Annotated in this window: 52 protein-coding genes (2 of these 52 cut by a window edge); 27 read left to right on the top strand and 25 right to left on the bottom strand. The window is 56.5% G+C overall.

The window, feature by feature from the left end:
* Positions 1-637, top strand: the 3' portion of a protein-coding gene (locus M2406_RS12755; RefSeq protein ID WP_049767937.1) for an amino acid ABC transporter permease. The gene continues 83 nt to the left of window position 1, outside the view; 637 of the gene's 720 nt are visible here — the last part of the coding sequence; its start codon lies beyond the left edge, outside the window; the stop codon is at positions 635-637.
* Positions 621-1,343 (top strand): amino acid ABC transporter ATP-binding protein, encoded by a 723-nt coding sequence (locus tag M2406_RS12750; RefSeq protein ID WP_017891645.1) that lies wholly within the window; start codon positions 621-623, stop codon positions 1,341-1,343. The genes M2406_RS12755 and M2406_RS12750 overlap by 17 nt, the downstream gene beginning before the upstream one ends.
* 52 nt (positions 1,344-1,395) lie before the next feature.
* On the opposite strand, the gene M2406_RS12745 is transcribed toward M2406_RS12750, so the two are convergent.
* The 6 genes from M2406_RS12745 to M2406_RS12720 all read right to left on the bottom strand — a co-directional run bounded on the left by M2406_RS12745 (position 1,396) and on the right by M2406_RS12720 (position 6,703).
* On the bottom strand, positions 1,396-1,713 hold the full coding sequence (locus tag M2406_RS12745) for a DUF3561 family protein (protein ID WP_012005269.1): 318 nt from the start codon (positions 1,711-1,713) through the stop codon (positions 1,396-1,398).
* A gap of 85 nt (positions 1,714-1,798) precedes the next feature.
* Positions 1,799-2,428: an adenylyl-sulfate kinase gene (gene cysC / locus M2406_RS12740; RefSeq protein ID WP_012005268.1), complete on the bottom strand. Its 630-nt coding sequence runs from the start codon at positions 2,426-2,428 to the stop codon at positions 1,799-1,801.
* 1 nt (position 2,429) lies between these two features.
* The gene (cysN, locus tag M2406_RS12735) at positions 2,430-3,875 is read right to left on the bottom strand and encodes a sulfate adenylyltransferase subunit CysN (RefSeq protein WP_259190252.1); all 1,446 of its coding nucleotides are present in this window, start codon (positions 3,873-3,875) and stop codon (positions 2,430-2,432) included.
* An 11-nt stretch (positions 3,876-3,886) separates the two neighbouring features.
* Positions 3,887-4,795 carry a sulfate adenylyltransferase subunit CysD gene (cysD, locus tag M2406_RS12730; protein WP_012005266.1) on the bottom strand — a complete coding sequence of 303 codons (909 nt, stop codon included), beginning with the start codon at positions 4,793-4,795 and terminating at the stop codon, positions 3,887-3,889.
* 9 nt (positions 4,796-4,804) lie between these two features.
* Positions 4,805-6,235: a siroheme synthase CysG gene (gene cysG / locus M2406_RS12725; protein WP_012005265.1), complete on the bottom strand. Its 1,431-nt coding sequence runs from the start codon at positions 6,233-6,235 to the stop codon at positions 4,805-4,807.
* A gap of 177 nt (positions 6,236-6,412) precedes the next feature.
* On the bottom strand, positions 6,413-6,703 hold the full coding sequence (locus tag M2406_RS12720; protein ID WP_112362955.1) for a hypothetical protein: 291 nt from the start codon (positions 6,701-6,703) through the stop codon (positions 6,413-6,415).
* 276 nt (positions 6,704-6,979) lie between these two features.
* On the opposite strand from M2406_RS12720, the gene M2406_RS12715 reads away from it, so the two are divergent.
* The 3 genes from M2406_RS12715 (at position 6,980) to M2406_RS12705 (ending at position 8,758) form a co-directional block, all read left to right on the top strand.
* The gene (locus M2406_RS12715; protein ID WP_012005263.1) at positions 6,980-8,053 is read left to right on the top strand and encodes an aminopeptidase; all 1,074 of its coding nucleotides are present in this window, start codon (positions 6,980-6,982) and stop codon (positions 8,051-8,053) included.
* A 91-nt stretch (positions 8,054-8,144) separates the two neighbouring features.
* On the top strand, positions 8,145-8,420 hold the full coding sequence (locus M2406_RS12710; protein ID WP_012005262.1) for a hypothetical protein: 276 nt from the start codon (positions 8,145-8,147) through the stop codon (positions 8,418-8,420).
* An 11-nt stretch (positions 8,421-8,431) separates the two neighbouring features.
* Entirely contained in the window at positions 8,432-8,758 is a 327-nt protein-coding gene (locus M2406_RS12705; RefSeq protein ID WP_012005261.1) for a type II toxin-antitoxin system RelE/ParE family toxin, read from the top strand.
* A 38-nt stretch (positions 8,759-8,796) separates the two neighbouring features.
* Here the strand turns inward: M2406_RS12705 and M2406_RS12700 are convergent, their stop codons facing one another.
* From M2406_RS12700 to cysJ, 3 genes are all read right to left on the bottom strand, one after another.
* Positions 8,797-9,531 (bottom strand): phosphoadenylyl-sulfate reductase, encoded by a 735-nt coding sequence (locus M2406_RS12700; RefSeq protein WP_012005260.1) that lies wholly within the window; start codon positions 9,529-9,531, stop codon positions 8,797-8,799.
* 71 nt (positions 9,532-9,602) lie between these two features.
* A complete protein-coding gene (cysI, locus tag M2406_RS12695) occupies positions 9,603-11,318 on the bottom strand; it encodes an assimilatory sulfite reductase (NADPH) hemoprotein subunit (RefSeq protein WP_012005259.1) in 1,716 nt (571 codons plus the stop codon).
* Positions 11,318-13,117 carry an NADPH-dependent assimilatory sulfite reductase flavoprotein subunit gene (gene cysJ, locus M2406_RS12690; protein WP_115183272.1) on the bottom strand — a complete coding sequence of 600 codons (1,800 nt, stop codon included), beginning with the start codon at positions 13,115-13,117 and terminating at the stop codon, positions 11,318-11,320. Before cysJ ends, cysI begins: the two co-directional genes overlap by 1 nt.
* Positions 13,118-13,554: 437 nt before the next feature.
* On the opposite strand from cysJ, the gene queD reads away from it, so the two are divergent.
* A complete protein-coding gene (gene queD / locus M2406_RS12685; protein ID WP_012005257.1) occupies positions 13,555-13,914 on the top strand; it encodes a 6-carboxytetrahydropterin synthase QueD in 360 nt (119 codons plus the stop codon).
* A 218-nt stretch (positions 13,915-14,132) separates the two neighbouring features.
* Here queD and queE read toward each other — a convergent pair whose 3' ends face one another.
* A complete protein-coding gene (gene queE / locus M2406_RS12680) occupies positions 14,133-14,804 on the bottom strand; it encodes a 7-carboxy-7-deazaguanine synthase QueE (RefSeq protein ID WP_012005256.1) in 672 nt (223 codons plus the stop codon).
* Between the two features lie 323 nt (positions 14,805-15,127).
* Here queE and M2406_RS12675 point away from each other — a divergent pair, with 323 nt between their 5' ends.
* From M2406_RS12675 to hutH (M2406_RS12640), 8 genes are all read left to right on the top strand, one after another.
* Positions 15,128-16,465 (top strand): aromatic acid/H+ symport family MFS transporter, encoded by a 1,338-nt coding sequence (locus tag M2406_RS12675; RefSeq protein WP_259190248.1) that lies wholly within the window; start codon positions 15,128-15,130, stop codon positions 16,463-16,465.
* Positions 16,466-16,840: 375 nt separating this feature from the next.
* Complete coding sequence (gene hutU / locus M2406_RS12670; RefSeq protein ID WP_017891637.1) at positions 16,841-18,532, top strand: urocanate hydratase; 1,692 nt, start codon at positions 16,841-16,843, stop codon at positions 18,530-18,532.
* Positions 18,529-20,064 (top strand): histidine ammonia-lyase, encoded by a 1,536-nt coding sequence (gene hutH / locus M2406_RS12665; protein ID WP_259190246.1) that lies wholly within the window; start codon positions 18,529-18,531, stop codon positions 20,062-20,064. The genes hutU and hutH (M2406_RS12665) overlap by 4 nt, the downstream gene beginning before the upstream one ends.
* 100 nt (positions 20,065-20,164) lie before the next feature.
* Positions 20,165-21,556, top strand: a complete 1,392-nt coding sequence (locus tag M2406_RS12660; RefSeq protein ID WP_259190244.1) for an amino acid permease — start codon at positions 20,165-20,167, stop codon at positions 21,554-21,556.
* A gap of 52 nt (positions 21,557-21,608) precedes the next feature.
* Entirely contained in the window at positions 21,609-22,574 is a 966-nt protein-coding gene (locus M2406_RS12655) for an ABC transporter substrate-binding protein (protein WP_135344659.1), read from the top strand.
* 68 nt (positions 22,575-22,642) lie between these two features.
* Positions 22,643-23,488 (top strand): proline/glycine betaine ABC transporter permease, encoded by an 846-nt coding sequence (locus M2406_RS12650; protein ID WP_259190243.1) that lies wholly within the window; start codon positions 22,643-22,645, stop codon positions 23,486-23,488.
* A gap of 5 nt (positions 23,489-23,493) precedes the next feature.
* Positions 23,494-24,351, top strand: coding sequence for a glycine betaine/L-proline ABC transporter ATP-binding protein (locus M2406_RS12645; protein WP_115183277.1), 858 nt, complete (start codon positions 23,494-23,496; stop codon positions 24,349-24,351).
* 10 nt (positions 24,352-24,361) lie between these two features.
* Positions 24,362-25,885 (top strand): histidine ammonia-lyase, encoded by a 1,524-nt coding sequence (gene hutH, locus M2406_RS12640; protein WP_259190242.1) that lies wholly within the window; start codon positions 24,362-24,364, stop codon positions 25,883-25,885.
* Positions 25,886-25,920: 35 nt separating this feature from the next.
* Here the strand turns inward: hutH (M2406_RS12640) and M2406_RS12635 are convergent, their stop codons facing one another.
* The 7 genes from M2406_RS12635 to relA all read right to left on the bottom strand — a co-directional run bounded on the left by M2406_RS12635 (position 25,921) and on the right by relA (position 35,511).
* Complete coding sequence (locus M2406_RS12635) at positions 25,921-27,111, bottom strand: methionine gamma-lyase (protein ID WP_259190241.1); 1,191 nt, start codon at positions 27,109-27,111, stop codon at positions 25,921-25,923.
* Between the two features lie 46 nt (positions 27,112-27,157).
* A complete protein-coding gene (locus tag M2406_RS12630; protein ID WP_012005245.1) occupies positions 27,158-27,529 on the bottom strand; it encodes a hypothetical protein in 372 nt (123 codons plus the stop codon).
* Between the two features lie 10 nt (positions 27,530-27,539).
* On the bottom strand, positions 27,540-28,730 hold the full coding sequence (locus M2406_RS12625) for an FAD/NAD(P)-binding oxidoreductase (protein ID WP_012005244.1): 1,191 nt from the start codon (positions 28,728-28,730) through the stop codon (positions 27,540-27,542).
* Between the two features lie 312 nt (positions 28,731-29,042).
* Complete coding sequence (gene eno / locus M2406_RS12620) at positions 29,043-30,338, bottom strand: phosphopyruvate hydratase (RefSeq protein ID WP_012005243.1); 1,296 nt, start codon at positions 30,336-30,338, stop codon at positions 29,043-29,045.
* A gap of 81 nt (positions 30,339-30,419) precedes the next feature.
* Positions 30,420-32,057, bottom strand: coding sequence for a glutamine hydrolyzing CTP synthase (pyrG, locus tag M2406_RS12615; RefSeq protein WP_012005242.1), 1,638 nt, complete (start codon positions 32,055-32,057; stop codon positions 30,420-30,422).
* Between the two features lie 367 nt (positions 32,058-32,424).
* Complete coding sequence (gene mazG / locus M2406_RS12610; protein WP_012005241.1) at positions 32,425-33,219, bottom strand: nucleoside triphosphate pyrophosphohydrolase; 795 nt, start codon at positions 33,217-33,219, stop codon at positions 32,425-32,427.
* A gap of 60 nt (positions 33,220-33,279) precedes the next feature.
* A complete protein-coding gene (gene relA / locus M2406_RS12605; protein ID WP_012005240.1) occupies positions 33,280-35,511 on the bottom strand; it encodes a GTP diphosphokinase in 2,232 nt (743 codons plus the stop codon).
* Positions 35,512-36,026: 515 nt separating this feature from the next.
* On the opposite strand from relA, the gene barA reads away from it, so the two are divergent.
* Positions 36,027-38,747: a two-component sensor histidine kinase BarA gene (gene barA / locus M2406_RS12600; RefSeq protein WP_135344667.1), complete on the top strand. Its 2,721-nt coding sequence runs from the start codon at positions 36,027-36,029 to the stop codon at positions 38,745-38,747.
* Positions 38,748-38,813: 66 nt separating this feature from the next.
* Here the strand turns inward: barA and degP are convergent, their stop codons facing one another.
* Positions 38,814-40,244 carry a serine endoprotease DegP gene (gene degP, locus M2406_RS12595; RefSeq protein ID WP_012005237.1) on the bottom strand — a complete coding sequence of 477 codons (1,431 nt, stop codon included), beginning with the start codon at positions 40,242-40,244 and terminating at the stop codon, positions 38,814-38,816.
* A 190-nt stretch (positions 40,245-40,434) separates the two neighbouring features.
* Positions 40,435-41,952 (bottom strand): dGTPase, encoded by a 1,518-nt coding sequence (gene dgt, locus M2406_RS12590; RefSeq protein WP_259190237.1) that lies wholly within the window; start codon positions 41,950-41,952, stop codon positions 40,435-40,437.
* 129 nt (positions 41,953-42,081) lie between these two features.
* On the opposite strand from dgt, the gene mtnN reads away from it, so the two are divergent.
* The 4 genes from mtnN to M2406_RS12570 all read left to right on the top strand — a co-directional run bounded on the left by mtnN (position 42,082) and on the right by M2406_RS12570 (position 44,680).
* The gene (mtnN, locus tag M2406_RS12585) at positions 42,082-42,783 is read left to right on the top strand and encodes a 5'-methylthioadenosine/S-adenosylhomocysteine nucleosidase (protein WP_017891620.1); all 702 of its coding nucleotides are present in this window, start codon (positions 42,082-42,084) and stop codon (positions 42,781-42,783) included.
* A 46-nt stretch (positions 42,784-42,829) separates the two neighbouring features.
* Positions 42,830-43,591 (top strand): vitamin B12 ABC transporter substrate-binding protein BtuF, encoded by a 762-nt coding sequence (gene btuF, locus M2406_RS12580; protein ID WP_017891619.1) that lies wholly within the window; start codon positions 42,830-42,832, stop codon positions 43,589-43,591.
* Entirely contained in the window at positions 43,591-44,205 is a 615-nt protein-coding gene (locus tag M2406_RS12575) for a TRIC cation channel family protein (RefSeq protein WP_012005233.1), read from the top strand. Before btuF ends, M2406_RS12575 begins: the two co-directional genes overlap by 1 nt.
* Positions 44,206-44,431: 226 nt before the next feature.
* The gene (locus M2406_RS12570; protein ID WP_135345175.1) at positions 44,432-44,680 is read left to right on the top strand and encodes a hypothetical protein; all 249 of its coding nucleotides are present in this window, start codon (positions 44,432-44,434) and stop codon (positions 44,678-44,680) included.
* A gap of 58 nt (positions 44,681-44,738) precedes the next feature.
* Here the strand turns inward: M2406_RS12570 and erpA are convergent, their stop codons facing one another.
* Both erpA and clcA read right to left on the bottom strand, forming a co-directional pair.
* Positions 44,739-45,083 (bottom strand): iron-sulfur cluster insertion protein ErpA, encoded by a 345-nt coding sequence (gene erpA, locus M2406_RS12565; protein ID WP_012005231.1) that lies wholly within the window; start codon positions 45,081-45,083, stop codon positions 44,739-44,741.
* Positions 45,084-45,172: 89 nt separating this feature from the next.
* The gene (clcA, locus tag M2406_RS12560) at positions 45,173-46,612 is read right to left on the bottom strand and encodes a H(+)/Cl(-) exchange transporter ClcA (protein ID WP_259190233.1); all 1,440 of its coding nucleotides are present in this window, start codon (positions 46,610-46,612) and stop codon (positions 45,173-45,175) included.
* 178 nt (positions 46,613-46,790) lie between these two features.
* Here clcA and hemL point away from each other — a divergent pair, with 178 nt between their 5' ends.
* Positions 46,791-48,080: a glutamate-1-semialdehyde 2,1-aminomutase gene (hemL, locus tag M2406_RS12555; protein WP_017891616.1), complete on the top strand. Its 1,290-nt coding sequence runs from the start codon at positions 46,791-46,793 to the stop codon at positions 48,078-48,080.
* A 60-nt stretch (positions 48,081-48,140) separates the two neighbouring features.
* On the opposite strand, the gene ampE is transcribed toward hemL, so the two are convergent.
* Entirely contained in the window at positions 48,141-48,995 is an 855-nt protein-coding gene (gene ampE / locus M2406_RS12550) for a beta-lactamase regulator AmpE (protein WP_012005228.1), read from the bottom strand.
* A 215-nt stretch (positions 48,996-49,210) separates the two neighbouring features.
* On the opposite strand from ampE, the gene nadC reads away from it, so the two are divergent.
* From nadC to hofC, 4 genes are all read left to right on the top strand, one after another.
* The gene (gene nadC, locus M2406_RS12545) at positions 49,211-50,101 is read left to right on the top strand and encodes a carboxylating nicotinate-nucleotide diphosphorylase (protein ID WP_259190232.1); all 891 of its coding nucleotides are present in this window, start codon (positions 49,211-49,213) and stop codon (positions 50,099-50,101) included.
* Positions 50,102-50,299: 198 nt separating this feature from the next.
* Positions 50,300-50,749, top strand: coding sequence for a prepilin peptidase-dependent pilin (gene ppdD / locus M2406_RS12540; RefSeq protein ID WP_012005226.1), 450 nt, complete (start codon positions 50,300-50,302; stop codon positions 50,747-50,749).
* Complete coding sequence (gene gspE / locus M2406_RS12535) at positions 50,746-52,191, top strand: type II secretion system protein GspE (RefSeq protein ID WP_259190231.1); 1,446 nt, start codon at positions 50,746-50,748, stop codon at positions 52,189-52,191. Before ppdD ends, gspE begins: the two co-directional genes overlap by 4 nt.
* Positions 52,188-53,387, top strand: coding sequence for a protein transport protein HofC (hofC, locus tag M2406_RS12530; protein WP_259190230.1), 1,200 nt, complete (start codon positions 52,188-52,190; stop codon positions 53,385-53,387). The genes gspE and hofC overlap by 4 nt, the downstream gene beginning before the upstream one ends.
* A gap of 67 nt (positions 53,388-53,454) precedes the next feature.
* On the opposite strand, the gene M2406_RS12525 is transcribed toward hofC, so the two are convergent.
* Positions 53,455-54,498, bottom strand: coding sequence for a GMP reductase (locus M2406_RS12525; protein WP_012005223.1), 1,044 nt, complete (start codon positions 54,496-54,498; stop codon positions 53,455-53,457).
* 331 nt (positions 54,499-54,829) lie between these two features.
* On the opposite strand from M2406_RS12525, the gene coaE reads away from it, so the two are divergent.
* From coaE to yacG, 3 genes are read left to right on the top strand one after another with little or no spacing between them, the layout of a single operon-like run.
* Positions 54,830-55,444: a dephospho-CoA kinase gene (gene coaE, locus M2406_RS12520; RefSeq protein ID WP_259190229.1), complete on the top strand. Its 615-nt coding sequence runs from the start codon at positions 54,830-54,832 to the stop codon at positions 55,442-55,444.
* 5 nt (positions 55,445-55,449) lie between these two features.
* Positions 55,450-56,202 (top strand): cell division protein ZapD, encoded by a 753-nt coding sequence (gene zapD / locus M2406_RS12515; RefSeq protein WP_012005221.1) that lies wholly within the window; start codon positions 55,450-55,452, stop codon positions 56,200-56,202.
* Between the two features lie 50 nt (positions 56,203-56,252).
* Positions 56,253-56,456: a DNA gyrase inhibitor YacG gene (gene yacG, locus M2406_RS12510; RefSeq protein ID WP_012005220.1), complete on the top strand. Its 204-nt coding sequence runs from the start codon at positions 56,253-56,255 to the stop codon at positions 56,454-56,456.
* A 107-nt stretch (positions 56,457-56,563) separates the two neighbouring features.
* On the opposite strand, the gene mutT is transcribed toward yacG, so the two are convergent.
* On the bottom strand, positions 56,564-56,968 hold the full coding sequence (mutT, locus tag M2406_RS12505; protein ID WP_259190228.1) for an 8-oxo-dGTP diphosphatase MutT: 405 nt from the start codon (positions 56,966-56,968) through the stop codon (positions 56,564-56,566).
* A 101-nt stretch (positions 56,969-57,069) separates the two neighbouring features.
* Positions 57,070-57,671, bottom strand: the 3' portion of a protein-coding gene (secA, locus tag M2406_RS12500; RefSeq protein WP_259190226.1) for a preprotein translocase subunit SecA. Its footprint extends 2,110 nt past the window's final position; 602 of the gene's 2,712 nt are visible here — the last part of the coding sequence; the start codon falls outside the window, past its right edge — the gene reads right to left on this strand; its stop codon occupies positions 57,070-57,072.

Genomic DNA, 57,671 nt, shown 5'->3' with positions numbered 1-57,671 from the left:
CCGTCTGGCGCAAGCGCCACATGGCATCTGGAAACCAATACTGCATTACGGCGTACAGTGGCCGGTGCGCATTTATATCAGCGCCTTCCGCGGCACGCCGCTGTTCGTGCAGATCATGGTGGTGCACTTCGCCCTGGTGCCGCTGTTTATTAACCCGCGTGACGGCCTGCTGGTCACCAACGGCCTGATGAGCAGTGATTTCGCCCGTGCATTGCGCTCCGACTATGGCGCATTTCTTTCCTGCGTGGTGGCGATAACGCTCAACGCCGGCGCCTACGTTTCGGAAATTTTCCGCGCCGGTATTCAGTCAATCGATCGCGGCCAGATGGAAGCTTCGCGCTCGCTGGGCATGGGCTACGGCAAAACCATGCGCAAAGTGATCCTGCCGCAGGCATTCCGTCGCATGCTGCCACCGCTGGGCAATAACGCCATTGCCATCGTCAAGGATTCCTCACTGGCCTCCGCCATCGGTCTGGCCGATTTGGCCTATGCAGCCCGGACGGTTTCCGGCGCTTATGCCACCTATTGGGAGCCTTACCTGACCATTTCGCTGGTCTATTGGGTCCTCACCTTCCTGCTTTCGCTGATGGTGCAACACATGGAAAAGAGGTTCGGGAAAAGTGATTCGCGTACATAACCTGCAAAAACAATTCGGCGAAAGCCACGTACTGCGTGGTATCTCCTGCGAGATCGCGGCCAACGAAGTGGTCTGCGTCATTGGCCCGTCCGGTTCCGGTAAAAGTACCTTTCTGCGCTGTATCAACGCGCTGGAGACGCTTTCCGGCGGCGAAGTCCTGGTCAACGGTTTCGCCATTCACAGCCAGAAAACCGATCTCAATAAAATGCGTGAAAGCGTGGGGATGGTGTTTCAGCGCTTTAACCTGTTCCCGCATATGACAGTGCTGGAGAATATTATTATGGCGCCGATGGGGGTGAAAAAACTGTCGCGTGCCGACGCTATCCTGCGTGCAGAAGCGCTGTTACGCAAAGTGGGTCTGTTGGATAAGATAGACGCCTATCCCAGCAGCCTGTCCGGCGGCCAACAACAACGGGTGGCCATTGCCCGGGCGCTGGCGATGGAGCCAAAAATCATGTTGTTCGACGAACCCACCTCAGCACTTGATCCCGAGTTGGTCGGCGAAGTGCTGGCGGTGATGAAGTCATTGGCACACGAAGGTATGACCATGGTGGTGGTAACCCACGAGATGGGCTTTGCCCGTGAAGTGGCCGATCGGGTGTTGTTTATCGATCAGGGGATCATTCAGGAAGAAGGCACACCGCAGCAGATTTTCAGCAATCCGACCAACCCGCGCACTCAGGCTTTTCTAAGCAAAGTTTTGTAACCTTCGGCACGGCTTTGCAATGCTTCGGGCGCAGGCAACTGCGCCCACTCTCTCACCAGCCGGTGAGAAAACTGAATACCAGCCAGAACAGACACAGCACGATAGCGCCGGTCAGCAACAGCGTCAGGATCAGGCGACCGCGCAACAGCATGCTGAGCGTGATGCCAATCAGTACCGATACCGGCATCAGGGCCAGGAAGAACGGCCAGGTGTAGAGCAGGAAGAAGAGCGTGTTGGAACCGTAGACCACAAAAGGCACCGCGAACGCCAGCCAGTAGAAAACAAAGCCGCAGACGCCGCCCAGGAAAGAATAAGAGGGTTCCTCTTTCTCCTGGTTTGAGTCAATCAAGATAGGCGAGACATTTTGCATAGTGATCCCTGGTTATTCGGCACGCTCTCCGGCGGGCTTAGCGTAAAAAGCGTATGGCGCAAAAACGCCACACGCTTTTCTGAATTCAGGGTTTGATAATAGCCCGACCACGCAGCACGTCTAACAATTGCGCAATCAAATTTGTTACCAATTGTTGGCCATCAAGGTGAATATCCGGCCGTTGCGGAGCCTCGTAAACCGAGTCGATTCCGGTGAAATTACGCAGTTCCCCGGCCCGGGCTTTTTTGTACAACCCCTTCGGATCCCGCTGCTCACAAATCGCCAGTGGCGTGTCGACAAACACCTCGATAAAGCGCTCTTCATCAAGCAGTTCGCGCACCATCTGCCGTTCTGTGCGGTGCGGTGAAATAAACGCGGTCAGCACCACCAGCCCGGCATCTACCATCAGTTTGGACACTTCACCCACGCGGCGAATATTCTCACGCCGATCGTCATCTGAGAATCCCAGATCGCGGCACAGGCCGTGACGCACGTTATCGCCATCCAGCAAATAGGTGCTGACGCCAAGGGCGTGCAGCGCCTGCTCCAGCGCACCGGCAACGGTGGATTTACCTGAGCCGGACAGCCCGGTAAACCACAGCACCACGCCTTTATGGCCATTACGGGCTTCGCGATCCGCACGCGCTACCGCATGCGGATGCCAGACCACGTTGTCATCATCCGGCCCGGTGGGTCGTTGCTCTACGTCGGCCACGTTACTTGCCCCCGATCAGGTCGCGTGCGCCCCAATGCGGGAAGTGTTTACGCACCAGGGCATTCAGTTCCAGCTCGAATGCGCTGAAGTCACCAGTGGCTGCCTGAGCGTCCTGCAAGGTTTCGCGGATCAGCCCGGCACCAACCGTGACATTGCTCAGGCGGTCGATAAAGATAAATCCGCCGGTGTCATGATTACGCTGATAGCTGTCCAGCACCAGCGGTTCGTCGAAGGTCAGTTCCACCAGGCCAATGCCGTTCAGCGGCAAGGTATCCGCCTGATGCTGAGCCAGCGAGTTGATTTCTACCTGGTGGCGAATGCCTTCCACTCGTGCGCGAGTCTTTTTGCCAGCGACCTTGATGTCGTAGCTCTGTCCCGGTAACAGCGGCTTCTCGGCCATCCATACCACGTCCACCAGCGCGCTTTGCGCCGCCTGCAGGGTTTCCCCGGCATCAACCAGCAAATCGCCGCGGCTGATATCCACTTCATCCTTCAGCACCAGGGTTATCGCTTCACCCGGTACCGCTTCCTGCAAATCACCATCAAAGGTGACAATACGTGCAACGGTGGATTCCACTCCGGAAGGCAACACCTTCACACGTTGACCCACGCGCACGACACCGGCCGACAGGGTGCCCGCATAGCCACGGAAATCCAGGTTCGGACGGTTAACATATTGCACCGGGAAGCGCAGCGGTTGCATTTCACGCTCGCTGACAACATCCACACTTTCCAATACCTGCAACAACGTGGGGCCGTTGTACCAAGGCATATGGGTGCTTTCGCCAGCTACGTTATCGCCGTCCAGTGCCGACAGCGGGACAAACTTGATATCCAAATCCTTTGGCAACTGCTGAGCGAAGGTCAGATAATCCTGTTTGAACTGCTCAAATACCGACTCTTGGTAATCCACCAGATCCATCTTGTTGACCGCCACCACCAAATGGCGAATGCCCAGCAACGTAGCAATAAAACTGTGTCTGCGGGTTTGATCCAGCACCCCTTTACGCGCGTCAATCAGCAAAATTGCCAGATCGCAGGTGGAAGCACCGGTCGCCATATTGCGGGTGTACTGCTCATGCCCAGGGGTATCGGCGATAATAAATTTGCGCTTTTCAGTCGAGAAATAGCGATAGGCCACGTCAATGGTGATGCCCTGTTCGCGCTCGGCCTGCAGGCCGTCGACCAGCAATGCCAGATCGAGCTTTTCGCCCTGGGTACCGATACGCTTGCTGTCACTGTGCAGCGTGGACAGCTGATCTTCGTAGATCTGGCGGGTATCGTGCAGCAGACGACCGATCAGGGTACTTTTACCGTCGTCGACGCTGCCGCAGGTCAGGAACCGTAACAGACTCTTATGTTGCTGCGCGTGCAGGTAAGACTCGACCCCGCCCTGGTCAGCGATTTGTTGGGCAATTGCCTGGTTTTGCGAAACTATAGTGTTCATCCGGCGGCTCCTTAGAAATACCCTTGACGCTTTTTCAGCTCCATCGAGCCGGACTGATCGCGATCGATCATCCGTCCCTGGCGCTCACTGGTGGTGGATACCAACATCTCTTCGATGATTTCCGGCAGCGTTTGCGCTTCGGACTCCACCGCGCCGGTCAGCGGCCAGCAACCCAAGGTGCGGAAGCGCACCATGCGCTGGCTGATCACTTCGCCCGGCTGCAGATCAATGCGATCGTCGTCCACCATCAACAGCATGCCGTCACGCTCTACCACCGGACGTGGTTTCGCCAGGTACAAAGGAATGATGTCGATTTTTTCCAGGAAAATGTATTGCCAGATATCCAGCTCGGTCCAGTTCGACAGCGGGAACACGCGGATGCTCTCGCCCTTGTTGATCTGACCGTTGTAGTTGTGCCACAGCTCCGGGCGCTGGTTCTTCGGATCCCAACGGTGGAAGCGGTCGCGGAAAGAATAGATACGCTCTTTGGCGCGTGATTTTTCTTCGTCACGGCGGGCGCCACCAAAGGCGGCATCAAAACCGTATTTGTTCAGCGCCTGCTTCAGACCTTCGGTTTTCATGATATCGGTGTGCTTGGCACTGCCGTGAACGAACGGGTTGATGCCCATCGCCACGCCTTCCGGATTTTTATGTACCAGCAGCTCAAAACCGTATTCCTTGGCGGTGCGGTCACGGAACTGGTACATCTCGCTGAATTTCCAGCCGGTATCCACGTGTAGCAGCGGAAACGGCAGCGTGCCTGGGAAGAAGGCCTTGCGCGCCAGGTGCAGCATCACGGAAGAGTCTTTGCCGATGGAATAGAGCATCACCGGGTTGCCGAATTCAGCGGCGACTTCACGGATGATATGGATACTCTCCGCCTCCAATTGCCGCAAATGAGTGAGTCGTTTTTCGTCCATAACAGATCCTTAAGCCAAATTCACGACGGCTGGGCGTGATACCCCTTCCGCCTGCGGTTGATGCCCAAACCAGGCGATTTGGTGATGTAATTCCACCACTTCGCCGATCACCAGCAGCGCCGGTAACGGTGCCTGTTGAGCCAATTGTTCGAGTTGTTGCAGCGTACCGGTTTGCACCAGTTGGTCCGCACGGGTGCCACGGCTGATTACCGCCACCGGCGTTGTGGCCGCACGGCCGTGGGCTATCAGGCGCTGGCTGATATCCGCCGCCTTCATGGTGCCCATGTAGATAGCCAGAGTCTGGCGCGCACGCGCCAAATCGGCCCAGTCCAGGCCATCGCCGTCGGGGCGACAGTGGCCAGTAATAAAGGTAACGCTCTGTGCGTGATCGCGGTGCGTCAGCGGGATGCCGGCATAGGCGGTTGCCCCAGCGGCGGCCGTTACTCCCGGTACCACCTGGAAGGGAATGCCCGCCGCGGCGGCCACCTGTAATTCTTCACCACCACGGCCAAAGATAAAGGGATCGCCCCCCTTCAGCCGCACCACACGTTTGCCCTGCTGTGCCAGTTCCACCAGCAGACGGTTGGTTTCTTCCTGGATCACCGAGTGTGCGCCGGCGCGTTTGCCCACGCAGATGCGTTCGGCATCCCGACGAACCAAATCAAGAATTTCATCGCTAACCAGATGGTCGTACAGCACCACGTCGGCCTGCTGCATCACCTGCAGCCCGCGCAGGGTCAGTAACCCCACGTCGCCCGGCCCGGCCCCCACCAGGGCAATTTCGCCCTGAGTGCCTTCGCTGCCCTGTGCAAACTGCTCTAAGTCCTGCTCCAGTTGCCGCTGCGCCTCGGCGGTTTGGCCATTGGCCACCAGCGTTGCGAAGCGGCCGCCAAAGGTTTTCTCCCAAAAGCGGCGGCGTTCGCCAATGGCATTCAACCGTTGCTTCACCTGACCACGCCAGCGCCCGGCGACCTCAGCCATCTGCCCCAGACTGGCGGGCAATAAGGCCTCAAGTTTTTCACGCAGCATGCGTGCCAACACCGGAGCCTGGCCGCTGGAAGAGACGGCGACCACCAAGGGTGAACGATCGATAATCGACGGGAAGATGAACGAACAGCGCGGCTGATCGTCCACTACGTTGGCCAGCACCCGGCGTTTATCCGCCTCGCTAAATACCTCGGCATTCAGCGCACTGTCATCGGTGGCGGCAATCACCAGGAAAACCTCATCGAGTTGCTCAGCGGCAAAAGCCTGTCCCAGCCAGTGGATCTGCCCCTGCTGACTCAGTTGTTCGAGTATCGGTGAGAGTGACTGCGCAACTATCCGTATTTCAGCCCCGGCGCGCAGGAGAAGGTCAACTTTGCGCGCAGCCACTTCACCGCCGCCAACGACCAACACCGGGCGTTGTTTCAGGTCGGCGAATATAGGTAGATAGTCCACAACAGCCTTTTCATATATGCAGAAAGATACTGTGACTATACGGGCTGAGATTTAGCCTCTGAAATGACGAAAAGGAATGACTAGTTCTTTTATGGAATATAGGCCGCAGCGTCAGGGTTTGCGGCGGTTACACATCCGGTAAGGCCGCGGCGATTATCCAGCCCAGGCAGGCAGAAGTTAAAACCAAAACTTCGCGGCGGTCATACACAGGCCAGTTACAGCCAATAGAGTGCTAATCACCCATATGGCACTAATCATCCATTTAGTTTGATTAGCCATCTCTTTATGAACCAAACCGATCTCCCGGTGTAGCAATCCCACTTCCTTATGCAAATCGCCTTTGGTAACAAACTCCACTGAACGCATGGTCAGCGTCGCCAAATCGGTTTTGACCTGATTGAGAGTATGTTCCACACACTCGGCTTTCTTCTCTATCAGGCCGAACCTGTCATTGCACTTGTCCAACATCAGGGTTTCTCCTTCTATCCATATGAACCTTATCGCTGAATAATAAACCACACCGCGACCATGGTTAAATACCGATTCCCGTAATGTGCCCAGCATTTCGCACAATATTTTGCACGGAACAAGGTTCGACATCATTAGTTGCGCACAGCACCGAAATTTTGCCTGTGCAGCTAAAATTTCAGAGCGGTGGAAATTGTTTAATCTGCCGCCGAGTCTCATACTGAGGGCCGCAAAAAGAATCGGTATTACCGACATTAAAAAGAAGGATTTTTCGGTATGTTTTCCCGCTTTTATCTAAAGGCCGGCCTGTTGGTGGCAGTGCTCGGCGGTGTTTTCAGCGTTTCTGCCGCCACACAGCCCGCGAAAGATCTCCCGATGGGTAAATTCGCCGCTGACCAAATCCGCCACATCGCTACCTATTTCCCCGGCCGTATGGCAGGCAGCCCGGCCGAACTGCTCACCGCAGACTATCTAAACCAGCAGTTCAGCAAGATGGGTTATCAGAGCGATATCCGCAGCTTCAATACCCGTTATCTCTACACCAGTAAAGACGGTAAAAAGAACTGGAATAATGTTACCGCCAGCTCGGTGATCGCCGCTAAAAATGGCAGCAATCCGCAGCAAATTCTGATCGTGGCGCATTTTGATACCTATACGCCACAAAGCGACGCCGACCTGGATAACAACCTCGGCGGCCTGACGCTACAGGGCGTCGATGACAATGCCTCCGGTATCGGTGTAATGCTGGAGTTGGCAGAGCGCCTGAAGAACATCCCCACGGCTTACGGCCTGCGCTTTGTTGCCACCAGCGCCGAAGAAATCGGCTCATTGGGGGCGCAGAACTATCTGCAACGTATGAGCCCGGAAGAAAAACGTAATACTGTGCTGGTGATTAACCTCGACAGCCTGATCACCGGCGATCGCCTGTATTTCAACGCCGGCCGCAACACGCCACCCAAGTTGGCGAAACAGAGCCGCGATCGCGCACTGGACATCGCCCACCGCTATGGCATTACCGCCGCCACTAACCCAGGCAGCCAGGCGCACCCGAAGGGCACCGGCTGCTGCTCCGATCAGGAGGTGTTTGATAAAGCCGGTATTCCGGTGCTATCCGTCGAAGCCACCAACTGGTCGCTGGGCAAGAAAGACGGTTATCAGCAGCGTGCCGTCAGCCCGCACTTCCCACAGGGCATAAGTTGGCACCGCCCGCAGTACGATAATCTGCAATACCTGGAACGTAATTTGCCAGGACGGATCGATAAACGCAGCCGCGAGAGCGTGCAGATCCTGTTGCCGTTGATCAAAGAGCTGGCGCAGGCGCATCCACCTAAAGCGCCAAAGAAAAAGTAGTCTTATCGGGGGCAAAATTCAGTACAAATTTTGTACCCCAATGCTCGACTGAGTATACTGTTGCCAGGATTTCGTAGCAGGAGCCCGACTGATGAGCACACAAAAGACCCTGTCGCAGAAAGCGACGCGGGAAAGCCTCGGCTCTCCCGAAATTTTCAAGGGAGGTGTTTGGGTGACGAGAAATGGAACCGCTGAATTATTCGTTCAAACTGCAGCCGAGCGCCAGGAAGAACTGGCTGCCTGGGAACGAGAACGGCAAACACATGCGTTGCTGAAACTAACATTGAAGGCTAAACAGGATGTCACTGAAGGCAGAACACTTTCTGCTGAAGAGGCATTACAAAGGTTACGCGCATCACGGGGGTAAGGATCACCACCATGTATGATGTTCACCTCACTAATACCGCATTGCAGTGCCTCAGTGATATTGAGTCCTTTAAAGCCATCACTCTTGGCCCACAAGGTGCGGCAAGATTCGTTGATGCGATATTTGCCGAAAATCTCGAACATTTGCGCGTTGACCCACTACGCTGCCGTTATAACGCTCAGTTAGCCGAGTTTGGCCTGGCAGTACGTGAACGTTTGGATCGTCACGACTACCGCACGCTGTACGAAGTGACAGAAAATCGCGTAGATATTCTACTGATTTTACATACCCGCCAAGATATCGGTGCGGCACTCTGGCGACATATGCTGCTAAATTAACAAGGGCCCAGCCAATGCTGAGCCCTTGGAAGTTTACATTAGCCTTCGTGCAGGCCGCACTCACGCTTCAGGCCGAAGAAGCGGGTTTCTTCCTCGCTCATGCCCGGTTCCCATTTCTGCGTAGTGTGGGTATCTCCTACCGACAGATAGCCTTGCTCCCACAGCGGGTGGTAACTCAGGCCGTGCTCGGTCAGGTATTGATATATTTTTCGATTGTCCCAGTCGATAATCGGCAGGATCTTGAACACTCCGCGCTGCACTGCCAACACCGGCAAGTGAGCACGACTGCCCGATTGTTCGCGACGCAGGCCGGCGAACCAGGTCTGCCCGCCGAGGGTTTCCAGCGCGCGATTCATCGGCTCAACCTTGTTGATTTGGTTGTATTTCTCAATGCCCTCAACGCCCTGCTCCCACAGTTTGCCGTAGCGTGCCTCCTGCCAGGCAGGCGACTGTTCGGCGCGGAACACCTGCAGGTTTAACTTCAGCTTGTCGGCCAATTGATCGATAAACTGATAGGTTTCCGGGAACAGGTAGCCGGTATCGGTAAGGATCACCGGGATATCCGGTTTGATCCTGGTCACCAAGTGCAAACACACCGCCGCCTGAATGCCAAAACTTGAAGAGAGTACAAACTCGCCCGGCAAATGCTCCAGCGCCCATTCCACACGTTGCTCGGCGGAAAGGGTTTCCAACTGACCATTAACCACCGCCAGTGACAACGCCTGCCCTGATTTGGGCAGCGCGTTCAGCTCCGCCAGATTGAATTCAGCCATGTTGCCTGCCTCCTGATGCTTGAATCATACCGCGCAGATCCAGCCCCCTGTGCCAGCGGGGCCAAATGGCGTCAGTCCCAGAAATCCTGTGCCGGATCGACCACCGGCCTGACCACACCGGCGCGGATGGTGAAATCACCAAAGCCTTCGCCTGCCGTGCGCTCGGTGGCCCAACGGCCCACCAGTTGGTCAATCTCTCGCAGAATTTCTTCTTCGTTAATATTTTCTCGGTACATGCGCGGAATACGCGTGCCTTCCCGGTTACCGCCCAAATGCAGGTTATAGCGACCTACCGCTTTACCCACCAGGCCAATCTCCGCCAGCAGTGCGCGGCCACAGCCATTCGGGCAGCCGGTGATGCGCAGCACTATGTGCTCGTCACCCACGCCGTGCCGATGCAGGATCCCTTCCACCTTGGTGACGAACTCCGGCAGGAAACGCTCGGCCTCCGCCATTGCCAATGGGCAGGTCGGGAAGGATACGCAGGCCATCGAGTTTTGGCGCTGTACGCTGACCCCATCGTCGATCAGACCATGATCTCGCGCCAGAGCTTCGATCTTCGCTTTCTCGCTTTCCGGCACACCGGCGACGATCAGGTTCTGGTTGGCCGTCAGGCGGAAATCCCCTTTGTGGATCCGCGCGATCTCGGCAACGCCGGTTTTCAGCGGACGCCCCGGGTAATCCAATAACCGGCCGTTCTCAATAAACAGCGTCAGGTGCCATTGGTTATCAATACCTTTCACCCAACCAATGCGATCGCCGCGACCGGTGAATTCGTACGGGCGGATCGGCTCAAAAGTGATGCCTGCCCGTTTTTCTACTTCGGCGCGGAAAGTATCCACCCCGACGCGCTCCAGCGTGTATTTGGTTTTGGCATTTTTACGATCGGTACGATTACCCCAGTCGCGCTGGGTGGTCACTACCGCTTCGGCGACTGCCAGCGTGTGCTCCAGCGGGATGTAGCCGAACTCGCTGGCCTGGCGCGCATAAGTTTTCTTGTTGCCATGTTCAATCGACAGACCGCCGCCCACCAGCAGGTTGAAGCCCACCAGCTTGCCGTTTTTGGCGATCGCCACAAAGTTCATGTCGTTGGCGTGCAGATCAACGTCATTCTGCGGCGGGATCACCACCGTGGTTTTGAACTTACGCGGCAGATAGGTAGCCCCGAGGATCGGTTCTTCGTCGGTGGTCGCCACTTTTTCCTGATCCAGCCACACTTCCGCGTAAGCACGGGTGCGCGGCAACAGATGTTCGGAAATCTTCTTCGCCCACTCGTAAGCTTCCTGATGCAGTTCTGACTCCACCGGGTTAGAAGTACAAAGCACGTTACGGTTAACGTCGTTGGCGGTAGCCAGCGCGTCCAGCCCCAGGCGGCCCAGCAGTTGGTGCACCGGCTTCACGTTGCCCTTCAAAATGCCATGGAACTGGAAGGTCTGGCGGTTGGTGATACGAATGCTGCCGTACAGGGTGCTTTCCTGCGCGAACTTATCAATGCCCAGCCACTGTTGGGGTGAGATAATCCCTCCCGGCAGACGGCAGCGCAGCATCATCGCGTGGCGCGGCTCCAGCTTCTGCTCGGCGCGTTCGGCGCGAATATCACGGTCGTCCTGCTGGTACATGCCGTGAAAACGGATCAGCAGGAAGTTGTCACCGGTAAAACCACCGGTCAAACCGTCCTTCAAATCTTCAGCGATGGTGCCGCGCAGGAAGTTGCTTTCTTTCTTCAAACGCTCGGCATCGGCCAATTTGCCTTCAACCACCAGAGGCCCCGGGTGTTTATCACTCATCAGTAAACATCTCGCTGATAACGGCGCTCAAGGCGCAGCTCACTTAAAAATTCATCCGCCAGCTCGGTATCCATACCACCGTGCTCGGCCACCAGTTCCAGTAATGTGTTTTCCACGTCCTTCGCCATGCGGTTGGCATCGCCACAGACGTAAATATGCGCGCCTTCCTGGATCCAACGCCACACTTCCGCGCCCTGTTCGCGCAGTTTGTCTTGAACATAGACTTTATGTTGTTGATCGCGTGACCAGGCCAGATCGATACGAGTCAGCAGGCCATCCTTCACATAGCGCTGCCATTCGACCTGATACAGGAAATCTTCGGTAAAGTGCGGGTTGCCGAAGAACAGCCAATTCTTACCGCCGGCACCATCAGCGTCACGTTGCTGCATAAAGGCGCGGAACGGCGCAATGCCGGTGCCAGGGCCAATCATGATCACCGGCGTTTCCGGGTTGGCCGGCAGGCGGAAGTTGTCGTTGTGCTCGATGAACACCCGCACATCACCGTCCTCTTCCAGGCGATCGGCCAGGAAGCTGGAAGCGCCACCGGCACGAGCGCGACCGTCAATGTCGTAGCGCACCACGCCGACGGTAACGTGCACTTCGTTTTCGTTCTCAGCCTGCGAGGAGGCGATGGAGTACAGACGCGGCGTCAGAGGGCGCAACAGGCCAATCAACTGTTCGGCATTGAGATCGGCCGGTGCCTGACGCACCATGTCGACAATCGGCGTGTTGTGCGCGTAATGCTGCAGCGCGGCTTTATCTGCCAGTAGGCCAATCAGTTTCTCGTCGCGCGACAGCGCCGCGTATTTGTCGACGATCAGCGTTGTGTTCTGCGTCAATTCGAAATGGCTGCGCAACGCTTGCGCCAGCGGCAGAGTTTTACCTTCGACCTCTACCGGCTCGTCGCCTTTCAGCCACAGCAGTTGCACCAGTTCGTCCACCAGCGCAGGATCGTTATCGAACCAGACGCCCAGCGCGTCACCCGGTCGGTAGCGCAGACCCGAATCGCCCAGATCAATCTCGATATGGCGCACGTCTTTATCTGACGCACGGCCGGTAATTTTTTGCTTCACCGCCAGTTGCGCGGTCAGCGGCTGTTCTTTGCTGTACGGGCTGCTATCGAGCAGATCAACCGCGCCGCTGGCCAGTACGCCCGGTGCGGCGTTTTCCGCCGGCGCGCGGGCTTTCAGCACTTCCACTACCTGTTTACGCCAGGCCGTGGCCAGTTCCTGATATTCCACGTCGGCATCCACCCGCTCGACCAGGCGCTCGGCACCCAGTTCGGCCAGCTTGCCGTCGAAGTCTTTGCCCGACTGACAGAAGTTTTCGTAGGAAGTATCCCCCAGCCCGAAGACCGCAAACGCGGTTTCGTTAAGCTTGGGCGCTTTCTTTGAGAACAGGAATTTATGCAGCGCAACCGCCTCTTCCGCCGGCTCGCCTTCCCCCTGTGTGGAGGCGACGATCACCAGCAAGCGTTCCTGGGCAATCTGCTTGAACTTGTAGTCACCGGCATTCACCAGGGTGACGCTCAGCTTGGCGGCCAACAGATCGTCGCGCAGCTGTTCCGCCAGGCGACGTGCATTGCCAGTCTGCGAAGCAGAGATCACCGTGATGCTGGCGGCAGCGGAAGCCACCGGCGCAATGGCAACGCTGCCAGGCTGTTGATTAACCATTCCCCAGAAATAACCTGACAGCCACGCCAGCTGCGTTGGTGAATATTCACCAATCGCCGCCTGCAGGCGCGCCAGCTGTTCGGGCGTCAGCGGGAGCAAAGATGTTGGAGGTGCCTGAGTCGTCATTGCAGTACTTATTTCCTATACATGGCACCTATCCAGCCAGGTGCTCGCCAGTGTCAGCCGCTATTTTTTCGTTCGGTCTGCGGTCCTGAAAAGATCAGGAGAGTTTGTAAGGTTACCCAGCCGATTGGCAACGATTAAATAAGGGATAGCAATAAATAATAACTAAAATGACTAAGCTGTTTTTCTGGTAACGGATAGTGCTTAAAGCGCTAAGCGGACTTTTTTATCCACATGAAAATTAAACCGTTTTTTTGACGCTTATTGAATGAATCGCATTTACCGCTCATTACCCCAACAGATAGGTCTATCAAGGACCAAACAAAAAAAGTGTTAAGCCAACTTTGACAGCGCTACCGGTAGACCAAAGCGGTATAAATGGCAAGAAAGCTCCGTTTCCGGTAAACTTCGGCGGTTTTTGAGTCAATGAGGCCGTAATAATGGCAACCACGCTGTTTAAAGATTTTCAGTTTGAAGCCGCACACCGCTTGCCGAACGTAGCGGAGGGCCATAAATGCGGCCGTCTGCACGGGCATTCGTTTATGGTGCGTCTGGAAGTGACCGGTGAAGTGGATGCACACACCGGTTGGGTGATGGATTTCGCCGAGCTTAAAGCCGTGTTCTCCCCAATCTGGGAGCGCCTGGATCACAATTATCTCAATGATATTCCAGGATTGGAAAATCCCACCAGCGAAGTCCTTGCCGCCTGGATCTGGCAGCAGCTCAAACCCCAGTTGCCGGAACTGACTGCGGTGATGGTGAAAGAAACCTGTACCGCCGGATGCGTGTATAAAGGCTAAAGAAAGGGCGCCCTATGGCGTAATGCCGATCAGTTAAGCAAAGTTCTGAATAAGAATGTACGACATTGTTTAAGTGGGCGTCCCCCTCTCCCGAGGGAGAGGGCCGGGGTGAGGGGCTTTCGCGTTGATATGTATCCCCTCACCCTAACCCTCTCCCAAAGGAGAGGGAACAATATCACCTTAACTTACAAGCATTACGCCCTATGGCGCCCTGAATTTTATGCGATATTCAGATACTTATGGGTCTGCATCGACAGGCGCCAGTTGCGCGCAATGCAGGTTTCAATACACAGGCGGGTCGCCTCTTCCTTCTGACTGATCGGCTGCAACGCGATAATCCGCGGCTTCTCATCGTGCAGCGTCGCCAGCAGCGCATCCAGCGCTTCAATATCACGCTCACGTCCGACCGGATGTTTCACTTCATCAGCGCGCTGCAAAGCCTGGCTTAGCACCTTCATACCACCGCGCATATTCACCTTGGGTGAAACCGTCACCCAGGTTTTCGCCGAGCATTGGATCTCGTGAGTGCCGCTGGTTTCAATCTGGCAACCGTAGCCGTGCTCTTCGAGTAATTCAGTCAGCGGAGTCAGATCGTAAATGCAGGGTTCACCGCCGGTGATCACTACATGGCGCGCGGTGTAGCCTTGTTGGCGAATGACCGCCAGTAACTGCTCGGCACTGGCGCTGCCCCAGGCGTCGCTCTCTTCGGTTTTCACCAAAATCCGTTGCATGTCGACTTCCCGATTGGCTTCCTTTTCCCAGGTATGTTTGGTATCGCACCAGCTGCATCCTACCGGGCAGCCCTGCAGGCGGATAAAAATGGCCGGAACGCCGGTAAAAAAGCCTTCGCCCTGCAAGGTTTGGAACATTTCATTAATCGGGTACTGCATCGGTTTCTCAATCTGGAAAGGTAAAAAGGGATTATCGCAGATTCCGGCCCGGCGACCAAACGGGCGAAATTGTATTAAATTTTATCCAGCGCTCGGCGGCCAGCCGATCTCACCGGCTATCGGCTTCATTTAATTAGTTTACTGAACCAGTCCCTTGCACTGACGGTGTAATCCGCTTCGCAAAAACAACATTTAATTAACGTATAAGATAAATATATTTGACATAAATCGCTCGCACGCAGATGTATATACAGGCAAGCACAAGCCGGACGCCAGTTTCGGCGGTTCATCCACCACAATCACATCTGCGTTTAGAGGGTGCCATGGCTCATTCCACCGAGTTGAATATTCAGCAGGCCATCGACGACAGCAAATTCTCGCTGTTTCACTGGACCTTGATCATTTTGGGATTCCTGATCCTGGCCATTGATGGCTTCGACACTGCGGCCATGGGGTATATCGCCCCTTCGGTCGCCAAAGACTGGGGCATTGTGAAACAGGATCTCGGCCCGGTACTGAGCGCCGCCCTGTTGGGGCTGTCACTCGGTGCACTGGTTGCCGGACCGATCTCCGACCGTATCGGTCGCAAACGGGTGTTGGTGTTTTCATGCCTGTTCTTCGGTCTTTCAAGCCTGGCCACCGCCTATGCCGGCTCACTCAATAGCCTGACGCTGTGGCGCTTTCTCACCGGTCTGGGGCTGGGAGCGGCAATGCCGAACGCCATCACGCTGATTTCCGAATATGCACCGCAGCGCTGCCGTTCATTGGCGATTAACACCATGTACTGTGGTTTCCCTCTGGGTGCCGCAGGCGGCGGAGCGATTTCGTCATGGCTGATCCCGGCCTATGGCTGGCACAGCGTGCTGTTGCTGGGAGCGATCGCTCCGCTGGTGCTGACGGTATTGTTGATCCTGTTCCTGCCGGAATCGGTGAAGTACATGGTTAACCGCGGCAAAGACGCGATCAAAATCAAACGCATTGCCCAGCGCTTTGTCAGCCAAAATCTCGATAACGTCACGCGTTTCTATCTGTATGAAGAGAAACTGGCACAGTCGAAAACCAGCGTCGGCCTGTTGTTCACCCGGCCTTATCTGACCGGCACGCTGATGCTGTGGCTGACCTACTTTATGGGGCTGGTAATTTATTACGTGCTGCTGAGCTGGATGCCTATCCTGATGCAGGGGCTGGGCTATCAGTTGGAGCAGTCGGCGATCCTGACCTCGCTGTTCACCTTCGGCGGCACCCTTGGCATTCTGGTGGCCGGCTGGCTGATGGATCGCTGGAATGCCCATAAGGTGGTGTCGAGCGGCTTTGTCATTACCGCGCTGCTGATCGTGGCGATGACCACCGAGGACAGCCATATCGTGCTGCTGGGCACCTTTATCTTCCTGATGGGGATTACCATGAACGGCGCGCAGTCCGGCCTGCAAACGCTGGCGGCGACCTTCTACCCCACCCACAGTCGCGCAACCGGCATTGCCTGGATGCAGGGCATCGGCCGCTTTGGTGGCGTGGCGGGCACCATGATGGGAGCGCAGCTGCTGGCCATGCAGTGGGAAGTGCAGAGTATTTTGATGTTCCTGTGCGTGCCGGCGTTGATCGCCGCTATCGCCACGGTATTCAAAATGACCCGTCGAGCGGTATTACAGCCTGCTGCATAAAGAGAAATGCCCGCCCTCTGGCGGGCGTTTTGCTTTCAGATATAGGACTTTTTTATCACAGGGCCTAACTTGTAATAGGTATGTAAATTTATTGTGATTAGACGCGCAAAATTGACCCATTTTTAATTCATTTTTGTTGAATAGCTCACTGTTCTCCCCTGCCCAGCTAATGGCCACAACGTCCAATCAAATAACAACACATTGATTAATAAGAAAAATAACTTTCTCTTATGCCATTTTTGGCATCCACTGGTCGGTGTTGCATATGCTTGTACATACAAGTATATGTTAATAAACCCTACGCATTGTTATGGCGTGGTGATTCACCCCACCGCGTTATGGGATTCTGCACCAATACTGTTTGAGGAAAATGCTGTGACTGCAAATAACAAAGTTCGCAATGTCGAAGTACGCGCGCCACGCGGCACAAAATTAAATGCAAAAAGCTGGCTGACCGAAGCGCCGTTGCGCATGCTGATGAACAACCTCGATCCTGAAGTGGCGGAGAATCCGCACGAGCTGGTGGTATACGGCGGTATTGGCCGCGCCGCGCGTGACTGGGATTGCTACGACAAAATTGTCGCTACCCTGAAAACCCTGGAAGACGACGAAACCCTGCTGGTGCAGTCCGGCAAACCGGTTGGGGTATTCAAAACCCACAGCAACGCGCCACGCGTGCTGATCGCCAACTCCAACCTGGTGCCTCACTGGGCAACCTGGGAACACTTTAACGAACTGGATGCCAAAGGCCTGGCCATGTACGGCCAGATGACCGCCGGCAGCTGGATCTACATCGGCAGCCAGGGCATCGTACAGGGCACCTACGAGACCTTCGTCGAAGCGGGTCGCCAACATTATGACGGCAGCCTGCAAGGCCGCTGGGTACTGACCGCCGGTCTGGGTGGCATGGGTGGCGCACAGCCGCTGGCCGCCACGCTGGCAGGTGCTTGCTCACTGAACATCGAATGCCAGCAGAGCCGCATCGATTTCCGCCTGAAAACCCGCTATGTCGATGAACAGGCCAAAGATCTGGACGACGCACTGGCCCGCATCAAGAAATACACCGCTGAAGGCAAAGCCATCTCCATCGCCCTGTGCGGTAACGCGGCGGACGTTCTGCCGGAACTGGTGCGCCGCGGCGTGCGTCCGGACATGGTCACCGACCAGACCAGCGCCCACGATCCGCTGAACGGCTACCTGCCTAAGGGCTGGAGCTGGGAAGAATACCGTCAGCGTGCGCTGACCGAACCCGCTCAGGTGGTTATCGCCGCCAAGCAGTCAATGGCCGAACACGTTGAAGCCATGCTGGCGTTCCAGAAAATGGGCGTGCCAACCTTTGACTACGGCAACAACATTCGTCAGATGGCGAAAGAAATGGGCGTCAGCAATGCCTTTGATTTCCCAGGCTTCGTACCGGCTTATATCCGTCCGCTGTTCTGCCGCGGCGTTGGCCCGTTCCGCTGGGCCGCACTGTCCGGCGATCCACAAGACATCTACAAAACCGACGCCATGGTTAAAGAGCTGATCCCGGATGACGAGCATCTGCACCGCTGGCTGGATATGGCACGCGAGCGCATCAGCTTCCAGGGTCTGCCGGCACGTATCTGCTGGGTCGGTCTGGGCCAACGCGCCAAACTGGGTCTGGCGTTCAACGAAATGGTCCGCAGCGGTGAGCTGTCTGCACCTATCGTCATCGGCCGTGACCATCTGGACTCCGGCTCGGTTGCCAGCCCGAACCGTGAAACCGAATCAATGAAAGACGGCTCAGACGCCGTGTCCGACTGGCCGTTGCTCAACGCCCTGCTCAATACCGCCAGCGGCGCGACCTGGGTTTCCCTGCACCACGGCGGTGGCGTCGGCATGGGCTTCTCCCAACACTCCGGTATGGTTATCGTTTGTGACGGCACCGATGAAGCCGCAGAACGCATCGCCCGCGTATTACATAATGACCCGGCCACCGGCGTAATGCGTCACGCCGATGCCGGTTACGACATCGCCATTGAATGCGCCCGCGAGCAAGGTCTGAACCTGCCGATGGTGGCTGCGACTCAAGGAGACAAAGCATGAAAGCGCTGACTATTCGCCCAGGCCAACTGACACTGGCGCAACTGCGTGAAATTTATCAACACCCGGTCACCCTGACTCTGGACGACAACGCCTACGCAGATATCCAGAAAAGCGTTGCCTGCGTTGAACGTATCGTTGAGGAAAACCGTACCACCTACGGCATTAACACCGGTTTCGGCCTGCTGGCATCCACCCGCATCGCCCGCGAAGATCTGGAAGACCTGCAGCGTTCTATCGTGCTGTCGCATGCCGCCGGTGTCGGTGCGCCCACCGACGACAATCTGGTGCGCCTGATTATGGTGCTGAAAATCAATAGCCTGTCGCGCGGCTTCTCCGGCATCCGTCTGGAAGTGATCGAGGCGCTGATGGCGCTGGTCAACGCCGAAGTCTATCCGCATATCCCGCTGAAAGGCTCCGTAGGCGCCTCCGGCGACCTGGCACCGCTGGCACACATGAGCCTGGTGCTGCTGGGTGAAGGCAAGGCCCGTTATCAGGGCGAATGGCTGCCTGCCACCGAAGCGCTGGCCAAAGCGGGCCTGAAACCGCTGACGCTGGCGGCCAAAGAAGGCCTGGCACTGCTGAACGGCACCCAGGTTTCCGCTGCCTTTGCCCTGCGCGGTTTGTTTGACGTGGAAGACCTGTACGCCGCGGCAACGGTCACCGGTAGCCTGACGGTGGAAGCCGCTCTGGGCTCACGCAGCCCGTTTGATGCGCGCATTCATGCCGTGCGCGGTCAGCGTGGCCAGATCGACGCCGCCGCCGCTTACCGCCATCTGCTGGGCGAGCGCAGCGAAGTGTCCGATTCACACCGCAACTGTGAAAAAGTGCAGGATCCGTACTCCCTGCGCTGCCAGCCACAGGTGATGGGCGCCTGCCTGACGCAAATTCGCCAGGCCGCCGAAGTGCTGGAAGTCGAAGCCAACGCCGTCTCCGACAACCCACTGGTCTTTGCTGACCAAGGCGACGTACTGTCCGGCGGTAACTTCCACGCCGAACCGGTCGCCATGGCCGCCGACAATCTGGCGCTGGCGTTTGCCGAAATCGGCTCACTGTCCGAACGCCGCATCTCGCTGATGATGGATAAACACATGTCGCAGTTGCCACCTTTCCTGGTGGACAACGGCGGGGTGAACTCCGGCTTTATGATTGCCCAGGTGACCGCCGCGGCGCTGACCAGCGAAAACAAAGCGCTGGCGCACCCGGCCAGCGTCGACAGCATTCCGACCTCGGCCAACCAGGAAGACCACGTTTCCATGGCACCGGCCGCCGGTCGTCGCCTGTGGGAAATGGCGGATAACGTTCGCGGCATTCTGGCCGTCGAGTGGCTGGCGGCCTGTCAGGGGCTGGATCTGCGTAAAGGGCTGAAAACCACCGAAAGCCTGGAGCAGGCCCGCCGCACACTGCGCGAGCAAGTCAGTTACTACGACAAGGATCGTTTCTTCGCTCCCGACATTGAAGCCGCCAGCCTGCTGTTGGCGGCCGGTCACCTGACCTCGCTAATGCCTGCAGCGCTGCTGCCTAGCCAGGCATAAATAAACCCTACCACGCAGTTTGTTCTGTCCCACCGGGCGCTATCCGCCCGGTGCGGATAGCGCGTGCCTGTTCTGCCGTAAAAACTCGACGGGAAGCAACATGCATAACGAAAAACCACAACTCAGACGCGGATTAAACGCGCGACATATCCGCTTTATGGCACTCGGCTCCGCCATCGGCACCGGGCTGTTCTATGGCTCCGCCGGGGCGATCCAACTGGCCGGTCCTGCGGTGCTGCTGGCCTATCTGGTGGGCGGCGCAGCGGTCTTTATGGTGATGCGCGCGCTGGGGGAAATGGCGGTGCATCAGCCGGTTTCCGGTTCGTTCGGCCACTACGCCAGCCATTATCTTGGCCCGCTGGCCGGTTTCCTCACCGGCTGGACCTATACCTTCGAAATGGTGATTGTCGCCCTGGCGGACGTGACCGCCTTCGGCATTTATATGGGGCTATGGTTCCCGGACGTCGCACAATGGGTGTGGGTACTCAGCATTATCATGTTTATCGGTGCGCTCAATCTGTGCAGCGTGAAAGTATTCGGCGAAATGGAGTTCTGGCTGTCGCTGATCAAGGTTGCTGCCATTGTGGCGATGATAGTCGGCGGCGGTGCCGTGATGCTGTTTGGTTTTGGCCAGGCTCAGCACGCCACCGGCATCAGCAATCTGTGGGCGCACGGCGGCTTTATGCCTAACGGCATCGGCGGCGTGGTCGCTTCATTGGCGGTGGTGATGTTCGCCTTCGGCGGCATTGAAATCATCGGCATTACCGCCAGCGAGGCAAAAGACCCCGCGAAGGTACTGCCGAAGGCAATCAATGCCGTACCGATCCGCATTCTGCTGTTTTATGTGCTGACGCTGCTGGTACTGATGGCTATCTATCCGTGGAACAGCATCGGCCAGAACGGCAGCCCCTTTGTTGAGATCTTCAGCAATCTGGGCATCAGCTCGGCCGCCAACGTACTTAACGTGGTGGTGATCACCGCCGCCATTTCCGCCATTAACAGCGACATCTTCGGCGCAGGCCGCATGATGTACGGCATGGCGCAGGATGGTCAGGCACCGAAAAGCTTCTCCAAACTGACCTCCAATGGCGTTCCCTGGATGACGGTGTTGGTGATGTCGGTCGCCCTGCTGCTGGGCGTGGTGCTCAATTACCTGATCCCCAAACAGGTATTTATGATCATCGCTTCCATTGCCACCTTCGCCACCGTCTGGGTATGGCTGATGATCCTGCTATCGCAGATTGCCATGCGCCGTACGCTGACGCCGCAAGAAGTCAGCAAATTGAGTTTCCCGGTGCCGTGGTGGCCGGTCGCACCGGCGCTGGCAACGATATTTATGCTGTTTGTTATCGGCCTGCTCGGTTACTTCGAAGACAGCCGCATTGCCCTGTACGTCGGGCTGGTGTGGGTGGCCTTCCTTACCCTGGCTTACTGGTTGTGGGTACGTAAAAAAGGCGGGGGTTCACCCGTCACGTCCTCACCACAGTATTAATCTCACGAGCCCGCCGTTCCCGGGCTCTTCGTCATTAAAGTGGAGTATCACTATGCAAACACGACACAAACTATGGATACCGCTGATCGCGCTCGGGCTGATGACAGGCAGCCTGTCCGCGCGCGCAGCAGGCTGGTGCGAGTCCGGCAAGCCGGTCAAATTCGCCGGACTCAACTGGGAAAGCGGCATGCTGCTGACCGACGTCATGCAATATGTGCTGCAAAAGGGTTACGACTGTAAAACCGACGCGCTGCCGGGTAACTCCATCACCATGGAGCAGGCAGTCGGCACCAACGACATTCAGGTGTTCGCCGAAGAGTGGATTGGCCGCAGCGAAGTCTGGAACAAGGCAGAGAAAGCCGGCAAAGCGGTCAGCGTCGGTGCGCCGATTGTCGGCGCGGTTGAAGGCTGGTACGTGCCGCGCTATGTGATTGAAGGCGATGCCAAACGCAAGTTGAAACCGCTGACGCCGGATCTGAAAAGCATCCCCGATTTGGCCAAATATGTGCAGGTATTTCGCGATCAGGAAGAGCCGGACAAAGGCCGTTTTTACAACTGCCCAGCCGGCTGGACCTGCGAACTGGATAACACCGCGATCCTCAAAAAATTCAAGCTGGACGACAAGTTCACCAACTTCCGCCCTGGCACCGGCCCGGCACTGGATACCGCGATCCTCTCCAGCTACCGTCGCGGCGAACCTATCCTGTTCTACTACTGGTCCCCTACCCCGATCATGGGCCAGCTCGATCTGGTGAAACTGGAAGAACCGGGCGTGGACAAGAACATCCACATCAAGGTCGGTATTTCCAGCGTGTTTAACCAGCAGGCGCCTGAACTGGTGCAGGTGTTGTCAAAAGTGAATCTGCCGCTTGATCTGATTAACCAGAATCTGGCGCGCATGAGCAAGGAACGCATCAGCTCAGAGAAGCTGGCGCTGGAGTTCTTCAAGCAGCACCCGGAAATCTGGCAACAGTGGGTCAGCGAAGACGCAGCGAAAAAAATTCAGGCCTCCTTGTAATCGCTTTGGCATTCAGTAAACACCAACCCGGAGCCTGTGCGCTTCGGGCCTGACAGGGGTAAATACTTATGTTTCCAGATCGTTTTACTTTCTCCATCGCCGATTGGATCAATCGCTGGGTCGATGTGCTGGTCACCAACTATGGCGATATGTTCCGCAAGATCTCCGACACCTTGCTGTGGGCGGTGATCCACCTCGAAAGCCTGCTGCGCGCCACCCCATGGTGGGTGATGCTGGCCGTGGTCGGGCTACTGGCCTGGCACGCCACCCGCCGCTGGCTGCCGACGGTGGTGATCGTCAGCCTGTTGCTGCTGGTCGGTACCGCAGGGATGTGGGACAAATTGATGCAAACCCTGGCGCTGGTGCTGGTCGCCACGCTGCTGGCGGTAATTATCGGCATTCCGCAAGGCATATTGGCGGCGCGTAGCGATCGCGTACGGGCCGTAATGATGCCGCTGATGGACGTGATGCAAACCATGCCGAGCTTCGTCTACCTGATCCCGGTGTTGATGCTGTTCGGGCTGGGCAAGGTGCCGGCAATTCTGGCGACGGTGATCTACGCCACGCCACCGCTGATCCGCCTGACCGATTTGGGTATCCGCCAGGTGGACAAAGAAGTGATGGAATCCGTCACTGCCTTTGGCGCCAACCGCTGGCAGAAACTGTTCGGCGTGCAGTTGCCGCTGGCGCTGCCAAGCATTATGGCCGGTATCAACCAGACCACCATGATGTCGCTGTCAATGGTGGTTGTGGCCTCGATGATCGGTGCACGCGGGCTGGGCGAAGACGTGCTGGTGGGCATTCAGACACTGAACGTCGGTCTGGGCCTGGAGGCAGGTCTGGCGATCGTTATTCTCGCCGTAGTCATTGACCGTATCACCCAGGCTTATGGCCGCACCGCCATTGCGAGGTAACCCCGATGAACAAAATCGAAATCAAGAACGTCTACAAGATCTTCGGCCACAAAACGACGGCGGCGCTGGCAATGAGCCAGCAGGGTAAAACCAAGCAGGAAGTGCAGGCCGCGACGGACTGCGTGATCGGCGTGCACGATCTGTCGATGTCGATCGAAGCCGGTGAGATCTTCGTGATTATGGGCCTGTCCGGATCGGGTAAATCCACCCTGGTGCGCCACTTCAACCGGCTTATCGATCCCACCAGCGGCCAGATCCTGGTGGATGGCGAAGATATCCTGCGCTACGACGAGAAGCAGCTTGAGCACTTCCGCCGTCACAAGATCAGCATGGTGTTCCAGAGCTTTGGCCTGCTGCCGCACAAGACGGTGCTGGACAACGTGGCCTACGGATTGAAAGTACGCGGTGAAACAAAAGAAGTGTATCAGGAGCGCGCACTGCATTGGATCAACACCGTCGGGCTAAAGGGCTATGAAAAATCCTACCCGCATCAACTCTCCGGCGGCATGCGTCAACGCGTCGGGCTGGCGCGTGCGCTGGCCACCGATACCGATATCATTTTGCTGGACGAAGCGTTCAGCGCGCTCGATCCGTTGATCCGTGCCGAAATGCAGGATCAACTGCTGGCGCTGCAAAAAGAGCTGCACAAGACGCTGGTGTTTATCACCCACGATCTGGACGAGGCCGTGCGCATCGGTAACCGGATCGCGATCCTCAAAGACGGCAAACTGATCCAGGTCGGCACGCCGCAGGAGATCCTTAACAACCCGGCCGATGAGTATGTTAACCGCTTCGTGCAACGCCGTCTGGCGCTGGATGAGAACGTACAGAAACCGCGCCCGATGATCGCGGCCCGTGCCTGAGGAGAGCAATATGCACTACCCTATTTCGGTCACCCTCGACAACCTGCCGTTGCGCTGGCAAGACGTGGTGGCGGTAGCCAGATATCAGGCACCGCTCAACCTGTCTGACGCTGCCTGGGCGCGTATCGACAATGCGCAGGCCATCGTTCAGAAAATTGTCGCCAGTGAACAACGTGCCTATGGCGTCAATACCGGCCTGGGGGCGCTTTGCAATCAGGCGCTGCACGGCGAACAGCTGGCGCAATTGTCCCGCAACACGCTGATGAGTCACGCCTGCGGCGTAGGGGAACCGCTGAGCGATGAGCAGACCCGCGCCATTATCTGCTGCGCCATCGTCAACTATTGCCAGGGTAAGTCCGGCATTCAACGCCCGGTCGTAGAAGCGCTGCTGGCACTGCTTAACCGGAGGATAACCCCGCGGGTGCCGTCGCAAGGGTCGGTCGGCTATCTGACCCATATGGCACACGTCGGCGTCGCGCTGCTCGGTCTGGGCGAAGTCAGCTACCGTGGCCAACTCGTCTCCGCAGCCCAGGCTTTGGCGGAGGAAGGCATTGTGCCGCCACAGTTGGGCGCCAAAGATGGTCTGTGCCTGGTCAACGGCACGCCGTGCATGACGGGATTGAGCTGCCTGGCGCTGGCCGATGCCTGGCGGTTGGCCCGCTGGGCGGACGTGCTCGCGGCGATGAGCTTTGAAGCGCTAGGCGGACAGATCGCCGCCTTCGACAGCGAAATTTTGGCACTGAAACCGCACCCGGGTATGCAACGGGTCGGCAGTAATTTGCGGATGTTATTGAACGGCAGCGAGATGATTGCCGCCAGCAAGGGCATTCGTACCCAGGATGCGCTGAGCATCCGTTCAATCCCGCAGGTGCACGGTGCCTGCCGCGATCAAATTGCTCATGCAGAACTGCAGATTGAAATCGAGCTGAACGGCAATAGCGATAATCCCCTGCTGCTCGGCACGCCGGACAACTATAGAGTGATGTCACAGGCCAACCCACACGGCGAGTCTGTGGCCATGGCCGCCGATCTGCTGGCGATTGCCATCGCCGAACTGGGTGGTATCGCAGAACGGCGCATTGATCGGCTGATTAACCCACTGGTCAGTGGCTTACCGGCATTTCTGGTCAGCGAGCCCGGGGTGAACTCAGGCATGATGATCGCTCAATACGTGGCGGCATCGCTGTGCGCGGAGAACCGCCAACTGGCACAGCCTTGCGTGGTGGATAATTATGTGACCTCGGCGCTGCAGGAAGATCACCTCAGCCTGGGCACCGGGGCGGCGCTAAGGCTGCATAAGGCGCTGGGCAACATTAACCAGATCCTGGCGATTGAATACCTGCTGGCGGCACAGGCCTTTGAGTTCCTGCAGCAGCACCGTTTCGGTGACGGCACCCAACGTGCCTGGCAACGGCTGCGGCAAACAGTGGCCCCTTATCATCAGGACCGCTGGCTGGCACCGGATATCGCCAGCAGCGCCGCACTGTTACAGGATGAACAGGCGCTGGCGGAGATCGCCCCGACGCTGCTGTAATCCCCGCCCCCGCCTTCTGGGCGGGGGCATCGCGCTTAGCGCTGGGCCAAGGCCTGACGGATATCCGCCTGCAGATCGTCAGGATCTTCCAGTCCGGCAGACAGCCGCACCAAACCGTCGCTGATATGGTGGCGCTGCCGCTCCTCGGCGCTGTAGGCCGAGTGAGTCATACTGGCGGGGTGCTGGGCCAGAGACTCGCAATCCCCCAGGCTGACCGCACGCAAGATTAGGTTCAACCCATTGAGGAAGCGGATCCCCGCCGCCATGCCGCCTTTCAATTCAAAGGCCAGCATGCCGCCCGGTCGCGACATTTGCCGCTGCGCCAATGCATACTGCGGGAAGTCCTCCAGACCGGGATAATAAACCCGTTCCACCGCTGAATGCTGCGCCAGCATTTCCGCCAGGCGTTGAGCGTTGTCGCAGTGGCGTTCCATACGTAACGGCAAGGTTTTCAGCCCACGCAGCAACAGTGCAGCATCCTGCGCCGACAGCACCGCCCCGTTCATGTCTTTCAGCCCGACCAAACGAATGTCCTGCGCCAGATCCTGACGCGTCACCGCCAGACCGGCCAGTAAGTCACCGTGTCCGCCGATGTATTTGGTGGCGGAATGCACCACAATGTCCGCCCCCAACTCCAGCGGCCGTTGCAGATACGGCGTGCAATAGGTGTTATCTACCAACAGCAGCGCTCCCTGACGGTGGGCAATCTCGGCCACTGCGGCAATATCGACCAGGCGCATATTCGGGTTAGCCGGCGTTTCGCAATACACCAGCCGGGTACGTGGGCCTATCGCCGCCGCCAACCGCTCCGGCCGGGTCAGGTCAACGTGGGTGATTTTCACGCCGTAGCGCGCCAGCCCATGATGAAAATAGCTGAAGGTGCAGCCATAAATGGTTTCATCGACGATCAGCTCATCCCCTGGACTGAGCAGCGTCCAGCAGCAGGCGGTAATCGCGCCCATGCCGGAGCCAAAGGCCACCGCCGCCTCCCCACCCTCCAGATCGGCAATTCGCTGTTCCAGCAGATTGACCGTCGGATTGGCAATACGCGAATAAAAATAGCCTGGCTCAGTACCGGCAAAACAGGCACCGCCGTATTCCGCCGTCGGGAAGGTAAAGGTCGAACTCATAAACACCGGCGGGCAGAGCGCTCCCAGATATTGCTGGGGATCGTAGCCATGGTGGATCGCACGTGTGGCAAAACCGTGCCTAAATGTGACAGACATGACAACTCCTTTCCTGAGTGAGTGAAAGCAATTCCAATGATTTCGCTTAAACGTCCGGCGGTAACGCGCTGCTGCGTACCCGCTGGCCGATGATTTGCAGGGTGCGAAGTACCAGCATCAGACCCAGCAAGGTATCCGGCTGACGTAACAGGGCATACAGCGAGCGAAAATTAGCGGACGACGGATCTGACTGCAGCTCGGTATGCGCCATCTTCAACGCCATTCCCCCTTCCCAGCCTGCCGCCACCAGGCCTTCAAACACGCCGGCCAACTTTTCCACCAGTGCGTTATCGGCGATATCCACCAGGTCCGACAGCAGTGACAATAAATCGACCACGTTATCGAGCCGCCCACCGGCCAGCAGTGGCTGCAGCTTGTCCAGCAAGGGTGCCAGGGATGCTTGTTCAGATGCGTTCATAAGCCCTCCGTTAAATCAGCCCGCGTACCGTCGCCCAATACAGCCCGCGATTAAAGCCGTTGCGCAGCATACCGCCCACTTTGGTTGACGGCGTCGGCAGCACATCGTGGCGGTAGTCGTAAACCAGTGGCATACCGGCCTGTAGCCCCATTTGAGCGATCGCCTGCACCTTGCCGTCATAGTGGCTGACGGTCTGACCCAGTCGCAGTTCAGCCACGATATTGTCGGCGATCACCGGTGCCTGATTGTGGCAAGAGCCACCGGCCTTGCTGACCGGCAGATCCACCGTATCGCCGATGACATAAACCCCCTGTTGACCATAAACCTGTAATGTCTGGTGGTCGGTCGGCAGCCAGCCTTCGCCATTATTACCCTCGCTGAGGTCGGTATTGCGCACCGCTTCTACGGCGCGGATCGGCGGCGTGGCCATCAGAATATCGAACGGCTGTTCTTCTCCCTCGGCGGAGTAAGCGACTTTCTGCTGTGCGTCCACCCGGCTGAGAGTAAAGCCACGCTGATGACGGATATCACGCGCTGCGAAGATACCGGGCAAGGCTTCGGCGGTCGGGCGTTGCAAAAACAGGCAGTTACGCAGCAACTGCGAGACGCTGGGATAGGTATAAACAATTTCGATTGCCTTACGCACCCCGCGTCGACGCAGGTAATCATCGAGCATCAGCGTGGTTTCTATCGGGGCAATGCCGCACTGATGCGGCACGTTAGGCGTTTCGGGGAAGGAGACGGTAATAAAGATTCGGCCTTTCTCAATCGTTGCCAGCTTTTGCGCCAGCTGTCGGGCGGCCTGATATTGATAGAAATGATCGCCCGCCTGCGCCAGCCCGTCGATACGATCCGGCCAGGGCACACAGCCGGTGGCAAACACCAGAAAATCATAGGAGTAATGTTTACCACTTTGACAGTGAATGACCCTTTGGGATAAATCAAAACGCTCGGCTTTATCGACAATAAATTTTATTTCCGGGCGCAGCAGACTTTGTTGAGAGCGGGTCAACTCCTGCTTAAAAAAAGCGTTGAAGGCCACGTACATAAAAGCGGGTTTATAATAATGAACCGGAGAGTCCGAAAGCATTAATAACTCAACTTTATTATTCAATATCTCCCGGTGTAATTTCGCCGCCAGTAAATTGGCCAATATAGTCCCGCCAGTGCCACCACCGACAATCACAATCCTGTTTCGCATCAAGTCCTCACCCAGCCGGCCCGCAGGTCGACAATTTTATGAAGAAACGAACGGAGGCAGGACGACGGAGGATAAACACTCTGCCCTACTGGCAGTCTAGTAACTAAAAGATATAAAGCAATTTAAAAAGGAATTTATGAATAGGGATTTTATTATTATAATTAAATTACAGGCTTAAAAACCACAAAAAATAAATTAATAACTCACTAATAAATAACACACTATAACTGACTGTAATTATAGCTAAGTGAATAACACCTATAAAAAAACCCGCCGCAGCGGGTTTTTATTTAACAACGAATCAAACCGTTATTACTGACCTTTAACTTCTTTCAGGCCATTGAAAGGTGCGCGTGAACCCAGCGCTTCTTCGATACGGATCAGTTGGTTGTATTTGGCAACGCGGTCAGAACGGCTCATGGAACCGGTTTTGATCTGGCCAGCCGCAGTACCTACCGCGAGGTCTGCGATAGTTGCGTCTTCGGTTTCACCTGAACGGTGAGAGATCACCGCGGTGTAGCCTGCGTCTTTCGCCATCTTGATAGCAGCCAGAGTTTCGGTCAGAGAACCGATCTGGTTGAATTTGATCAGGATGGAGTTAGCGATGCCTTTCTCGATGCCTTCTTTCAGGATCTTGGTGTTGGTAACGAACAGGTCGTCGCCCACCAGCTGGATTTTGTCGCCCAGCACTTTGGTCTGGTATGCGAAACCATCCCAGTCAGATTCGTCCAGGCCATCTTCGATGGACACGATTGGGTACTGTTTGGTCAGGTCTTCCAGGAAGTGAGTGAACTCTTCGGAAGTGAAGGCTTTGTTGCCTTCGCCGGCCAGTACGTATTTACCGTCTTTGTAGAACTCGGAAGCCGCACAGTCCATTGCCAGGGTCACGTCTTTGCCCAGCTCGTAGCCTGCTGCTTTTACCGCTTCAGCGATAACCGCCAGCGCTTCAGCGTTGGAACCCAGGTTTGGTGCGTAGCCGCCTTCATCACCGACAGCCGTGTTCAGGCCTTTGGCCTTCAGCACTTTGGCCAGGTGATGGAAAACTTCAGAACCGATGCGAACGGCTTCTTTCAGGGATTTAGCGCCAACCGGCTGAATCATAAATTCCTGAATATCGACGTTGTTGTCAGCGTGCTCGCCGCCGTTGATGATGTTCATCATAGGCAGTGGCATAGAGAATTTGCCTGGGGTGCCGTTCAGCTCAGCGATGTGCTCGTACAGCGGCATACCTTTGGAAGCCGCAGCCGCTTTGGCAGCAGCCAGAGAAACCGCCAGAATGGCGTTAGCGCCGAACTGGGATTTGTTTTCGGTGCCGTCCAGGTCGATCATGATCTTGTCGATGTTAGCCTGGTCTTTGGCATCTTTACCCAGTACTGCCTGAGCAATCGGGCCGTTTACTGCAGCAACGGCTTTCAGTACGCCTTTACCCAGGAAACGAGACTTGTCACCGTCACGCAGTTCCAGTGCTTCACGGGAACCGGTAGAAGCACCTGACGGCGCAGCAGCCAGACCTACGAAACCGCCTTCCAGATGCACTTCGGCTTCAACAGTCGGGTTACCGCGGGAGTCGATGATTTCACGACCGATGACTTTAACGATTTTGGACATTAGGTTTTCCTCAGTACAAGTTAAACTAAAACTCCAGACAAACAGCGCGCGGTTCTCACCGCGCGCCGCCTACCAAATATTTTATTTCACCTGGCGCTTCTGATACTCACCAGCGGCCTTCACAAAGCCGGCGAACAACGGATGACCATCACGCGGCGTCGAAGTAAATTCCGGGTGGAACTGACAAGCTACAAACCACGGGTGATTCGGCAGTTCGATAATCTCAACCAGCTTGTTGTCTGCGGAACGGCCGGCAACCAACAGCCCGGCGGCTTCGATCTGCTTCAACAGCATGTTGTTAACTTCATAACGGTGACGATGACGTTCAACAATGGTCGGTTCGCCGTACATCTGACGTACCAGGCTATTGTCGGTCAGGTGGCATTGCTGGCCACCGACACGCATCGTGCCACCCAAATCGCTTTCTTCAGTACGCACTTCGACGTTGCCGTCTTCGTCGCGCCACTCGGTGATCAACGCCACCACCGGGTACTTACAGTCTGGCACAAACTCGGTAGAGTTGGCGTTCTCCATACCCACCACGTTGCGGGCGAACTCCATCAGTGCCACCTGCATACCCAGGCAGATGCCCAGGTAAGGGATGTTATTTTCACGCGCGTAACGCGCGGTCATCACCTTGCCTTCCACACCACGGTAACCGAAGCCACCCGGGATCAGGATAGCATCCAGACCTTTCAGCACTTCTACACCGCGGGTTTCCACATCCTGCGAGTCGATCAGCTTGATGTTCACGGTCAGACGATTTTTCAGGCCGCCGTGTTTCAAAGCTTCAATCACCGACTTATAGGCATCCGGCAGTTCGACATATTTGCCGACCATACCGATGGTCACTTCGCCGCCCGGATTGGCTTCTTCGTAAATCACCTGCTCCCATTCGGCCAGGTTGGCTTCCGGCGCATTGAGGCTGAATCGTTTACAAATATAATCATCAAGCCCCTGAGATTTCAAGAGGCCTGGGATTTTATAAATAGAATCAACGTCTTTCAGGGAGATAACCGCTTTTTCCGGCACGTTACAGAAAAGTGCGATTTTTGCACGTTCGTTAGCAGGAACGGCGCGATCAGAACGGCAAATCAGCACATCAGGCTGAATACCGATGGAAAGCAGCTCTTTTACGGAATGCTGGGTAGGTTTGGTTTTCACTTCACCGGCAGCGGCCAGGTACGGCACCAGCGTCAGATGCATGTACAGGGTGTGCTCACGGCCCACTTCCACGGCCATCTGACGAATGGCTTCCAGGAACGGCAGCGATTCGATATCGCCCACGGTACCGCCAACTTCCACCAATACCACGTCGTGACCTTCGCCACCTTCGAGGATACGCTCTTTGATCGCGTTGGTGATGTGCGGAATAACCTGTACGGTTGCGCCCAGATAGTCGCCACGGCGTTCTTTACGCAGAACGTCGGAGTAGATACGACCGGTGGTGAAGTTGTTGCGACGCGACATTTTGGTACGGATGTAGCGCTCGTAGTGACCCAAATCCAGATCGGTTTCTGCGCCGTCTTCGGTGACGAAAACTTCCCCATGCTGAATCGGGCTCATGGTGCCCGGATCCACGTTGATGTACGGGTCCAGTTTCATGATGGTAACGTTGAGGCCACGGGCTTCAAGAATAGCCGCCAGAGAGGCTGCGGCAATGCCTTTACCCAGAGAGGATACGACCCCGCCGGTCACAAAAATATAATTAGTTGTCATGCTGAACCTGAGAGTTTAGGTTTAAAGACGATGGAAGAACCAAGACGGGAAAGTAGTATACCCGAACCTCTTCAGACCTACAAACGATCGTTTTACTGTCCATCATCTCTTTTCCCCTCGGGAGTTCATCCGGGTTTACTCTTTCGGCCCGCCAGAAACGCTCTTTTTAAAACAATGAGTTAGCACAGAAAAATTCAATTTACCGCCCTTTCGAGATAATAAAACGCCTTAGAATTCAGTTTGTTGGCGTTTTACTGTCGACGGACCACAGTTCAGCAAACCATGACCCTGAGCTTAACCGTTTCAGCTTGCGTAAATCTTGTCGCCGATCAACATTGCGATAATCATAGGACAGCACTGCTGCTGATTAGTTTTCCTGGCGTTTAACCTGTTGCCACGCCTCTTCCATCTGCTCCAGCGTGGCTTCGCCCATCTGTAGCCCGCGCTGTTTGACAATTTCTTCCACCTGACGGAAACGGCGTTCGAACTTGCGATTGGCGGCCTGTAGCGCGTTTTCTGCCTTGTGGCCAAGATGACGCGATAAATTCACCGTGGCGAACAGCAAATCGCCGATTTCCTCTTCCAGCTTCTGCTCGTCGACCACCGCCTGCCGCGCTTCATGCATCACTTCGTCAATCTCTTCGTACACCTTGTCCAGCACCGGCCCCAGGGTGTGCCAGTCAAAACCGACCGAGGCACAGCGTTTCTGAATTTTATGCGCCTTCATCAACGCCGGCAGCGCCTGCGGAATATCATCCAACGCCGAATGCAGCTCTTTCTCGGCGCGCTCACCGGCTTTCAGTTGCTCCCAGCGCGCCGCAACGGCCTCACTGTCTGCTGCATCGGCTTCGCCAAAGATATGCGGATGACGGCGTTCCAGCTTGTCGCTGATGGCATTGCAGACCTCGTCGAAATCAAACAGCCCCTGCTCCTGGCCCATCTGGGCGTAAAACACCACCTGGAACAGCAGGTCACCCAGTTCGTCACGAAGATCGCCGTAGTCCTGGCGCTCTATGGCATCCAGCACCTCATAGGTTTCTTCCAGCGTGTAAGGGGCGATAGTGGCAAAGGTCTGCTTGCGGTCCCACGGGCAACCGGCCTGCGGATCGCGCAGCGTTCTCATGATGTTCAGCAAGCGTTGTAACGGAGAAGATTGGGTCATGACGAAGTCTCTGAAACGAGCGAGGCCCAATATATGGGCCCCGCGATAAAAAATGTAAGGTTAACTGCCGTGCAGTCGTTTGGCATCAATCACGTCCGGCAGTTGATTGAGCTTGGCCAATACCCGGCCCAGCACCTGCTGGTTGTAGATTTCAATGTCCATATCGATGGTCGCCAACTGCTTTTTGGTGTCGCTGCGGCTGGCCACGCCCAGCACGTTGACCTTTTCGTTGGCCAAAATGGTGGTGATGTCGCGCAGCAGACCGCTGCGATCGTTGGCCATCACGCGGACCACCAGCGAGTATCCGCTGGAATAGCTCTCGCCCCACACCGCGTCAACGATGCGTTCCGGCGCGTGTGACTGCAGATCCACCAGTTGGTCACAGTCTGCCCGGTGGATCGAAATGCCGCGGCCCTGGGTGATAAAGCCGATAATATCGTCACCCGGGATCGGCTGGCAGCAGCGGGCAATGTGGTGCATCAGGTTGCCTACCCCTTCCACCACCACCCGGCCGTTGTCCTTGCTGCGGGTGGCTGCCGGCGCTTTGTGCTGCACCAGCTGGCGCAACGCTTCGCGATCCTGCTCCTCAGCACTCGGTTTGTTGAACTTGCCCTGCAGGAAGTTCACCATCTGATTCAGGCGAATATCCCCGCCGCCAATCGCCGCCAGTATTTCATCCAGCGAATTCATGTTGTAACGCGGGATCAGCAGTTTCTCGGCCTCTTTCAGGCTGATACCGAGGTGTTCCAGCTCGCTGTCCAGCATTTGGCGACCGGCCAGGATGTTCTTATCGCGATCCTGCTTGCGGAACCAGTTGTGGATTTTGGAGCGTCCGCGGCTGGTGGTAACATAGCCCAGGTTCGGGTTCAGCCAGTCGCGGCTTGGGTTCGGCTGCTTCTGGGTGATAATTTCAATCTGATCGCCCATCCGCAACTGATAGGTAAAGGGCACGATACGGCCGCCAATTTTGGCGCCGATGCAGCGGTGACCAACGTCACTGTGAATATGATAGGCAAAGTCGAGCGGCGTGGAGCCGGCCGGCAGATCCACCACGTCGCCTTTCGGGGTAAACACGTAAACCCGATCGTCGAACACCTGGCTGCGAACCTCGTCGAGCATTTCGCCGGAATCCGCCATCTCTTCCTGCCAGGCGATCAGTTTGCGCAGCCAGGCGATGCGTTCTTCATAGCCGGAACGTACCGTCGCAACCGCGCCCTCTTTGTATTTCCAGTGCGCGGCCACGCCCAGTTCGGCGTCTTCATGCATCTGGCGGGTACGGATCTGGATCTCCAGCGTTTTACCACGTGGCCCCAGAACTACGGTGTGGATCGACTGGTAACCGTTGGGTTTCGGGTTGGCGACATAGTCGTCGAACTCATCCGGCAGATGGCGGAAGTGGGTATGCACAATCCCCAGCGCCGCATAGCAGTCCTGCAAGCGCTCGACCACCACGCGCACCGCGCGCACGTCAAACAGCTCGTCAAACGCCAGCGCCTTCTTCTGCATCTTGCGCCAGATGCTGTAGATATGTTTTGGACGGCCGTAGATGTCCGCCTTGACGCCTTCATCAACCATAGCATTACGCAGCGAGGCGACGAAATCATCGATAAACTGTTCGCGATCGATACGGCGCTCATGCAGCAGCTTGGCGATGCGTTTGTATTCGTCCGGGTGCAGGTAACGGAAGCAGAAATCTTCCAGCTCCCATTTCAGTTGGCCGATACCGAGACGGTTGGCCAGTGGCGCATAGATATTCGAACACTCTTTGGCCGCCAGGACGCGTTCGTCTTCCGGCGCGTCTTTCACTTCACGCAGGTGGGCGATACGCTCCGCCAGCTTGATCACCACGCAGCGGAAATCCTCCACCATCGCCAACAGCATGCGGCGCACGTTGTCGACCTGTTCGGAGGCCATTGAATCATTTTGGGTGGCTTTCAGTTGGCGGATGGCGTCCATATCGCGTACGCCATGTACCAGGTAGGTGATGCCCTTGCCGAAGGCTTCGGTCAGGGTTTCTTCATCCACGATACCGGCATCCACCAACGGGAACAGCAGCGCGGCGCGCATGCTGTCGTTGTCCATGCTCAGGGTGGAGAGGATTTCCACCATTTCCAACCCGCGCCACAGTAACAGCGACGCGTTGGGATGGTTCTGAGTCTGTTGCTCACAGTAGCGCCAGGTTGCGGCTAATCGCTCACATGACTGCGGGTTAGGTAGCCCCAAGCTGGCAATCCACTCGTCGAGAGCAAATTCGCCAGCCGTGTTCAGATGTGCACTTCTTACCGCAACCATAACCTCTCCCTACTTTGCAGCGACCTCTGGCGCAAAACCGTTAATCAACAGCGCCATTGACTCAAGATGCCCCGTATGCGAAAACCGCTCCAATATCCACACACGCGCAAGACGATAAGAAGCCGGCGTAACTCAGCCTATTCTTATGTGCATTATATTGCCCATTCGCTCGCGGTGTGGCAACACCTCTATGCCAGCGGCGCGTCGCGCCAACGGCTGGGCAGAATGGCCCTGACCGCAGAACAGATCCAATACCCGATCATTGGGTTGAATAGCGAACCATTCAAGGGCCTGCCCCACCATTGACTGATTTAATAAGCTATTTATATGAATAAAGTCACACGGACGGCAGTCTAAGCGTAGTCCGTCGACCTGATAATACGGCGTTTCACCGCGCAGTTTTTCGAGGCGCTCACCGCAGGGTGCCGAATAAAGAAATGCACCATAGTTTGTCGATCGAGCGCCGGTTCATTTAAAGTAGAGTCTGTCCGGCAATTTTCCCACTTTGGAAACCCATGACCAAATACAGCCTGCGGGCGCGCATGATGATCCTGATTCTGGCCCCAACGCTGTTGATTGGTCTGTTGCTCAGCACCTTCTTCGTAGTGCATCGCTACAATGAATTGCAGGAACAGCTGGTTGACGCCGGTGCCAGTATTATCGAACCGCTGGCGGTGGCCAGCGAGTACGGCATGACGTTCCGCAGCCGCGAGTCGGTCAGGCAGTTGGTCAGCCTGTTGCACCGCCGTCATTCAGATATCGTGCGCTCGATTACGGTATTCGACGCGCAGAATAATCTGTTTGTCACCTCCAATTATCATCACAACTTTACCCAACTGCAGTTGCCGAAAGGGGTACCCATCCCCACCGATCTGATGCTGACGCGGCGAGGCGACTCACTGATCCTGCGTACTCCGATCCTGGCGGAGAGCCAGTATCCGGATCAGGCCGCCAGCAGCGATCCTCAGCAGGACAACCGCCTGGGCTATGTGGCGATCGAGCTGGATCTGCAGTCGGTCCGGTTACAGCAATATAAAGAGGTGTTTGTCTCTACCCTGCTGCTGCTGCTGTGCATGTGTATCGCCATTTTGTTCGCTTACCGCCTGATGCGTGACGTTACCGGCCCGATCCGCAATATGGTCAATACCGTTGACCGCATCCGCCGCGGCCAGCTCGACAGCCGCGTCGAAGGCTTTATGCTCGGCGAACTGCACATGCTGAAGAACGGCATTAACTCGATGGCGATGTCGCTCACCGCCTACCACGAAGAGATGCAGCAGAATATCGACCAGGCCACCTCCGATCTGCGCGAGACGCTGGAGCAAATGGAGATCCAGAACGTCGAGCTGGATCTGGCAAAAAAACGCGCCCAGGAAGCGGCGCGCATCAAATCCGAATTCCTGGCGAACATGTCGCACGAGCTGCGTACCCCGCTCAACGGCGTGATCGGTTTTACCCGCCAGATGCTGAAAACCGAAATGAGCGTCACCCAGACCGACTATCTGCAAACCATCGAGCGCTCGGCCAACAACCTGCTGACCATCATCAACGACGTGCTGGACTTCTCCAAGCTGGAGGCCGGCAAGCTGGTGCTGGAGCATATCCCGTTCGCGCTGCGCGAGACGCTGGACGAAGTGATAGTGCTGCTGGCGCCCAGCGCCCATGAGAAAGGGCTGGAGTTGACGCTGGACGTGCATAACGACGTGCCGGAACAGGTGATTGGCGACTCCTTGCGGCTGCAACAGATCATTACCAACCTGCTGGGCAACGCGATCAAATTTACCGAAACCGGCAACATCGATATCCGCGTCGAGCTGCGTGGCCAGCAAGAGCGCCAGATGGAGCTGGAAGTACAAATTCATGACACCGGCATTGGCATCTCCGAACGGCAGCAGTCACAGCTGTTCCAGGCGTTCCGTCAGGCGGATGCCAGCATTTCGCGCCGCCACGGCGGTACCGGCCTGGGGCTGGTGATCACCCAGAAGCTGGTGAAAGAGATGGGCGGCGATATCTGTTTCCACAGCCAGTTGAACCGCGGTTCGACCTTCTGGTTCCACATTACCCTCGACCTGCACGAGGGCATGCTGTCGCTGCCGTCGAACCTGCCGGATCTGCAAGGCAAGACCCTGGGCTATATCGAAGCCAACCCGATGGCGGCGCAGGCGACGCTGAATATGCTGAGCGTCACCCATTTGGTGATCACCCATTCGCCAACGCTGGCCCAGTTGCCGAAGAAAAATTACGACTTCCTGCTGGTCGGGGTACCGATCCCGTTCCGTGAGAATATGGCGCAGCACGAAAGCAAACTGCTGGCGGCGCTGAAAATCGCCGACCGGGTGATTCTGGCCCTGCCCTGCCAATCGCAAATCAACGCCGAACAGCTTAAACAACAGGGTGCGGCCGGCTGCCTGATCAAGCCGATCACCAGCAACCGTCTGTTCCCGCTGCTGCGCATGGAAACACCGCCGCGCCTCGCCGCCCTGCCGGAACATAAGCGCCTGCCGCTGACGGTGATGGCGGTCGATGATAATCCGGCCAATCTGAAGCTGATTGGCACTCTGCTGGCCGAACAGGTGGAAAAGACCCTGCTGTGCGAAAGCGGCGAAGAAGCGCTGCAGCTGGCGCGCGATAACGTGCTGGATTTGATCCTGATGGATATTCAGATGCCCAATATTGACGGCATTCGTACCAGCGAGTTGATCCGCCAACTGCCGCACCACAATTCGACGCCAATCGTCGCCGTCACCGCCCACGCGGTCAGCGGCGAGCGCGAGCATTTGTTGCAGGCCGGGATGGATGACTATCTGGCCAAGCCGATTGACGAAGCGATGCTGACGCGCGTACTGGCGCGTTACTACAGCGGCGAGCCGGAGCCGGAAACTGCGGTCAATCAACCACTGCTGTCGCTCGACTGGCCGTTGGCGTTGCGTCAGGCGGCGAACAAGCCCGATCTGGCGCATGACCTGCTGCAGATGCTGCTCGATTTCCTGCCGCAGGTCAGCGGACGGGTGCAAGCGATACTGGACGGCGCGCCGGATGACGGCATTCTCGATTTGATCCACAAGCTGCACGGCAGTTGCAGCTACAGCGGCGTACCGCGCCTGAAACAGCTGTGTTTCTACCTTGAACAGCAGTTACGTCAGGGCGTCAGCAACGACGAGCTGGAGCCGGAATGGCTGGAACTGTTGGATGAGATTGAGCTGGTGAGCCAGGCGGCTCGCGCTCATCTGGCCTGATACGACAGGCAACAAAAAGGCACTCCGTCGTGGAGTGCCTTGTTCACAAGGATTGGCTGGTTAACCTTACTGCATCAGCAGATACAGCGTGGTGTCACCGCGCAGGATATTCAGCGCCAGTACCGACGGTTTGCTGTCGAGGATTTTACGCAGTTCGCCCAGGTTCTGGATCGGCTGCTGGTTAACCCCAAGGATAAAGTCGCCTTTTTTCAGGCCGATACGTGCGGCAGCGCTGCCGGCCTTGACGTTATCGACCTTCACGCCTTTCTGAGCGCCAGCCTGACCATTGCTCAGTTCGGCGCCTTCAATACCGGTGTAGATATTGCCGGATTCAACCTGAGTCTGGGCGCTTTGCTCCAGCGTGACGTCCACGGTCACCGGTTTGCCGTCGCGGATAATGCCCAGCGACATTTTGCTGCCGACCGGCAAAGTACCGATTTCCGCACGGAACGACGCGAAGCTGGAGATGGCTTTACCGTTCATGGTGACAATCACATCACCGGCCTTGATACCCGCCTTGGCGGCAGAGGATTTCGGCATCACCTGGCTGACAAAGGCCCCGCGCTGCGCGTCCACTTTCATCGCTTTCGCCAGCTCAGAGTTCAGTTCGGTGCCCATAATGCCCAATTCGCCGCGTTTCACCTGGCCATATTCGACCATCTGCGCCGTCAGGTTTTTCACCATGTTGCTCGGGATGGCGAAGCCGATACCGATGTTGCCGCCGTCCGGTGCCAAAATGGCGGTGTTAATGCCGATCAGTTCACCGTTCAGGTTAACCAACGCACCACCGGAGTTACCGCGGTTAATCGCCGCATCGGTCTGGATGAAGTTCTCGTAGTTTTCGATATTCAAGCCGCTGCGGCCCAGCGCAGATACGATGCCGGAAGTGGCGGTCTCACCCAGCCCGTACGGGTTGCCGATCGCGACGGTGTAATCACCTACGCGCAGTTGTTCGGAGTCCGCCATTTTGATCGCCGTCAGATTTTTAAAGTCTTTCAGTTGGATCAGCGCGATATCGGAGCGTGGATCCTTGCCGATCACCTTGGCGTCAAATTTACGGCCGTCGTTCAATTGGACCTGAATTTTATTGGCGTTATCCACCACGTGATTGTTGGTCACCACGTAGCCTTTAGCGGCATCAATCACCACCCCGGCGCCCAGCGCCTGGAATTTCTGCTGGGTCCCCTGACCCGGAGCACCCGGCTCGCCACCCTGACACATCGGCGAAGCCTGGAACGGCGAACCGTCCTGGCAGAACGGTGAATCTTCACCGAAGAACTGTTGGAACTGCGGCGGCATCTTCGCCGTATTGACCGTGGTGCTGCCTTCAACATTAATGCTCACCACGGAAGGCATCACTTTTTCCAGCATCGGTGCCAGGCTTGGCAATTGCTGAGTGCTGGAAGAAGCGGTTTCTGCGGCGCTGGCCGTCATCGGACCCATCGCCATACCAATACTGAATGCCAATGCGCTCAGAACTAATGCGGTTTTTTTCATCTGTGTGTCTCTTATAAAGTCGTTCAGAAAGTATTACGGTCTTTGTGCATAATCAGAACCTATTAATACCGCTAAGTTCCGGCGCAGGTTATTGGTAATAGTAAACAAATATTGTCCGTCTTTACAAAACTCCAAATAGGACCGTAGCGCCAGGCAAAGTGCTTAAAATAATATTTATTAGCTGAATGAATTATTCCGCAGCCATTAATCGCCGATATTCGTCATAGGCATAAAGATCGGTCATGCCGCTGATATAATCCTGCAGTAACCGCGCACGGAAATAATACTCGCGGATCGCCAACTGCTCGGGTGACAGATGTTGCAGGCCTTCAATCGCTTCGATATAGGCCAACCGATGCTTGGTTGAAAGCTTATGATACAGACGCGTTTCGATCGGATAGGCACGATGGCTGTCTTCCTGCACCAACAGGGTAAAGTCCGCCAGCGGCATCGCCAACAGTGGGCTGTAGATATCCAGCAGGCCGCTGATCACCCGGTAGCCCTGCAGCTCAAGCTGCTCTACTTCCGGGTGATTGAACACGTGTTTGAACGCGACATTTTTGAAAATCTTCAGCAATTGGTAAGCCGGGCTGGAGTCCTCCAGCAGCGCCTGATTAAAGTTGCCCTGATAGACCGCCTCCAGGTTATCAATAAAACGCTGCGCCGCATGCGGGACCAATCGCGCCACGGTAAAGACCCGTAAATACATGAAGAACTGATCTTCGCTACTGCGCCGCGCGCCACCGTGCGCGATCTTGCGAAAAGCGCTGGCCACGGTTTTATCAAACAAATCACCCGGCGTGACTTCGCCCCACTCCTGGGTTAAATGCTGGTAAAGCTGCTCGACGGTAAAAATGTTTTTTTCCACCGCATCTTCCAGATCGGCCACGCAGTAGGAAATATCGTCAGCGGCTTCCATAATATAGGTCAATGGGAAACGGTCGAACTCGCCCATATTCAGCTCGCGCCGCAGGCGATCGACAAAGGCCTCTTCCGCCAGATAAAAGCCCGGTTTTTTCATCAGGTAATTATGGCTGGCGGGAATGTCACTCGCCCAATAGGCCGGGCGGGTATATTTCAGGATACAGCCCACCTGCGCGTAGGTCAGGTTAAGCTTCAGTAGGGTATGCACCAGCCGGATCGCCTGGGCATTACCTTCAAAATGGCTGAGGTCGTGACGGATGCGGCTGCGCAGGCGGTTAAGATCGCTCTCGCCTTCGTGCAGACGCAATGCGCTGACCTGGCAGCGATCGTTGCTGGCCGGTTCGCTGCCGCAGCTGGCGGGATCGAGACGCTGGGAAAACCAGTTGTTGATCGCCGACTCGCCAAAATGACCAAAAGGCGGGTTACCGATGTCGTGCATCAGGCAGGCCATTTCGACAATGCTTTCAAAAGGATCCAGCAGTTTGGTCAGGCCGAGAGCGTCGACTCGCCCGTCCTGTTTAAAACGATTGAGGATCTCTTTGGCGATATGCCTTCCGACCTGTTGCACTTCCATCGAGTGCGTCAGGCGACTGCGGACCGCGGCGTTACGCTCGAGAGGAAACACCTGGGTTTTTTGCTGCAGACGGCGAATAGCGGCGGAATTGACTATGCGCCCGCGATCGCTCTCGAACTGCCGGACAATATCGTATTCTTCCTCGGCTTCAATTGGCTTGCTGAATGGCCGCTGGAAGCTGATTTTCTGCTTAAAGTCGATCCCGGACATCTGTTTCTCCGCCGTTGCACCCTGCCTCCGTGATAACAATTCCCGACGGCATATGCAACGGATTATCTCTCTATGAGAGCCATGATAGACTATGGCGAAATTCCCACACCCAATCAGTGAGCGTTATTTATGAAAGTAGGCATCATCGGCGCAATGGAGCAGGAAGTCACCCTGCTGCGCGATCAAATTGAAAACCGTCAGACCCTTCAACGCGCGGGCTGTGAAATCTATACCGGCCAGATCGGTGGTGTTGACGTGGCGCTGCTCAAATCCGGCATCGGTAAGGTTTCTGCCGCCATGGGTACCACCCTGCTGCTGGAACACTGCAAGCCGGACCTGGTGATCAATACCGGTTCCGCCGGTGGCCTGGCCAGCACGCTGAAGGTCGGCGATATTGTGGTATCCGAAGAAGTGCGCTACCACGATGCCGACGTGACCGCCTTTGGATACGAGCCAGGCCAAATGGCCGGCTGCCCGGCGGCGTTTGTGGCGGATGACGCGCTGATTGCGCTGGCCGAAAGCTGCATTAAGCAATTGAACCTGAACGCTGTACGCGGTCTGATCTGCAGCGGTGATGCTTTCATTAACGGTGCCGAGCCACTGGCACGCATCCGCGCTACCTTCCCGAACGTGGCGGCAGTAGAAATGGAAGCCGCGGCAGTCGGGCACGTCTGCCACCTGTTCGGCACGCCGTTTGTGGTCGTTCGCGCTATCTCTGACGTGGCCGACAGTGAATCGCACATGAGCTTTGACGAGTTCCTTGTCGTGGCGGCCAAGCAATCTACGCTGATGGTCAACGCCATGCTGCAGACTCTGGCTAAGCGCGGTTGATGTGACGCGACGCTTTTCAGCCCTGCTGTGGCTGCTGGCATTATGGATGGCGCTGCCCGTCGGCGCCGCCCAACGGGTGATCAGCCTGGCACCCAACACCACCGAGCTTGCCTATGCTGCCGGCATGGGCGATACCCTGCTGGCAGTGAGCGCTTATTCCGATTATCCCCCGGCGGCCAGCAAGCTGGAGCAAGTCGCTTCCTGGCAAGGCATCAACCTGGAGCGGGTGCTGGCGCTAAAGCCGGATCTGATCCTGGCCTGGCGCGGCGGCAATCCACAACGGGTGCTGGATCAGATCGCCTCTTTTGGCATCCCGATCTTTTATGCCGATGCCACCACCATCGATGACATCGCCCAGCGGCTGGATGACCTGGCCCAATACAGCCCACACCCAGAACAAGCGCATCAGGCCGCGAACGCGATCCGTCAGCAAATTGCCGCGCTGAAAGCAAAATATCCGCACAGTCAGCCGCGACGGGTGTTGCTGCAATTCGGCACCCAGCCGCTGTTCACCAGCTCTGGCGCGACGTTGCAAAGTCAGGTGTTGTCGTTGTGCGGCGCAGAGAACATCTTTGCCGACAGCCGCATGCCGTGGCCGCAAATCAGCCGCGAGCAGGTACTGGCCCGCCAACCGCAGGCCATCGTCATTACCGGCGACCAAAAAGAAATCGCCAGCGTGAAAGCCTTCTGGGCGCCGCAACTGCAGGTACCGGTGCTTGCGGTGAATGGCGACTGGTTCAACCGCGCCGGCCCACGCATCATGCTGGCGGCCCAGCAACTGTGCAGCCAACTGGCGGAGATTCATTAATGCTGGTGTTTTGGCTGGATATTCTCGGCACTGCGGTTTTCGCCATCTCCGGCGTGTTGTTGGCAGGCAAGTTGCGGATGGATCCGTTCGGCGTACTGGTGCTCGGCGTAGTCACGGCGGTCGGTGGCGGCACCATCCGCGATATGGCGTTAGCCAACGGGCCGGTATTCTGGGTGAAAGATCCGACCGACCTGGTGGTCGCCATGATCACCTGCGTGCTGACGCTGCTGCTGGTACGCCAGCCGCGCCGCCTGCCCAAGTGGATCCTGCCGGTGCTGGACGCCGTTGGGCTGGCGGTGTTTGTCGGCATCGGGGTCAATAAAGCCTTTGCGGCCGACGCCAGTCCGCTGGTGGCAATCTGCATGGGGGTGATCACCGGGGTCGGCGGCGGTATTATCCGCGACGTGCTGGCGCGGGAAATTCCGATGATCCTGCGAACCGAAATTTACGCCACCGCCTGTATTATCGGCGGCATTGTGCATGCTACGGCCTATGCGACCTTCGGTATGCCGCTGCAACAGGCGATGATGCTCGGCATGGGCATCACGCTGGCGATCCGCCTGGCGGCCATTCGCTGGCACCTGAAACTTCCCGCCTTTATCCTCGAACGCTAAACCCTCCGCCCGGTTTCGGGCGGAGCTTTATCAAGCTGTCACATTTCAAAACAGAATATTCGACCAATTAATTAGCAAAGTGTTATTATCATTGCCTGAAAAACGCAGGGAAAACAATGTAATAAACTTTTTAACTCCAGGTTAATTATTATCCCGCCCTGTTAAATCTTATTAACTTTTTGCCGATAAGCCACCATGTGATTGCTTACGGATGGCTATTCCCCAAATGATGAAAAATATTCTGTTTTTATTCAGTGCGCTGCTGTGCAGCCCCCTCGTTTATGCCGGCGCCACCAGCGGGCAAATCGGTGTCAGCCTGACCATTACCCCAAAGTGCAGCGTGCGTACTGACGGCCCAGAGCCTCAGATAAAATGCGGCGGTACGGCCGATCCCCAGCCTAAAGTCACCCGCAGCCGGTTGCTGACCGAGGGTGAACATAATCCTCATCAGGAGCTGGTCACGGTGGAATGGTAGCGATAAAAAAACCCGCAAACCGGTGAGGTTGGCGGGTTTTATACTGCAGCAGGCAGGATCAGACGCTGAACGAGGATCCGCAGCCGCAGGTGGTTTTGGCGTTCGGGTTGGTCACCACGAAGCGGGAGCCTTCCAGCCCTTCGGTATAATCGACCGAACCGCCGACCAGATATTGCAGGCTCATCGGGTCTACCACCAGCGCAACGCCCTGCTTCTCGATGGTCATGTCGCCATCGTTGACCTTGTCGTCAAAAGTGAAGCCGTACTGGAATCCGCTGCAGCCGCCACCGGTAATATAAACCCGCAACTTCAGATCCGGATTTTCTTCATCAGCAATCAGGACTTTAACCTTGCTTGCTGCTGCCTCGGTAAATTGCAGGGGCAGTGCTGTTTCATCACTCATACTCTTTACTCCCAACATTGTTCTGCATCAGGTCGCTACAATGGCGGCCGGATTAATGTTATTGATTATCTAATACCTGAGTGTTGCGTTCAAGTATTCACCGCATTTGTTGTATCTTCTTTACCTGTTTTATCTGCCGCTTCACGCGCCTGCAGCGCTTCCTGACGCTGTAAGGTACGGGCCAATATTGAGGAATACAACGGCTTACCGCCGAGGAACTGTGCTACCAAGGTAGCCCCCAGGCAGGTAATAATCATTGGCAGTATCAGCTGGTAGTTATCGGACATTTCCAGCACCAGCACAATGCCGGTCAGCGGCGCACGCACCGTGGCGGCAAACAGGGCGCCCATTCCGGCAATGGCAAAGGTACCGGCCTCGATACCGTAGGCTGGGAACAGATGGGCACCGGCCAGGCCAAAGGCGGTGCCAAACAGCGTACCCAGCGCCAGCATCGGCGCAAAAATCCCGCCCGGCGCGCCGGAGCCAAAACATAACAGCGTGGTGATCACCCGGGTAATAAAAATAAACATCAGCATGCCGACGCTGTAGTTACCTGCCGCGGCGATCGGGATCAGCCCAAAACCCCCGCCTGCGGCTTCCGGCTGGATCAGCCCCAGAATGCCGCAAATGCCGCCAAGCAATCCGCCTATCAGCAAAACCTTACGCATTTTACCGCCGTGCAGGCGAGCGAACATGTCCTGAGTGCGGAAAATCAGCGCGTTGAACATCACGCCCACCGCACCAAAGATCGCCCCCAGCACCAAGTACAGCCAAAGGGTATTAATCGGTGCCGAAGAGAGCTTGCCCACTGCGATCACCGAACCCTCGCCGTTGAACAGCTGGAACACCACGCTCGACATAATGACGCCGATAAATACCGCTTTAATCGAGATCAGGTTATAGCGGAACTGCGGACGCATCTCTTCAATGATAAACAAAATGCCCGCCAGCGGCGCGTTGAAGGCGGCGGAAAGGCCGGCAGCCGCACCGGTAGCCAATAGCGAATGACGTGCTTCGGCACCGCGCATGCGGAAAATATCCAGCACCATGCGCCCGACATTGCCGCCCATTTGCACCGTAGGCCCTTCGCGCCCCAGCACCATGCCTGCCCCCAGCGTTCCCATGCCACCGATAAACTTCACCGGGATCACTCGCCACCAGCGCACCGGGCGCAACTCTTCCAACGCCCCTTCGATCTCCGGGATACCCGAACCGCCCGCCTCCGGGGCAAAACGGTGCACCAGGTAGTACCCCAACACCGCCAGCGCGGCGGAAAGAATAAAGGCCAGCGGCCAAACCAGGATCCAATAATCGGCGACCTGTGCCAGCCCGGACAAACGCTGTTGCTGCACCCAATCCACCGCTTTATCAAAGGCCACGCCGAGCAAACCCGCCAGGGTTCCCACCAGTGCCGCCATCAACAGGATCGCCACCGGCGTTTTATCCCGGCGTATAAGCTGGCGCACCGCGTCGCTACGTTTCAGGCGCGGAGCGCGCGCTAGCGGCGGTTGTTGCTGTAATTCAGTCATAATGGGTTATTCATTAATGGAATCAAATGTAATACAAATAGGCCAGCTGATTATTCTAGCCTACCCGCTGACTGACCGCCCCTCTAAATAGGTATCTGACTGTGATCGTTTCATATCGGCGAACACTTCACTAGAATAGCGCGGTCAAATCATTCAAACAGAATCCAGGAGCCGATTTATGAGCTTACACAGCAAGTCCGAAAGTCTGTATGCCCAGGCAAAACAGGTAATCCCAGGCGGGGTTAACTCTCCGGTGCGTGCATTCAACGGCGTTGGCGGTGTGCCGCTGTTTATCGAACGGGCGGACGGGGCTTACCTGTTCGACGTCGACGGCAAAGCCTATATCGACTACGTCGGTTCCTGGGGCCCAATGGTATTGGGGCACAACCACCCGGCGATCCGCAACGCGGTCATCGAAGCGGCGCAGCGCGGCCTGAGCTTTGGCGCCCCTACCGAGATGGAAGTTAAAATGGCGGAGCTGGTCACCGAACTGGTGCCGACCATGGATATGGTACGCATGGTGAACTCGGGGACCGAAGCCACCATGAGCGCCATTCGCCTGGCGCGCGGCTACACCAACCGCGATAAAATCATCAAGTTTGAAGGCTGCTACCACGGCCACGCGGACTGCCTGCTGGTGAAAGCCGGTTCCGGCGCGCTGACCCTGGGCCAGCCAAACTCCCCAGGTGTGCCGGCTGACTTTGCCAAGCACACCCTGACCTGCACCTTTAACGATCTGGACTCGGTACGCACCGCATTTGAGCAGTATCCTTCCGAGATCGCCTGCATCATCGTCGAACCGGTCGCCGGTAACATGAACTGCGTACCGCCACTGCCAGAATTCCTGCCGGGCCTGCGTGCGTTGTGCGACAAGTACGGCGCACTGCTGATTATCGACGAAGTCATGACCGGCTTCCGCGTGGCGCTGGCCGGGGCACAATCCTATTACGATGTGGTGCCGGACCTCACCTGTCTGGGTAAAATCATCGGCGGCGGCATGCCTGTTGGCGCATTCGGCGGCCGTCGTGAAGTGATGGCAGCGCTGGCACCAACCGGCCCGGTCTATCAGGCAGGCACGCTGTCCGGTAACCCGATTGCGATGGCGGCAGGCTTTGCCTGCCTGACCGAAGTTTCGCAGGTCGGTGTCCACCAGACGCTGACCGAACTGACCGATATGCTGGCAGCCGGCCTGCTGCACGCGGCGAAAGAAGAAAACGTCGCGCTGGTGGTGAACCACGTTGGCGGCATGTTCGGCCTGTTCTTTACCGATGCGCCGTCAGTCACCAGTTATCAGGACGTGATGCAGTGCGATGTAGAACGCTTCAAGCGTTTCTTCCATCTGATGCTGGAAGAAGGGGTTTATCTGGCGCCTTCTGCCTTCGAGGCCGGCTTTATGTCCATTGCGCACAGCAAAGAAGACATTCAGCGCACTATCGATGCCGCGCGCCGCTGCTTCGCCAAACTGTAAGTTTCGGCTATCCAATAAAAACGGGCGCTCAGCGCCCGTTTTTATTTCCAAATTTCGCCGTCAGAGCAAAGTACCGTAAATCGTCAGCAGGGCTACCACCACCACGATAATCATCGTCACCTTACGTGCCAGGGTTACCGCCGCCCGCGGGGTCTGCACCGGATCCATATGGGGATCACGCGCCAGTGAGAACTGTGCCAGCCGCGTCAGCACCTGATACTGCGAAGAATGGAGATCGCCCAGCGATGCAAACCATGCCGGCAGTGCTCGCTCACCATGTCCAAACAGGGCGTAAGCCACACCGGCCAGACGCACCGGGATCCAGTCCAGCCAGTTCAACAGATGATCGATGCCCGACTGCGAACGCTCCAGCGGGGTATTATGGCGCGCCAACCAGGTCTGGTAAGCACGCAGGAAGGAGTAGCCCGCCAGCGCAATCGGCCCATAAGGCCCGCAGACCACGAACCAGAACAGCGGTGCCAGATAATAACGGAAGTTAATCCACAGCAACGCATTTTGCAGTTCACGCAGGCGCAGCTCTTCGCTGCAATCCACCGGCAAACCGTGGATCAGTGCCAGCTCCTCCGCCATCTGGTCGCTGGCATGAGCATCTCCCTGCCGCGCCGCTTTCAGATAGGCGCGATAGTGTTTACGCTTGATGCCCGCACCCACACACAGCAAATCAATGATAATCCACAGCAATAGCGTCACTACGCCGAAAAACAGCCCTTGAGACAGCCACAGAATGCCCCCGACCACCACCATCCAGGCCAGGGTCATCAGCAACGTCTGCGCCAGCGAGAACCGATGCAACCGATGAAAAACCACCTCCAGGCGATGGTCCAACTGCCAATGCTCACCCAGCTTGAACAAACGTTCCCACGCCAGAACCAGTAACAGCGTAAACAGCGTCATTAGCGACTCCTCTCCCTTTCCATTGTTCCAAGCATAGCGTCATCAGGCTTGCCGGGTTGTTCCAGAGATGCCAGATTTAAATCCCGGTAAAATATCGCCGCTGGATCGGATTAATACCAGATTAGCGGTGCAACCACCGCGCTGCGGTGGTACTTATCATGGCAACAGAGTAGCATGTTCCCCCTACGATATTACCGTCCATTTCGGAGTTTTCTATGCCGACACGCCGCTATAGTGCCGACAGTCGCCGCACCGAGCTTCTTGAACGAATTGAAAGCGATATCCCCTATGCCGTTGCCCAGGCGCTGCGTGAAGACCTGGGTGGTGAAGTCGATGCCGAACGCGATATTACCGCGCAATTATTACCGGCCGACACCCAGGCCGAAGCCACCATTATTACCCGCGAGCCCGGCATCTTTTGTGGTCAGCGTTGGCTGAATGAAGTCTTCATTCAACTGGGTAACCAGGTGAAAGTGGAATGGCAGGTGGCGGACGGCGATAGCCTGGTCCCAGACCAGCCGCTCTGCAAACTGACCGGCCCGGCTCGGATATTGTTGACCGGTGAGCGCACCGCGCTGAATTTTGTCCAGACGCTTTCCGGCGTAGCGACCGAAGTCAGCCGCTACGTGGCGTTGTTGCATGGCACGCAAACCCGCCTGCTGGACACCCGCAAAACTCTGCCAGGGCTGCGCACCGCGCTGAAATATGCCGTGCTGTGCGGCGGCGGCAGTAACCATCGCCTGGGGCTTTCCGATGCCTTCCTGATCAAGGAAAACCACATCATTGCCTCCGGTTCGATTAAAAAGGCGGTCGAGAAAGCCTTCTGGCTGCATGCCGACGTGCCTGTAGAGGTGGAGGTCGAATCGCTGGATGAACTGCAGCAGGCGCTGGATGCCGGTGCCGACATCGTCATGCTGGATAATTTCAGCGTCGAGATGATGCGTGCTGCCGTGGCGCAAACTCAGGGGCGTGCCCAACTGGAAGTTTCAGGCAACGTGACCAGTGAAACCCTGCGCACCTTCGCCGAAACCGGCGTGGACTACATCTCTGTTGGCGCCCTGACCAAACACGTGACTGCGCTCGATCTGTCGATGCGCTTTAAATAAAGTCCGTCATCCCTGCCTCCCTGTCCATCGGGGAGGTATTTTCTCGTCAGAATTGCGAAGCTCGCCCCATCTTTTTTCTTTCCTCTGCAATGCGGATAAATTGCTGTGGAACTGCGCCCAAAAACAGCCATAACCCACTCGAAGCTCACGTCCTGTACGCTTACCTTTGCTTCCACATTCACACGGAGGCAACAACAGATGGAAACACAGCGCGGCTTTACCCTAATCGAACTGATGGTGGTGATCGCCATTATCGCCATCCTGAGCGCCATAGGCATTCCCGCCTACCAGCGCTATATCCAAAAAGCAGCGATGACCGACATGCTGCAAACCATGACGCCGTATAAACTGGCCGTTGAGTTGTGCGTGCTCGACACTGGCGCGCCAACCGGCTGTAACGCCGGCAGCCAAGGTATCCCTGCCGGTGATGCCTCACGCTACGTCAGCGCAGTCAAGGTCACCCAGGGCGTGATCTCACTGACCGGTACGCAAACGCTGCAAGGGCTGACGGTCGCACTGACCCCAACCCAAAACGCCAGCGGCCTGACCCGTTGGACACGTCAGTGCACCAGCAGCAACGCCAATTTGCAGGAAACCTGTCAGGAAGTTTTCCGTTTTGACGCCACCGCAACGGCACCAACGCCATGAGTACGGCAATCAGTGACGAAATCCATGCGCTGTGCCGCCGTTATCAGGCACTGGCTCTCAGCGAAGATCGGTACTGCCTGAATGTAGCCCTGACGGCAGAGGCGCCACAGGCGCTGCTGTCGGCGCTGCGTTTCGCCACCGGCAAGCGCATTCATCTGGAACAGTGGCCGGCAGCCCGGCTGGAAATGGAACTAAACCAACGACAAATACAAGGCGATCGACTCCCGCAAGAAGCGCCGGAGACACAACCTGATGCACCCTCATTAAACGACGACAGTGACGCTCCCGTTGTGCAGTTTATCAATCAGACGTTGCGCATCGCCATTCAACGACGTGCCTCGGATATTCATTTCGAGCCTTACCAACAGACGCTACGTATCCGCCTGCGGATCGACGGGGTACTGCAGGCGATAACCTCACCGCCATTCACGCTCGCCGCTCGCCTCATCGCCCGGCTGAAGATCATGGGGCAGTTGGACATTGCCGAACGTCGCCTGCCACAGGATGGTCAGCTCAGCGTGCAATTGGATAACGCCAGTTACTCGATGCGCATCGCCACCCTGCCCACGCTGCACGGCGAAAAAGTGGTACTGCGAGTCCTGCAAACCGAACGCCAGGAGCTACCGCTGGATCGGCTGGGAATGGATCCGCCGGCGTTGGCGGAGTTTGCCGCGGCACTGTCCTGTCCACAGGGTATGATCCTGGTCACCGGCCCGACCGGCAGCGGTAAAACCGTGACGCTTTACAGCGGCCTGCGTCAGTTGAATGATGCGCAAAGTAATTTATGCAGCGTCGAGGATCCGATCGAGATCCCGTTGTTTGGCGTTAACCAGACGCAAATCAATGTCAAAACCGACCTGGATTTTTCCCGCGTTTTACGCGCCTTACTGCGACAAGATCCGGACGTGATCATGATCGGTGAAATCCGCGACGGGGAAACGGCAGAGATCGCGGTTAAAGCCGCGCAAACCGGTCATCTGGTGTTGTCCACATTGCACACCAACTCCACCAGCGAAACCCTGACGCGCCTGACCCATATGGGGATTCCCGGCTATCTGATTGCCGCCTGCCTGAAGCTGGTGATAGCCCAGCGGCTGGTGCGCAAACTTTGCAGCCACTGCCGCTATCAGCAAAGCCAGCCCATACGCTTCCCTGCCGCCATTTGGGCCCCCCCCCTGCTGCCCTGGCAGGCTGATGGCTGCGAACACTGCTTTAGCGGCTACTACGGCCGCACCGGGGTATATGAATTGCTAACCATCACCCCAGAGGTGCAGGCCGGGCTGTTACGGGGCGCCGCTCCTGGTGAACTGGCCGACATTGCCCAACAGCAAGGGCAGACAACGCTGCTGCAAGCCGGGTTAACGCTAGTTTCACAAGGCGTCACATCGCTGGAAGAGGTATATCGCATTGTCGGCATCATTGCCGGTGAGGAGGTAACGTGAAAGCGCTGCGCCTTTTCCTCTGGCAGGCGATTGACCCTCAGGGTCAACTGCGTCAGGGCGAACTGATGTGCAGCGAAAAGAATTTGGTCAGCCACTGGTTGATCGAACAAGGGCTACAACCCTGCCAAATTAACAGCGGGAAACGCATTGCCCCCAGTCAGTGGCGCGGCGAACCCTTGATCCAGTTCACCCGCCAACTTGCCACCCTGCTGCAGGCCGGGTTGCCGCTGGTCAGCGGGTTGCAGTTGCTGGCGGCAGAACACCCATCTGCCGCCTGGCGCTGTCTGCTGCGGGACATCAGCGAACAGGTGCGGCAAGGCCAACCCTTTTCCGAGGTTATCGCCGGGCAACATGCCATCTTTCCTCTGATCTACCGCCAGTTGATCGCCATTGGGGAACTGACCGGCCACCTGGATCAGTGCTGTTTGCAACTGGCCCAACAGCAGGAAGCACAGCAAAAATTGCAGAAGAAAGTGGTTAAGGCGCTGCGTTATCCCTTGTTTATCTGCGCAGTAGCGCTGTTGGTGAGCATTCTGATGTTGGTCATGGTGTTACCGGAATTTGCCGGCGTCTATCAGTCCTTCAATGCGCCGCTGCCGTGGTTTACCCAGGGGCTGCTGAACCTTTCTACCTGGTTGATCCACGGCGGCCCCTGGCTGGTGACGGGGATGGGTTGCACAATATTTGCTTATTTTCGAAGACTGCACCCGCAGTCACACTGGCGCAGGCGCGAACAGGCGGCATTACTGCGCCTGCCGCTGATCGCTCAATTGATCAAGGGCGGTTGCCTGAGCCAAATATTCCGCATTCTGGCCATGACTCAGCAGGCCGGGCTCACGTTGGTTGAAGGATTGAATGCCGCAGCGCTGTCGGTGGACAACCTGTTTTACCGACAGGCGATGGAGAAGGTGCAGCACCAGATAGCGCAGGGTCAGACTTTCCACAGTGCGTTGGGGGAACAGGCACTTTTCCCCCCACTTTGTCAGCAGTTAGTCCGGGTGGGCGAAGAATCCGGCTCGTTAGATACGCTGTTGGGCAAGCTAGCGCTGTGGCATGAGCAGCAAACTTTTGAGTTGGCCGATACGCTGGCGCAAACACTGGAACCGATCTTGATGCTGGTGGTGGGCGGGATCGTCGGCACGCTGGTGATCGCCATGTATTTGCCGATATTCCAGTTGGGGAATGTTTTGGGGTAAGTTCTGGAAAACCTTGAGTGCAGCACTGAACTGCGCCCAAGGTTTGGTCAGGCTGAAGCGAGCCGGATTAGTTACTGCCGAATACGCGGTTTTCCTGCTCCGCTACGCGGATAAAGGTGGTGCGTTTGGTCAGCTCTTTCAGACGTTCCGCACCGACATAAGTACAGGCAGAGCGCAGGCCACCAAGAATGTCACGGACGGTAAATTCAACCTCGCCACGCAGTGGCAGTTTGACGGTTTTGCCTTCTGCCGCACGGTACTGGGCAACACCACCGACGTGACGTTTCATCGCCGATTCGGAACTCATACCGTAGAACAGCATGAATTTCTCGCCGTTCTCTTCCACTACTGTGCCTTCGCACTCGTCATGACCGGCCAGCATGCCACCCAGCATGACAAAATCTGCGCCGCCACCAAAGGCTTTAGCTACATCACCCGGTACCGAACAACCGCCATCACTGACGATCTGACCGCCAAGGCCGTGTGCCGCATCGGCGCACTCGATCACCGCAGACAGCTGCGGATAACCCACACCGGTTTTCACTCGGGTGGTGCAGACTGACCCAGGACCAATACCCACTTTGACGATATCGGCACCGGAGAGGATCAACTCTTCAACCATTTCACCAGTGACTACGTTACCGGCACAGATCACATGGTTCGGGCAGGCTTCACGCGCTTTCTGCAAGAAGGCGACAAAATGCTCTGAGTAACCGTTGGCGACGTCGATACAGATAAACTTCAACCCCGGCGACAAGGCCAGAATTTGCTGCATCTTCACAAAATCAGCTTCTGAAGTGCCGGTTGAAACCATAACGTGGCGCAGCACCGATGCCGGTACGCGCTGCACAAATGCGGCCCATTGTTCAAGGGTGTAGTGTTTGTGTACGGCGGTGAGTACGTCGAAGGAAGCCAGGGCCTCTGCCATGCTGAAGGTGCCGACCGAGTCCATGTTGGCGGCGATAATCGGCACGCCGGACCAGCTCAGGCCAGAATGTTTGAAGGTAAACTGACGCTCCAGTTCAACTTCTGAACGGCTTTTCAGCGTGGAGCGCTTAGGGCGAATCAGCACATCTTTAAAGCCTAACTTCAAATCTTCTTCAATACGCATGACTTATGATTTCCTGGTTTATGGCGACGGATCGCAGAACGCAATGTCTTGAAAGGCGACGGTAGATTAATGCCAGTTCCAGTGACGCTATCATACGCGCTAAAAATCGCCGGACAAGACTGCGAATTCTCCTTTATTTACGCTACAATCCGACAAATTTACCTGCGAATACGCAGTGTGACCGCCCGCTCATTTTTTCTTTCCGTCTGCATTTTTTATCACCGTACAGCGCAAGCTGCCGAACAAGCGCCGCCTGCTGACTTGCACTTCTGCGCGATCGCTTTATGATTCGTCTATTATTTTTTTATGAACATCAGGTGCATTCCCTACCATGGCCTACATTGTTGCGTTGACAGGGGGTATCGGCAGCGGTAAGTCAACCGTGGCAGACGCCTTTGCCCGCCATGGCGTGACGGTGGTCGATGCAGACGTTATCGCCAGGCAAGTTGTCGAACCTGGCACCCCGGCGCTGGCTGCTATCGCCAAACGTTTTGGTAATGAAATGTTGCAGCCTGATGGCAGGCTTAACCGCGCTTCGCTCCGTCAGCGTATCTTCAGTAACCCGGATGAAAAGAGCTGGCTGAACCAACTGCTGCACCCGCTGATTCATCAGGAAACCCAATGCCAACTGGCGCAAGTGACCAGTCCTTATGCACTTTGGGTGGTTCCCCTGCTGGTTGAAAACAACCTGCAGGAACGCGCCGATCGCGTCCTGGTGGTCGACGTTGACAGCGAGACTCAGTTGGCCAGAACCATCGCCCGCGACGGCATCAGCCGTCAGCAGGCACAGAACATACTGTCCGCGCAGGTCACGCGCGAGCAGCGCCTGGCCGCTGCAGATGACATAATTGATAATAGCGGCACCGCTCAGGGGATAGAGCCATTGGTTGCCGCACTGCATCGCCGTTACCTTGAGCTGGCGGCATCAGCGACCCGACAGGATTAAACTGAATGAGTGATGTTTCCCCAAGCGTTCTTTTTGAACACCCGTTGAATGAAAAAATGCGTACCTGGTTGCGTATGGAGTTTTTACTGCAGCAATTGCACGGCCAGCGGGCATTGAGCGAAACAGCCATTGCCCTGACCTTCTTCCGTACCGTCGCCGATCTGCTCGATGTGCTGGAACGCGGCGAAGTGCGCACAGAATTACTGAAAGAGCTGGAACGGCAGCAGCAAAAGCTTTTGGCCTGGGCCGATGTGCCAGGTGTCGACATGTCGCTGGTGGATCAGTTGCGCAATCAGTTGAAACAGCGCGGGGCGGCATTGATGTCTGCTCCGCGTCTTGGCCAGTCGCTGCGTGAAGACCGGCTGATTAGCCTGGTGCGTCAGCGCCTGAGCATCCCCGGCGGGTGTTGCAGCTTTGATTTACCGACCCTGCACATGTGGATGCATGCACCCCAGCAAGAACGGGATGATGACGTAGCCAACTGGCAGCAAACGCTGGAGCCACTGAACCAGGCGCTGACCATGGTGCTGGATCTGATCCGTCAGTCCGGGCAGTTTCGCAATCAGATCAGTTTGAACGGTTTCTTCCAGGATAACGCGGAAGGCGCCGATCTGTTGCGCTTGCGCATCAATCTGGCACACCAACTTTATCCGCAGATTTCCGGCCATAAGACGCGCTATGCGATCCGCTTCCTGCCGCTGGACAGTGAGCTTGGCGTGGTACCGGAACGATTAACCTTTGAGTTGGCCTGTTGCTAACCCAATGACATAAAAACCTTTCACGTGTTGGAAGGGAGTAAGGAACAGATATGACGACCGTAGTGAAATGCCCAACCTGTGGCAAAGGTGTAGTTTGGGGTGAAGTGAGCCCGTTCCGCCCGTTTTGCAGCAAACGCTGTCAGTTAATCGATCTGGGCGAGTGGGCCGATGAAGAGAAGCGTATTCCCAGCAACAGCGATCTGTCGGAAAGTGAAGAATGGAGTGAAGGACAAATCGGTCCGGAACCGATTTGAACGCTGCTTGCAGCGGCCCTGTAAGGGTGAGACTCATGGACGAGTCGAATAAGACGATCGTTGATCGATCGCCTTTTGTCGGCCTGGTTTCTGCCAGGCCGCTCGTTTTACTGTGCAGCGTTCGCCTGTGCCACCAACAGTTTGATAATACTGACATTGGCCTCCGGGAATTCCTCCTCCCGTAAATCGGCCTGCTTCACCCAGCGCATTGGCTGACCTTCACGGCCAAACGGCTCACCTGCCCAACCTTCCACCAGATAAAAATTCAGCGTCACGATACGATCGCTAAACCGGTGTTCAAGCACTTCCAATAGCTCTGCACGCTTGGTTTCAATGCCTGTTTCTTCCTGCAGTTCACGGCTAAGCGCCTGCTCAGGCGCCTCCCCCTGCTCAATCTTGCCGCCTGGAAACTCCCAGAAACCGGCCATATGCGAATCGGCGGCACGCCGGGTAATAAAGATTTCCTGCTGGGCATTACGAATGATGCCAACGGCGATGTTCAGATGTTTCATCGCATCCTCCTGATTGATCCATCGGGGCACGGGCTTCACCCCAAAAAACAGGGGCTCAGCACGCTGAACCCCTGGGTTTTATTGGTTAAACATTGCCGGGCTTAGCTCTGAAGACGGCCGTGGCACTGTTTGTATTTTTTACCGGAACCGCATGGGCAAGGATCGTTACGCCCTACTTTACGTTCTGCCGTTGCCGGCGCATTCGGATCCTCGGTAACCAGCGCATTTTCTTCATAGTGGCTCAGCTGTTGCTGCTTGGCCAGGCGCTCGGCTTCTTCACGACGCTGCAGCTCCAACGCTTCAACCTCTTCCGGCATCCGCACCTGAACCTTGCTCAGTACGCTGATGACTTCATGCTTCAGCGATTCCAGCATGGTGGCAAACATGTTGAAGGACTCGCGTTTGTACTCCTGCTTAGGATCTTTCTGCGCATAACCACGCAGATGGATGCCCTGACGCAGGTAGTCCATCGCCGCCAGATGCTCTTTCCACAGGGAATCCAGTGTCTGCAGCATCACACCCTTCTCGAAGTTGCGCATCATCTCGACGCCAACCACTTCTTCTTTACGCTGGTACTCTTCTTTCGCCTTTTCCAGAATACGCTCACGCAGAGTTTCTTCGTGCAGCTGAGGCTCTTTGTCCAACCATTCGGCGATTGGCATATCCAGATCGAAGTCGTTTTTCAGGCGCTCTGTCAGCCCCT

The organism is Serratia sp. BIGb0163, assembly GCF_024809935.1.
In the GTDB taxonomy this organism is placed as follows: domain Bacteria; phylum Pseudomonadota; class Gammaproteobacteria; order Enterobacterales; family Enterobacteriaceae; genus Serratia; species Serratia quinivorans.
Note: the sequence above shows the minus strand (reverse complement) of the source record. Positions and strands in the feature narration are given on the sequence as shown.

Coding starts and splice junctions, on each gene's coding strand:
- dgt (WP_259190237.1), bottom strand. CDS start 41,952: ATGTCCGGGATCGACTTTAAGCAGAAAATCAGCTTCCAGCGGCCATTC.
- M2406_RS12645 (WP_115183277.1), top strand. CDS start 23,494: ATGAACAAAATCGAAATCAAGAACGTCTACAAGATCTTCGGCCACAAA.
- btuF (WP_017891619.1), top strand. CDS start 42,830: ATGGCGCTGCCCGTCGGCGCCGCCCAACGGGTGATCAGCCTGGCACCC.
- ampE (WP_012005228.1), bottom strand. CDS start 48,995: ATGACGCTGTTTACGCTGTTACTGGTTCTGGCGTGGGAACGTTTGTTC.
- degP (WP_012005237.1), bottom strand. CDS start 40,244: ATGAAAAAAACCGCATTAGTTCTGAGCGCATTGGCATTCAGTATTGGT.
- hutH (WP_259190246.1), top strand. CDS start 18,529: ATGAAAGCGCTGACTATTCGCCCAGGCCAACTGACACTGGCGCAACTG.
- M2406_RS12720 (WP_112362955.1), bottom strand. CDS start 6,703: ATGTTGGACAAGTGCAATGACAGGTTCGGCCTGATAGAGAAGAAAGCC.
- M2406_RS12655 (WP_135344659.1), top strand. CDS start 21,609: ATGCAAACACGACACAAACTATGGATACCGCTGATCGCGCTCGGGCTG.
- relA (WP_012005240.1), bottom strand. CDS start 35,511: ATGGTTGCGGTAAGAAGTGCACATCTGAACACGGCTGGCGAATTTGCT.
- eno (WP_012005243.1), bottom strand. CDS start 30,338: ATGTCCAAAATCGTTAAAGTCATCGGTCGTGAAATCATCGACTCCCGC.
- pyrG (WP_012005242.1), bottom strand. CDS start 32,057: ATGACAACTAATTATATTTTTGTGACCGGCGGGGTCGTATCCTCTCTG.
- cysJ (WP_115183272.1), bottom strand. CDS start 13,117: ATGACGACTCAGGCACCTCCAACATCTTTGCTCCCGCTGACGCCCGAA.
- M2406_RS12700 (WP_012005260.1), bottom strand. CDS start 9,531: ATGGCTGAATTCAATCTGGCGGAGCTGAACGCGCTGCCCAAATCAGGG.
- M2406_RS12630 (WP_012005245.1), bottom strand. CDS start 27,529: ATGAACGCATCTGAACAAGCATCCCTGGCACCCTTGCTGGACAAGCTG.
- cysD (WP_012005266.1), bottom strand. CDS start 4,795: ATGGACGAAAAACGACTCACTCATTTGCGGCAATTGGAGGCGGAGAGT.
- mazG (WP_012005241.1), bottom strand. CDS start 33,219: ATGACCCAATCTTCTCCGTTACAACGCTTGCTGAACATCATGAGAACG.
- barA (WP_135344667.1), top strand. CDS start 36,027: ATGACCAAATACAGCCTGCGGGCGCGCATGATGATCCTGATTCTGGCC.
- M2406_RS12625 (WP_012005244.1), bottom strand. CDS start 28,730: ATGCGAAACAGGATTGTGATTGTCGGTGGTGGCACTGGCGGGACTATA.
- mutT (WP_259190228.1), bottom strand. CDS start 56,968: ATGAAACATCTGAACATCGCCGTTGGCATCATTCGTAATGCCCAGCAG.
- clcA (WP_259190233.1), bottom strand. CDS start 46,612: ATGACTGAATTACAGCAACAACCGCCGCTAGCGCGCGCTCCGCGCCTG.
- cysN (WP_259190252.1), bottom strand. CDS start 3,875: ATGAACACTATAGTTTCGCAAAACCAGGCAATTGCCCAACAAATCGCT.
- M2406_RS12705 (WP_012005261.1), top strand. CDS start 8,432: ATGTATGATGTTCACCTCACTAATACCGCATTGCAGTGCCTCAGTGAT.
- M2406_RS12745 (WP_012005269.1), bottom strand. CDS start 1,713: ATGCAAAATGTCTCGCCTATCTTGATTGACTCAAACCAGGAGAAAGAG.
- M2406_RS12660 (WP_259190244.1), top strand. CDS start 20,165: ATGCATAACGAAAAACCACAACTCAGACGCGGATTAAACGCGCGACAT.
- M2406_RS12570 (WP_135345175.1), top strand. CDS start 44,432: ATGATGAAAAATATTCTGTTTTTATTCAGTGCGCTGCTGTGCAGCCCC.
- M2406_RS12715 (WP_012005263.1), top strand. CDS start 6,980: ATGTTTTCCCGCTTTTATCTAAAGGCCGGCCTGTTGGTGGCAGTGCTC.
- ppdD (WP_012005226.1), top strand. CDS start 50,300: ATGGAAACACAGCGCGGCTTTACCCTAATCGAACTGATGGTGGTGATC.
- hutH (WP_259190242.1), top strand. CDS start 24,362: ATGCACTACCCTATTTCGGTCACCCTCGACAACCTGCCGTTGCGCTGG.
- gspE (WP_259190231.1), top strand. CDS start 50,746: ATGAGTACGGCAATCAGTGACGAAATCCATGCGCTGTGCCGCCGTTAT.
- M2406_RS12635 (WP_259190241.1), bottom strand. CDS start 27,111: ATGTCTGTCACATTTAGGCACGGTTTTGCCACACGTGCGATCCACCAT.
- queE (WP_012005256.1), bottom strand. CDS start 14,804: ATGCAGTACCCGATTAATGAAATGTTCCAAACCTTGCAGGGCGAAGGC.
- zapD (WP_012005221.1), top strand. CDS start 55,450: ATGAGTGATGTTTCCCCAAGCGTTCTTTTTGAACACCCGTTGAATGAA.
- cysI (WP_012005259.1), bottom strand. CDS start 11,318: ATGAGTGATAAACACCCGGGGCCTCTGGTGGTTGAAGGCAAATTGGCC.
- M2406_RS12525 (WP_012005223.1), bottom strand. CDS start 54,498: ATGCGTATTGAAGAAGATTTGAAGTTAGGCTTTAAAGATGTGCTGATT.
- M2406_RS12650 (WP_259190243.1), top strand. CDS start 22,643: ATGTTTCCAGATCGTTTTACTTTCTCCATCGCCGATTGGATCAATCGC.
- yacG (WP_012005220.1), top strand. CDS start 56,253: ATGACGACCGTAGTGAAATGCCCAACCTGTGGCAAAGGTGTAGTTTGG.
- erpA (WP_012005231.1), bottom strand. CDS start 45,083: ATGAGTGATGAAACAGCACTGCCCCTGCAATTTACCGAGGCAGCAGCA.
- nadC (WP_259190232.1), top strand. CDS start 49,211: ATGCCGACACGCCGCTATAGTGCCGACAGTCGCCGCACCGAGCTTCTT.
- queD (WP_012005257.1), top strand. CDS start 13,555: ATGGCAACCACGCTGTTTAAAGATTTTCAGTTTGAAGCCGCACACCGC.
- M2406_RS12575 (WP_012005233.1), top strand. CDS start 43,591: ATGCTGGTGTTTTGGCTGGATATTCTCGGCACTGCGGTTTTCGCCATC.
- M2406_RS12710 (WP_012005262.1), top strand. CDS start 8,145: ATGAGCACACAAAAGACCCTGTCGCAGAAAGCGACGCGGGAAAGCCTC.
- hemL (WP_017891616.1), top strand. CDS start 46,791: ATGAGCTTACACAGCAAGTCCGAAAGTCTGTATGCCCAGGCAAAACAG.
- M2406_RS12675 (WP_259190248.1), top strand. CDS start 15,128: ATGGCTCATTCCACCGAGTTGAATATTCAGCAGGCCATCGACGACAGC.
- mtnN (WP_017891620.1), top strand. CDS start 42,082: ATGAAAGTAGGCATCATCGGCGCAATGGAGCAGGAAGTCACCCTGCTG.
- coaE (WP_259190229.1), top strand. CDS start 54,830: ATGGCCTACATTGTTGCGTTGACAGGGGGTATCGGCAGCGGTAAGTCA.